Origin of the sequence: Kitasatospora sp. NPDC048365, from assembly GCF_043200835.1 — a bacterium.
Taxonomy (GTDB): domain Bacteria; phylum Actinomycetota; class Actinomycetes; order Streptomycetales; family Streptomycetaceae; genus Kitasatospora; species Kitasatospora terrestris.
This window is the reverse complement of record NZ_JBICYJ010000007.1, coordinates 222,295-264,630: the sequence shown is the minus strand read 5'-3', so window position 1 is coordinate 264,630 and position 42,336 is coordinate 222,295. Positions and strand designations below refer to the sequence as shown.

Sequence of the window (42,336 nt, the reverse complement as noted above, 5' to 3'; positions counted from 1 at the left end):
GGCGCGGGGGGGGGCGGGGGGGGGGGGGGGGGGGGGGGGGGGCGCCGGGCGGGGGGGGGCCCGGCCCCCCCCCGCCGGGGCCCCCCCCCCCCCCCCCCCCCACCGGGCCCCCCCCACCGCAGTGACTGGCTGAGCGCCGGTGCGAAATAGTCGTTCGCATGGCAATAACCTCACGGCTCACCAGCACGCAGGGAAAATCTCGATCCACAGGTGTCCCTGGTCACGCATTCGTTGCGCTCGCCGCTCTTTCTGTGGCCCTCGTCCCGGCTTTCGTCTTCGCCCCCGGCCCGTTGGCATCGAGCATGTCCGATGGCGGATTCGGCGACCAACGTCACCTCATCGGTAGCTTCTCCGAGTCGTTCGTCGGCTACTGGAGTTCCGGCGACCGGAACTTTTCCCCGGGTTTGGAGAGGGTTGTTGATTACTGGGTCCATTACCACGTGGTCAAGGCCGTGATCGCTGCGACCCTGCTGGCCGTGCTGACAGCGTTCGGCGTTCTGCTCTGGAAAGCCTTTGTGCGGGCCGGCGGGTTTGGAGCGGCACGCCGGGCGGCCATCGCGTCGGCGGGGGCCGCTGCCACGGCTCTCGGGCTGATCTCGTTGGCGGCGGTCATGGCCAACATCCAGGGTGCGATAGCGCCGCTCTCCTCGTTGCTGTCGATGCTACCGATGCACTCGTCGCGCGGAGCGCTCGCCGATACGCTTGGTCAGGTCAGGCGGCATCTGGCCGACTATCCGAACGCCGGCAACCGAACTCCACCTGCTGTCGAGGTGATGGTCGGTGACTTCTCCCGGTACCACCTGGTAATAGCCGTGGCTGCCCCGATGGTGGCGGTCGTCCTCATCGGCCTGAGCGTGGTGTCGTGGAGGCGATTTGCCAGGACCGAGGCGTCCGACAGGCGAGCCAGGCGCATATTCAGGTCGTTCGGTCTCCTGTGGGCCCTGTTGTCATTGACCTTCATCGTTCTCGCTGTGGCGAACGTATCCACCGCAGCCGACCCGGCGCCGGCGCTCCTTGCCTTCTTCACAGGCGGATGGTGACGGGAGTCAGGTATTGAGGTAGGCGAGGACAGCCAGCACCCGGCGGTGATGGGCGTCGTCGGGCGGGAGGCCGAGCTTCGCAAAGACATTGCCGATGTGCTTTTCCACCGCACTGCTGGAGAGCACCAGCCGCCGGGCAATGGCCGAGTTGGAATATCCTTCGGCCATCAGCGCCAGCAGTTGCCGTTCACGCGCGGTCAGCACGCCCAGCGCGTCGCCCCGGCGCTTTCCGGCCAGCAACTGGGCGATGACCTGCGGGTCAAGCACGGTCGCACCGCGGGCGACCCGGTCCAGAGCGTCCAGGAACTCCTCGACCCTGGCGACCCGGTCTTTCAGCAGATAGCCAACGGCGCCGGAACCGTCCGCGATCAGGTCGGCGGCATACGACACCTCCACGTACTGGCTGAGCACCAGCATCGGAGAGCCGGGCAACTGAATGCGGGCGGCGACCGCCGCCCGCAGACCCTCGTCGGTATGCGTCGGCGGCATCCGTACATCGACGACGGACACGTCCGGGCGGTGCTCACGCACCGCCTCGACCAAGGCAGGGCCGTCACCCACTGCCGCCACCACCTCGTGACCGTCCTCGGCGAGTAGGCGGACCAGTCCCTCGCGCAGCAGTACGGCGTCATCGGCGACGACGATCCGCAGCGGTCCCCGGGCCCCAGGAGCGAGCTGTACTCCCAGTGGTGCTTCAGGCGTTGTCTCGTCCGAAATCAGTGACATGGCAGCTCCGCGGTAACCGTGGTCGGACCGTCTTCGGGACTGCTGACCCGCAGGCGGCCGCCGATCGCGTGCAGCCGGTCGGCCAGCCCCTGCAGTCCGTGTCCCTTGGCCAAGGCCGCTCCACCCACCCCGTCGTCCGTTACCCAGACCCGCAGGAGTCCGTCAGCGTGGCGCATTCCGACCGTGCACCGGCGGGCGTGGCTGTGCTTGGCCACGTTCGTCAACGCCTCGGCGACCACGAAATACGCGGCCGTCTCGATGGCGGCGTCCAGCCGACGGCTGATGGGACCAGCGTCGAGCTCGGCGGGGACAATGCAGCGCGCGCCCAAGGCGGAGAGTGCCTCCCGCAGCCCTCGGTCAGTGAGGATCGGCGGGGCGATGCCTCGCGCCAGAGCCCGCAGCTCGTCCAGCGCCTGCTGAGTCTGGATGACCGCGTCGGCGAGTGCGGCCCGGACGAGTTCCGGATTGCGGTCGAAGTGATGCTGGGCGCGGCCCAGCTCCATTGCCAGACGAACCAAATGCTGTTGAGGGCCATCGTGGATGTCGCGTTCGAGTCGACGCAGGGCGGCAGCCTCGGCCGTCACCGCCGCGACGGCCTGCGCACGGGCGGTGTCGCGCTCCTGCTCCAGCCCACTGATCCTGCGGTGCAACGCGGACATGTTGGACAGCAGCGCCTTGCCGAGACCGGCCTGAACCGCGACGCAAACCCGGGTCACCAGCGGCAGGGTGGACAGCAGCAGCACGGCGAGCGTGATCGCGAAGACGAGCCGCTCGGTCGGCGACGTCAATCCCAGGCTCAGGGCGATGTGGGACTGGTCACTGCCCGCGTACAGGGTCATGGGTCGCAGCGACCCAGGCGTGACATGGTTGCGCAGGGGGTACGTGGCGGTCGCGACTCCCACGAACCACCACAGCCCCGTCATCACCGAGGTGACCAGTACGACGGGAAGCACCAACACCGCGTGCGCCAGGTCGAGCCACAGCCCAGGGTCGGCCGCGTCGGCCATCTCCTTCGACCTCGGCCGCCAGCCGCTGCCCCGTACCCCGCCGGCCCGGGAAGGCACCTTGCCCATCCGCCACCACTCCAGGTCGCCAGGCCACCGTGCCAGCGCCAGCGCCCGGGCCACAACGGGCGACCCGCTCGGCAACAACGAACCGACCGTGGCGACGCACAGGCTGCCGACCGCCAGAAGCAGACCGACAGCGGCGCTCAACGGTGCGGTGAGGAGATACAGCGACTCCACGAACGTGCGACGCCCGGCACGAACGATGAACCCAGCTGTTGGCCGCCACCGACCCGCGACCGCGAAAGGCAACGACTCAACCATTCCCCCAGCATAATGTCGCTGTGCCCCACGCTGACGCCCGTCGGCGTCAGCCGGAGGATCTACAGGCCGCGCTGGACCGGCATCACGAGACGACGCGCCCTCAGGTCCAGCCGCACCCGCCGACCCGCCACCGGACGGTCCACAAGACGCCGCCGGTAGTAGCAGTTCAGCCGCGATGATCTCCGCTCGCACCCCGGGCAGGCGGCCGACGCCGCCGCCGACCGCACGGCGAGACGAACCTCGCCATCCCCAAGAACCATCTCCTCGACCTCCACGCCGATCCCCCGGGAAGAGAAGGTCAGCCACACGCACCGAATCCATCACGCCGAGGTCATGCCCACCACCCGAGCACGGTCGACGCGGACCCCTCAATCAGCGACAGAGCCCAGAAGTTGGACCAGAACCCACTCTCACCTACGCAGCCACCCGCGCCCAGGCCCAGCGCGAACTCCGGCGCCAGCATCGCAGCGAGAGCGGCTCCCGCTGATCTGCGCTGCGCACGCGTCCTGCCGGGCGGACTTGTCGGGCTTCGCCGACCGGGCGGGGACGCGAGAGTACGGCGTGCGGGCGGCGAGGGCCCGTGGTTCATCGTCGCTTGGGCTCGTGCGGGCTCCAGCCGTGCAGGAAGGGCCGCAGGCCAAAGCCACAACCTGAGATCTCTACCAAACCCGGGGCGGTTCATCTCGTGAACAAAGCCACTTGGCTGCGACCCGCAAGCTCCGGGATGTCAAGTCAAACGCGAGAATTCAGATGCGCGGTGGGCGCTTCACGGCTAGAACTGCCTGATGGTGATCTTCCATTGCTCCGGGTGTGGTGCGGCTCTGACGCCCCCGCTGAAGCTGCTGCCCACCGTACCGGCGCCGCCCCCCTTCGAGCAGCCAAGGCCGGGTTCGCGGGGACCCGGCGCGACGATCCCCCGAGGGCACTACGCGATCGAGACCGAGCCCTGGGGTGCCCCCTACGAGCCTTACCCGCAGGACGAGGACGGTCCGTCACAGCGCCGGGCGGGCTGGAAATCCGATGAGCGAGGCCTCCTGAAGTCCGCCGGCCCCCGGGGCAACCTCGTCCTGCACCCCGACGACGCAGTGGACCTGAAGATGTTGTTGGACGCGAGCATGGGATGCTGCGGCGGTCCCTCTGGCGACCAGGGCCTCAACCGCGCGTGCCGGTGCGGGAAGCCGGTCGCGACGCTGGCCGCCGACTGCTCCACGGTCTATGAGCTGCACCTCGACGCGGCCAGTGTGCACGCCGAAGAGGCGCTCGACTGACAGCGGTAGTGAAGGCCGGGTCACGGCCCCCGGCGGAGCGATCGGCGCTGTTGGTTAATTCGGGGGCCGACGTTGTCGTGTGGGGCGGGTGCGGATGCCGATGCAGCCGAGCGGGCCGAACGAGGTCCCGGCGGAGACGGTGCGGGTAGCCCTTGCCGCGTTCTCGAAGGGCAGTCTGGCGATCCGGGTTCCGGGACGAGTACTACCCGCATCCGTGAAGCGGGGCCGTCTGCCTGCGGCTCTACCGGGGATCAGACTGCCACGACCGCCGACAAACGGATGCCGTCGACGTCTCGAGACATCCCTCAGTCTGGAGAACCGGGCCATGAGTGCTGGAACGACGCAGGTGATACCGTGCGTGAGGCGCTGTCACGGGAACGGTTAGCGCACACACAGTGAGTGACCCGGGGTGGGAACCGCGTTGACGGAGGCGACCGTCTGGGTCAGGTGACGGGACCACTGGCAAAGGGGGACGATCCGCGTGGGCGTAGTGCTGCCGGATGAACTGGCCTGGGTGCTCGACCTCATTGGCGTTCACTGGCCGAACGTGGACGAGGACGAGTTCCGGGAGATGGCGGACTCGCTGAGAAGCTTCGCCGAGGAAATCGACAACGGTCGGGCCGACTCGCTGGTCGCCGTCCAACGCATGATCTCCGAGAACGTCGGCCCCGCGACTGATGCGTTCGCGGCTCATTGGGAGAAGGTCTCCGGCAAGCACCTTCACAACCTGGCCGAAGGTGGCCGACTGTTGGCGACAGCTCTGGACGGCGCCGCGGTCCTCATCGCCGGTGCGAAGGTCGCTGCCGTCGTCCAACTCGGCATCATGGCCGCTGAGGTGATCGCCGCACAGGCGGCCGCACCCTTCACTTTCGGCCTGTCGGAGGTAGGAGCGCTGGGTGCTACGCAGGCGACGCGACTGATTGTGAAGCGGCTCCTCAAGGAAGCCGAGCAGGCGATCGTGTCCGAGCTCATGGCCGTGGCAAAGGCACCCATCATCGACGCGTTGTCGAATATGGCGGGCGATCTCGCCATCCAGGTAGCCGGCAACGCGCTAGGCGTGCAGAAGGGCTACGACATGCAGTCGGTGGCCAACGCCGGCCTGGACGGCGCCAAGAACTCACAGCTGGGGTCGGCACTGACTGGGGGTAAGTGAGCGTGGCGGACATTCAGCACAACCCCGACGAGGTCTCGCGCCTGGCGGGTCAGATCGGCGCGCACGCCGACCACCTCGAGGGCACCGCCGGCGCACACACGCGCAACACCCGCCAGCGGATGGCCGGCGTTCGAGGTCGCGACCCGTTGGCCAACGCGGTGGTTCACAGCTCCGAGGAGATCCTCAACGTTGTCAAGCAGGCCGAGCGCCAGCTGCGCAAGCACCTGCGGGACGTTCAGAAGGGCCTGCACCAGACGACCCAGAACCACCAGCAGAACGACAAGACGCTGGCGGACATGGTCCGCCGCATCCATGAGCGGTCCGAGGCGCAGGACAAGGCGCGGCAGGGCTGGACCGATCGCGTCAAGGCGCCGAACAACAGTCTCAAGCCGAAGACGGTGCCGGTGCAGTGGAAGCCGGGCATGCCCAAGTCGCAGTTCGCGCGGAAGGCACAGCAGCTGCACTCGCTGGGACGGCGCGGCCAGATGTACAAGGCCACGAACCCGGTCTCGCGTGACACCAACATCACGGACGACTACAAGGGCGCGCTGATCCGCATCATCAACAACAACCACAAGGGCAATCCCAACCTGGCCGATGCGGCCAGCGCGGCCGCCCGCTCCATGCACCCTGACCACATACAGGAGCTCCAAGTGGGCGGCCGCGACCACTGGGAGAACATTAGGATGTTGCACGGTAAAACCAATACCGACATCGGCAATCACCAGATCTGGCCTAAAATCAGAGACTTGCCCGACGGAACACCGATCAAGATCAAGGTTAAATGGAAATGACCGGCGCTGACATCCTGCCGCTCGTCGCGACGCTTCGAGACACGCTCGAGGAGCATCGGCGGCCGTACGAGCTGTGGACGCCCGAGATCCCGGCGGGTTGCGAGCTGCAGGCAGTGGGAGACGACGTTCCGCCTGGTGTTGCCGGCCTGCTGGCGATCTGCGACGGGCTGTATCTCACCCACTCGACCCGGCTCTTCAGCAGTGGCGATCTGCCGGACGAGCAGGTGTCCGAGAACCTCGTGGGTGCCCAGCTGCCGGACGGGAGCCGGCTCACCGACGCGGTGCCCTTCTTCTGCTTCGGCCAGGCGGTCGGCAACCCGCTGCTGGTGGACGAGCGAGACGGCAGTGTTTGGCGCGTGCCGGACGATGGCGTCGTCTGGTACACCGGCTGCCGACTCGAGCGCATCGCCAGTACTGTCAACGAGTTCGTCACCGACTGGGTTGTCGGGGACCGGTTCCCAGACCTGGCTGGCCTGAGCCCGGACGTCGCAGCAGACAGCGATTGGTACCGTCTACTCAAGCTGAGCGGCCTCGCGTCCTGACGTCGACCGCAGACTCATCCCGTCCAGCCGAACAAGGAGCACCGTGGCTACGCACGCTGAACTGACCGAGCTCTTCGGAGCCGAAGGCGTTATTACCCTTCCCCGCGGCGAGGCAGCCGCAGGCGGCGTGCCGGATGCAGATGCTCAGATCCTGACCGAGGTCGGCCTGCCGGCGGAGCTCGACGTCATCTTCAGCCTCGCCGCGCCTGGTGCTCATGAGGCTTTCACGCTCGTACCGATCGACACCGGCGAAGGCATCGTCAAGGTGCTCTCCCTCGGGGGCCCGACTGGCAACCCCGACATGCGGTACTGCCTCGACCTGGAGGACGGCTACGTCATCCTGCTGACGCTGGGAGAGCAGCCGGCCGCGGAGATCGTCAACACCACCCTGGCCGACTTCATCGAGTTCCTGTACCGGTTCGGCCTGCGGTTCAAGCACATCGCCGCGGTCAACGACCAGCAGGCCGATGAGTACACCGAGCAGCTCCGAAAGTACCTCGAGGCCCGCGACCCCCAGGCGTTCGCCGAAGACGACAACTGGTGGAGCATGGTCTTCGACCGGCTGCTCGGCAAGGACCTCTGAGCGCGATCGACGGGAGTCCTCTGCCCCACCTGCGGACACCGGCGCACAGAGTGCGCTGAACCCGAGAACCCCAGCAGCTCAACGCGGCTGGGGTTCTCGTGCACGGGCGCACAGGGCTGCGCGGTGGTGCAGGGTGAGCCGGCAGCCGGAGTGCCGGGGGCCGCGCCCGCCGGGCGGTGCGCGGCGGCAGGCGGCAGGCGGCAGGCGGCAGGCGGCAGGCGGCAGGGCCTCGAACTCGGCGAGCCGGACCGGGTCATGGCCTCGGCGGGCGAATGTCAGGTAGAAGCCCAGAGCCCCTTCACCAGTGTCAATGTCGGCGCACCGACATCGCTTTCCTCAGAACCCCGCAGGGGCGAGGTTGGCCGTGCCGTCGGCCGCCGGCGTGGAGACCCAGGCGATCGGCCGGGGCATCACCACCGCCGTCAGCAGCCGGGAGAAGTCGTTGCGGCCCATGGCCCGGGGATCGAAGTCGACGCGCATGTCGATCATTGTCGCAGCGCGGCCGCCCGCGGATTGTCACCGGCGTGCGCGATGCTGGGGGATTCGGCTGCGGCAGGGTTCGACGGAGGGTGCGCGGATGACGAGGGCACGGCTCGACGGCAGGGTGGCGCTGGTCGCGGGGGCGACCCGGGGCGCCGGGCGGGGCATCGCGGTGGAGCTGGGTGCCGCGGGGGCGACGGTGTACGTGACGGGCCGGTCCACCGTCGGGCGGCGCTCGGAGTACGACCGGCCGGAGACGATCGAGGAGACCGCGGAGCTGGTCACCGCCGCCGGTGGGAAGGGTGTGGCGCTGCCCGCCGACCATCTGGACCCGGCGCAGGTCCGGGCGGTGGTGGAGCGGATCGACGCCGAGCAGGGCCGTCTCGACGTGCTGGTGAACGACATCTGGGGCGGCGAGAAGCTGTTCGGCTGGGACGTCCCGGTGTGGGAGCACGACCTCGACGACGGCCTGCGGCTGCTCCGGCTGGCGGTCGACACCCACGCGATCACCAGCCACTTCGCGCTGCTGCTGCTGCTGCGCCGCCCGGGCGGCCTGGTGGTGGAGATGACCGACGGCACGGCGGAGTACAACGGCTCGCGGTACCGCAACTCCTTCTTCTACGACCTCGCCAAGACCGCGGTGCTGCGGATGGCGTTCTCGCTCGGTCACGAGCTGGGCCCGCGCGGTGCGACGGCGGTCGCGCTGACGCCCGGCTGGATGCGCTCCGAGCTGATGCTGGAGGCGTTCGGCGTGACCGAGGAGACCTGGCGGGAGGCGCTCGCCGCCCAGCCGCACTTCGCGATCTCCGAGACGCCCCGGTACGTGGGCCGCGCGGTCGCCGCGCTGGCCGCCGACCCGGAGGTGGCCCGGTACAACGGCACCTCGCTGTCCAGCGGCGCCCTGGCCCGCGAGTACGGCTTCACCGACCTGGACGGCAGCCGGCCGGACGCCTGGCGGTACCTGGTGGAGGTGCAGGACAAGGGGCTGCCGGCCGATCCGACCGGCTACCGCTGACCGGCCCCGGGCCACCGCTCGGAGATCCGGCCGCCGGTCAGGGCCGGCCGACGGCCTCGGGCGCGTTCCAGGCCCGCAGCTTCTCCGGGTTGCGCACCGCCCAGATCCGGGTGATCCGGCCGTCCCGGTCGAGGTCGAAGGCGGCGACGCTGACGGTGCTGCCGCCGTGCCGGGCGACCAGGCCGGGGCGGCCGTTGACGGTCCGTTCGAGCAGGGTGAGACCGGTGGCCCTGCTCGCGAAGTGCACCAGGTACTGGGCGATCAGCGCGGCGCCCTCGACGGGGCGCAGCGCGGCCGCGGCGATGCCGCCGCCGTCGGCGGTCATCGCGGCGGCGGGGTCGAGCAGCCCGACCAGGGCGGCGATGTCGCAGGCCTGCCACGCCTCCTTGAACTTGCGCACCACGCCGGCCTGTCGGGCGGTGGGCGCGGCGGGGGTCCGGACCGCGTGGACGCGGCGGCGGGCGGCGGTGGCGAGCTGCCGGCAGGCGGCGGGGGTGCGGCCGACGATCTCGGCGATCTCGGCGAAGGGGTAGGCGAAGACGTCGTGCAGGACGAACACCACCCGCTCGGCGGGGGTCATCGTCTCCAGGACCACGAGGAAGGCGAGGTCCACCGTCTCGTCCAGGGTGATCCGGTCCGCCGGGTCCACTGTGCCGATGCCGCTCCCGCGGCCCCACTCCTCGTGGTCGGGCAGCGGCTCGGGGATCCACTCGCCGACGTAGCTCTCGCGCCGGGCCCGGGCCGAGCCGAGCTGGTCGAGGCAGATCCGGCCGGCGACCCTGGTCAGCCACGCGGCGGGCACCTCGATGGCCGCCCGCCCGTCGTCGTCCATCGCGTACCAGCGGGCGTAGGTCTCCTGGACGGCGTCCTCGGCCTCGGCGAGCGAACCGAGCATCCGGTAGGCGACGTTGATCAGCCGCCGCCGTTCCCCGACCACCGCCGCACTGCCCGCTTCCACTTCGGAGGCCCCCTCGCGTCCACGCTTCGCTGTGACGCCGGTCACCCCGCCTCACATTTCGCGGGGCTGCGTCGTCGATCTTCCGAGACAGTACCGATCGACCGCCCCACGGCAGAAGAGGTGTCGTCACCATGGCCGCCCTGACCTCCGTCCGCACCGTCCCCGCAGCCCGCCGCAGCCCGGCCTTCGTCCGGGTCTCGGTGGCCCTCCAGACCCTGGCGATCTTCTTCCAGGCGTCCACCGCCGGGCTACTGCTGGTCTCCCACCACGGCGAGGTGCTGCACAGTGTCGGCGCCCGGGTGATGTACGGCGCGTCGATGCTGTACGTGCTCGCCGCGGTCCTCGCCTGGCGCCCGGGCGGCGGCCCGGCCCGGCCGATCGGGTACGCCTTCGGGTTCCTGGCCCTGGCCTCCGTGCAGGTGGTGCTGGGCATCGCGCACCGGCCCGCGCTGCACGTCCCGCTGGGCGTCCTGATGTTCGGCCTGAGCGTGCTGGACCTGGCGCGGGCGCTGTACGCGGGCCGGCGGGAGGGGTGACGGCCGCTCAGGCCTCCACCGTCTCCTCGGTCCGGTCGAAGGCCGGGTCGGGCCGCTCGCCGAGGTACTCGACCCAGGCCTTCTTGACGCACGGGTAGTGCTTGGCGGCCTCGACCAGGTTGAGGAAGTTGACGAGGTTGTCGGTGAAGCGGGCGGCGAGCGTGCCGTCGGCGAGCCGCCCGCCGGCGGTGAAGGCCTGGTGGGCCTGGGCGAGCGAGAACATGTCGGGGTAGACGTGCGCGCCGAGGTGTTCCAGCGGCACCCGGAGCGCCCACAGGCCGCGGTTGCCGCCGGACATCGACGGCGAGGCGGAGAGCAGCAGGGTGTGCCGGTTGTGGAAGGGCTGCGGGCGGATCCGCGAGGTCCAGTCGATCAGGTTCTTCAGTACGCCGGGCATCGAGGCGTTGTACTCGGGCGAGGCGATCACCAGCGCGTCGGTGGTCTCCAGCCGCTCCTTCAGGCGCAGCGCGCCGGCCGGCAGCCCGTCCCGGTGCTCGCGGTCGCCGTCGTAGCCGGGGACGTCGAGTTCGCGGACGTCGGTGAGGTCGGCGGTGCTGCCCCGCTCCCGGACGGCGTCGGCGGCGAGCGCGGCGAGCCGGGCGTTGAGCGAGCCCTCCCGGGCCGAGCCGCTGATCACCAGGACCCGCAGGTTCTCGGGGGTGGAGGACGGGCGGGGGCGGTCCTGCTCCATGCGGCGGGCTCCTCGGGCTCCGGACGGTCCCGCCTGTTCCGTGGCCGGCGGCGGTCCTGCCAGCATGCCGCAGCACCGACCGACCGCCGGGGATCCGCGCCGGGCGCGGCGCGCCGTCCCTGGGAACGGGTGCGGCCGGGCCGCTGGGCGGCCCGGCCGTCACATCCAGGAGGATGTCAGAGCGTCACTCGGCGACTACGCCGGAGTCGGCGATGACGATCTTCGCCGAGGTGCGGCCGCTCTGCGAGCCGAGGCCCTCGACGGTCTTGACGACGTCCATGCCCTCGACGACCTCGCCGAAGACGACGTGCTTGCCGTCGAGCCAGTTGGTCACGATGGTGGTGATGAAGAACTGCGAGCCGTTGGTGTTGCGGCCGGCGTTGGCCATCGACAGCAGGCCCGCGCGGGTGTGCTTCAGCTGGAAGTTCTCGTCCTCGAACTTCTCGCCGTAGATGCTCTTGCCGCCGGTGCCGTCGCCGCGGGTGAAGTCACCGCCCTGCAGCATGAACTCGGGGATGACGCGGTGGAAGCCGGAGCCCTTGTAGCCGAAGCCGTGCTCGCCGGTGGCCAGCTCGCGGAAGTTGCGCGCGGTCTTCGGGACCACGTCGTCGTACAGCTTGAAGACGATCCGACCGGCCGGCTCGTCGTTGATCGTGATGTCGAAAAATACGTTGGAAGCCATACGAGGATCATGTCACGCCCGCGCACGCTGCGTTGCCATCCCCACGCCCACCGGGCCAAATATGGCATATGGTCATTTCACACGTCACATGATGGCTCGATCTCCGGGGGGAACAGCATGGGGACCAGCACGACGGGCTACGTCGAGACCACCGACGGCGCCCGCCTCCACACCGTGCAGGACGGCGCCGGGCCCGACCTCGTCCTGCTCAACGGCGGGGCCTCCGACGCCCGGATGTGGGAGGACAACCTCCCGGCCCTCACCCGCGCCCACCGGGTCACCCGCTACGACGACCGCGGCGCCGGCCCCCACTCCCCCGCCCCGCAGCAGCCCTGGTCGTACACCGACGACCTGCTCGCCGTCCTGGACGCGCTGGACGTCGAGCGCCCGGTCCTGGTCGGCTCCTCGGACGGCGGCCGCAAGGCCCTCGACTTCGCCCTCGCCCACCCCGACCGGGTCGCCGGGCTGGTCCTGGCCGGGTGCGCCCTCCAGCTCCCCGACCCCGACACCGGGGAGCAGGCCGCTTTCGACGCCCTGCGCGCCGCCCTCGCACCGCGCACCGCCGCCGTCGAGCGCGGGGACACCGACGCCGCCCTCCGCCACGACCTCGACGTCTGGGCACCGCGCGCCGCACCCGCCCACCGCGCCCTGCTGGAGCGGCTGTACGCCGACTCGATCGGCTTCCTCACCGGCTGGAACGTCGAGCCCCTGCCCGCCGCCGAGCCCGGCATCGAACACCTCGACCGGATCACCGCACCCGCCCTGGTCCTGATCGGCGGCCACGACACCGCCTTCACGCGCCGCTGCGCCGACCGCCTCACCCGCGGCCTCCCCAACGCCCGGCGGATCGACCTCCCCGACGCCGACCACTTCCCCAACCTCTCGGCCCCGGACGACTTCCACCGGGCCGTCACCGCCTTCGCGGCGGGCACGGTGTTCGCAGGCGGCTGAACGACCGGTGGGGCGACCGGCGGGGCGACCGGCGGGGCGTCCGGCGGGGGCGAGGATGTCGATCATGAACATACCCTCACGCCGTACCGTGCTGACCGCGTTCGCCGGCGATCTCGGCGGGCGCGGCGCCACCGCGGCCGCCGCCGGCGTTCCCACCCCGGCCTGCGCCGGCACCGACGCCTTCTGCACCAACACCGGCCTGTACCGCAACACCCTGTACACCGAGGGCGACCACTGGGCCCGCCGCTACCGCCGGAGCGGCGGGGCCGCCCAGCCGGGCGTCCTCAGCACGTTCCCGGTCACCGCCGCGATCGCTCCGCACGGCGGCTGGGTCGTCTCTTTCGGACCCCCCGTCACCCGGGCCGGGCGGCCCGGGTGACGGATTCCCCGTCGGCCGACTGGCAGGATGGCCGCATGGAACGAGTGCTTGGAATCGGCGGGTACTTCGTGCGGGCGGCCGACCCCGCGGCCCTGAGCGCGTGGTACCGCGACTGCCTGGGGCTGGACCTCGACGAACACGGCCTCTGGCGCCAGGAGGCCGGCCCGACCGTCTTCGCGGCCTTCGAGGCGGACACCGACTACTTCGGCGCGCCCACCCAGCAGACCATGCTCAACTTCCGGGTCCGCGACCTGGACGCGATGCTCGCCCAGCTGCGCGCCAAGGGCGCGAACGTGGCCGAGGAGACCCAGGACATGGCGGGCGTCGGCCGCTTCGGCTGGGTCACCGACCCGGAGGGCCGCCGGATCGAACTCTGGCAGCCCGCCTGACCGATCGGCCGGCGCCGGGCTCAGGCCTGCTCCGGGCTCAGGCCTGCTCCGGGACGACCTCCACACCGGCCGCGAGCATCGCGGCGGTGAGCCGCCGGGCCACCTCCTCGTGACAGACCATCAGGACGGTCTGCGGCTCCTCCCGGCGGCGGGGCAGGTGGCCGCTGCCGGCCTCCAGCAGCTGCCAGTGGTCGCGTTCCGTGGTCCACAGCGGTTCGAGCTCGGCCAGGGCGCGCTCGACCTCGGCCGCTTCGGCCGCGGCCCGGGCCCGGCGCCCGAGCGGCGCGACGGGTCCGGCCGGCGGGGCGGCGTGCGGGGTGACGTCCTCGGGCGACTCGGCCATCGGCCGATGGTGCACCGACCCCCGGCCGGGACGCAAGCGGCGGCGTCCACTCAGCCCGGTGGTGGCAGCAGGGCGGCGAGCCGGTCGACGCCGAACCCGCCGATCAGCAGGCGTTCCTTGCGGTTCCCGGTGAGCCGCCGGGTCCAGTCGACGAAGCCGCCGTCCGCGAGTTCCACCGGCCGGCCGTCGACGGTGGTGTGCACCTTGTAGCAGAGGCCGGTGTAGTAGCCGCGCCCGGTCGTCCGGTCGGGGTCGTCCACCACCGCGACGCCCGGCGCTGCGGACAGCGCCTCCCGAGCGTGTGTCAGGAGCCCGGCGGCGGAGGCGTCGAGGCAGGTGAGGCGGATCTCGGTGCCGCTCAGGCCAGCGCCTGCCGTCGCCCGGGCGGCGAACCACAGGTGGTCGACCAGGTGCCGGCGTTCGAAGGACCCGCCGCCGGTGTCCCGGCCGGCGGTGACCAGGGCGAAGAGCTGGAAGTGGGCGTGCTGACCGGGTGCGGCGAAGTGCTGGGCGCGGACCACCCGCTGGTTGGCGGCCAGCCGGACCGGCTCGGCGCAGCGGTGGTCGGCGGCCAGGGCGGCGGACCGGCGCCGTGCCGCCTCCAGGGCGAGAGCGTTGGTCGGGTCGGCGGCGACCTCGCTGCCGCGGACGGTGGCGACCACCTTGCGCGGGTCGACGGTCGCGACTGCCGAGTGCGCCGCCAGGGGCAGCAGTGGGGCGGGGGTGACCATCTCGAACGCGCCGGGGAGCGCCGCCAGCAGCACGTCCTCGGCCTGCCGCAGCCGGGCGAAGACGGTCGGGGCCGGGGCCACGAACCGGTCGGTGCGGTAGCGCCGCATCACCTCCGCCGGCCCGAGCCGGTCGGCCCGCCGCCGGTAGACCTCCAGCATCAGTGTGGTGAGGTCCGCACCGCTCAGGTCCTCGGCCAGCAGGTCGAGGAGTTGCGGGCCGCCGACCCGGTCCAGGATGCGGCGCAGCGCGGGGCCGGTCGGTTGTTCGTCGCCTGTCATGGCTCCCGAGTATCACCGGGCGGCCGGTCGGCCGGACACCGGATTACCGCGCGGGTTCCGGATGCCGAAATTGCCTTGCGGGCCGCCCGCGTGGGCCTGTTGAGTCTCCGGGTGGCCTATGACCTCGCACCGCACGTCCTCGGCTGGGCCGACGTCGATCCCGCCCGGCACCCGTTCGACGCCGCGGCCGCGCCGGTGGCGGTTGCCGGGCTCGGGCCGGCCCGGTCCGTTCCGGTCCGCCCGGTGGGCGGGGCCGCCGACCGGGCGGTGATCGCGTGGTCGTACGCCGAGGGGCGGGAGTGGACCGAGGCGATGACCCGCGCCCTGGTCGAGCGGTACGGGCCGTGGAGTCTCGGGTGGCGGTGGGCCCGCGACGAGGGCGACATCGGTGGCGGGCCGGTGGGCGCCTGGTGCTGCCCCCGCGACTCGATCACCACCCCGGACGACACCCTGGCCCGCGTCGCCGCCGCGCTGTGCGAGTGGCGGTCCTGGGTCGTGGAGCTGGCCGAGCGTTTCGAGCGCCATCCGCTCGACTCCGGGTCCGCCGGGCAGCGTTCGCTCGCCTGGGAGCGCGCCACCGTGCAGCTGGTGAACCTGGTGGTCGACCGTACGGGCGCCGGCGACGCCTGGTACGGGCACTGCCGGCAGGTGCTCGGCTGGTTCCTGACCCGCTGGGGCGTCGCGCCGGACGCGGCGGACCTCATGGTCGCCGAGGCGATCGACGGACGCTTCCACAGCTGGGCGGAGCCCTCCCGGGAGCTGGTCGCCGAGGTCGCCGAGCAGCTGGCCGCCCGGGCGGACGGCGGGCCGGCGTGGTGACCGAGGACCACCTGCGCAGCTGGCTCGACGTCCGGGAGGCCGCGCGCTGGCACGAGACGCCGGCGGCCGCGCCGGCGGCGGCCGTGCACCTGCCGGTGCGGGATGGCGCGGTGCACGACATCCGGACCTTCGACCGGGCGCACGGCGCCGACCGCGCCGACGGGCTGCTCGCGGCCCTCGCGCGGGCCCGGTCCGACGCCTCGGCCGGTGCGCCGCTGACCTTCGACCGGCTGGCGTCGTGGCAGCGGCACGTCCTGGCCACGGCGGACGCCCCCGGTTTCCGGACGACCGCGGCCTTCGCCAAGGCGGGCCGCGAGCGGTACGGCATCGCCCCGGACACCCGGATGCGCTTCGACGCCTGCCTCTCCCAGGCCGCCGATCCGGGCCTGCCGGTCGCCGCGCGCGCGGCGCGGGCCTACCTGGACGTGTGCTTCTTCCATCCGTTCGCGGACGGCAACGGCCGGGCCGCGTTCCTCGCGCTGGAGTACGTCCTGGCGGCGGCCGGCGTGACTCTCGACCAGGTCGGCCCGGTCCGCCGGCTGCAGCGCGCGGCGGACGATCCGGCCGACGCCCTCGCCCTGGCGAACCTGGTCGCGTCGCTGATCCGCCACACCCACCGCCGGGCCGCGCGGGCGGCGTTCGCCAGTACGCACTGACGTGGGCTCCTTCATCCGAACGGACCCCTGCACATTATTGGTTCGCCTGCGATCGGCGCTACCGATCCCCTTGCGGCGCACCCGGCCTGACACCGGGTCCACGACCGCCCGACGAACCATGCGATCTGCTGAGAGAACGGGACACCCATGGCCATCGCCCTTCGCAGGACGCTCGCCCTCTCCGCCCTGACACTGACCGCCTCGCTCCTGCCGGCCGGGCCCGCGGGGGCCTCCGACAACCGCCCGTTCCGCCACCCGCACCCCGGGCCTCTACTGCCTCGCCAACACCTGGCAGACCCCGAACATCTCCAGCAAGCCGTGCGACGGCAAGGACGCCGGCCAGCACTGGACGGTCGGCGGCCGGCAGATCTCGCTCACCAACGCGCGCGCCTACTGCCTGGCCGACACCTGGGGCAAGCCGGGCACCTCGGTGAAGCCGTGCAACCCCAACGACCCGGACCAGCGCTGGGTGGTCTCCAACGAGGAGATCACCCTGTCCCGCGCCTGACGCCCCGCCAGGACTGCCCGACCTGCCCTGCCTGCCCGGCCCGTCGACGGCCGCCGCGTATTCGGATTGCCACCGGACGGCTCCGGGCAGCAGGGTGGCGGCAGTCGAGTGGGAGGAGCCGGCCGTGATCCGGTGGGTGTACGCGTTCGTGGACCGGCCGTCCGAGGAGGTCAAGCGGGCCGCGGAGTTCTGGGCCGCGGTGACCGGGGCGACCGGGGTGTCCCCGTGGCGCGGGGACGGCGGGGAGTTCGCGACGCTGCTGCCGGCCGACGGGGATCCGTGGGTGAAGCTGCAGGGGGTGGCGGCCGGGCCGGGCGGGGTGCACCTGGACCTGGCGGTGGCCGACGTCCGGGAGACGGTCGACCTGGCGGTGAAGGCGGGGGCGGACGTGGTGGCGGAGCACGGCGAGTGGACGGTGCTCCGCTCGCCGGGCGGGATGCTCTTCTGCGCGGTGCCGTTCCACGGCGAGTCCCGGCGTCCGGAGCCGGTGGACGGCTCGCGCCTGGACCAGGTCGCGATCGACCTGCCGGCCGATGCGTACCCCGCGGAGGTGGAGTTCTGGTCGGCCCTGACCGGCTGGGAGGTGCTGACCGGATCTCGGCCGGAGTTCACCGTGGTGCGGGGCCCGGCGGGGCTGCCTGTCCGGCTGCTGCTGCACCGGCTCGACGCGGCGCGTCCGACCGGGGCGCACCTGGACCTCGCGTGCGCCGACCGTCGGGCGACCCGGGCCGCGCACGAGCGGCTGGGCGCGGAGTTCGTCGCCGAGCACGCCCACTGGATCGTGATGCGCGACCCGGCGGGCGGCACGTACTGCCTGACGGCCCGTGACCCGATCACGGGGTCGCTGGCCTGAGCCGCCCCTGCCCCCGCCGGGCACCCGGCGGGGGCGCCCCCGCCCCCGGGCGGCGGCCTACCATGAGCGGATGAGCAAGCGCACCGACCTCGCAGCCGCGCACGATGCGCACCAGCACCCGACAGCGCACCCGCCGGGCGCCGAACGGCTGGAGGTCGCGGCCGGCGTCCTGGCCCTGCTCGCCGACCGGACCCGGCTCGCCCTGCTGGAGCGCCTCGCGGCCGGGGAGGCCGACGTCTCCACCCTCACCGACGCGACCGGCGCCGCCCGGCCGTCGGTCAGCCAGCACCTCGCCAAGCTGCGCCTGGCCGGGCTGGTCGCCACCCGCCGCGACGGCCGCCGGGTCGTCTACTCGCTCCGCCACGGCCACCTGCGCCGGCTGGTCGCCGAGGCGCTGAGCGTCGCCGACCACCAGATCGGCGCGCTGCCGCCCCACGACTGAGCCCGCGGGTACGCGCGCCGGCGCCGCCGGTCCGCCCGCCCGTCCCGCCCCGCCCCACCCTGCCCTGCCCTGCCCTGCCCTGCCCTGCCCTGCCCTGCCCTGCCCTGCCCTGCCCTGCCCTGCCCTGCCCTGCCCTGCCCTGCCCTGCCGCCAACATGTGCACAGGTACGCACATGTTGGCTACGATGGCCGGGTGCTCTCCGTTCTGCGCGTCCGGGCGTACCGCCGCCTGTTCACCGCCCAGGTGGTGGCCCTCGCCGGCACCGGTCTGGCCACCGTCGCCCTGGGCCTGCTCGCGTACGACCTCGCCGGCCGCGACGCGTCGACCGTGCTGGGCACCGCCCTGGCGATCAAGATGGTCGCGTACGTGGCCATCGCCCCGCTGGCGGGCGCGTTCGCCGACCGGCTGCCGCGCCGCGCCCTGCTCGCCGGGCTGGACCTGGTCCGCGCCGGCGTCGCGCTCACCCTGCCGTTCGTCGACCGGATCTGGCAGGTCTACCTGGCCGTCTTCCTCCTCCAGGCCGCCTCCGCCGCCTTCACCCCGACCTTCCAGGCGACGATCCCCCGGCTCCTGCCCGCCGAACGCGACTACACCGCCGCCCTCTCGCTCTCCCGGCTCGCCTACGACCTGGAGAGCCTGTTCAGCCCGGCACTCGCCGCACTCGCCCTCACCCTCGTCCCGTACCACGCGCTCTTCGCCGGCACCTCGGCCGGCTTCCTCGCCTCGGCGCTGCTGGTCGCGGGTACCGTCCTCCCCCGGGTCGCGGCCGCCGGCCACCGCGCCCCGTACGCGCGCACGGCGGCCGGCTCCCGGCTCTTCCGGGCCACGCCCCGGCTGCGCGCGCTGCTCGCCCTCGACCTGGCGGTGGCCGCCGCCGGCGCGCTCGTCTTCGTCGACACCGTGGTCCTCGTCCGCGACCACTTCCACCGCGGCCCGGCCGCCGTCACCCTCGCCCTCGGCGCCTACGGGGCCGGGTCGATGGCCGCCGCGCTGCTGCTGCCCCGGGTCCTCGACCGGCACGGCGACCGGGCGGTGATGCTCCCCGCCGGGTTCGCCCTGCCCGTCGTCCTCGCCGCCGCGGCGGCCCTCACCACCGCCGCCGCCACCGCCTGGACCTGGACCGGGCTGCTCGCCGCCTGGGCCCTGATCGGCGCGGCGAGCTCCGCCGTCCTCACCCCGGGCGGACGGGTGGTCCGCCGCTCCGCGGACGACGGCGACCTGGCCGCCGCCTTCGCCGCCCAGTTCTCCCTCTCGCACGGCTGCTGGCTGCTCACCTACCCGCTCGCCGGGCTGCTCGCCGCCGTCCTCGGACTGCCGGCGACCGCCGCGCTCCTCGGCGTCCTCGCCCTGACCGCGACCGTCGCCGCCACCTCCCTGTGGCCCGCCCACGACCCCGACCGGCTCGACCACGTCCACACCGACCTGCCCGCCGGCCACCCGCACCTCGCCGACGCCCACCCCGCCACCGCCGGCGGCTGGCACCACGACCACCACTACGTCATCGACCCCCACCACCGCACCTGGCCCCGCGCGGCCGCCTGACCCCGCATGTGCGTTGCACGTGTCCCGTTGTGGCGGAGTGTGTATCGGTCCGTGGGCGCTCGATGACGGCTCAGCTGCGGCTGTGGCAGATTGACTGATCGTCTTGGCAGATCGTCTGCCCGCCGAGAAGAGACGAGGTTCCCGCGTGGTCGTGTACATCGGCAGACCCGCCGTCCAACTGCCGGGCCACGTGATCCCGCGCCGGCGGATCGCGGAGGACATGGAGCGCCGCCACGCCGACCACCCCCGCCTCGCCTCCGTCCGGCGGGTGCTGGACCGGATGCCCGCGCAGCGGCGGTACTCCCAGCCGTTCGAGACCGTCCTCGCCGACCGCGACGCCACCGAGCGCAACACCACCGCCTTCGCGGACGTCTGCCGGATGGGCACCGCCGCCGCCCGCCGCGCCCTGGACGCCCACCACCTCTCCCCCGCCGACGTCGACTGCGTCGTCACCAGCCACTCCACCGGCGACGCGGTGCCGGGCCTGGACGTCCACCTGGTCGCGGAGCTCGGCCTGCGCCCGGACGTCGCCCGCCGCCCGATGACCCAGCTCGGCTGCGCGGGCGGCGCGCACGCCCTGATCACGGCGGTGGACCACGTCCGCGCCCACCCCGGCACGACCGTGCTGGTGGTGGTCGCCGAGTCGCTCTCCAGCACCTACCACCACGGCGACACCGGCCTGGAGATGATGATCTACAAGGCGCTGTGGGGCGACTCCGGCGCCGCCCTGCTGGTCGCCGACCGCCCGCTCGGGCCGGGCCTCGCCGTCGCCGACACCTGGGAGTACCTGCTGCCCGGCAGCGCGCTGCGCTACCGCAAGCGGACCGACGCCGCCGGCGTGCACTTCGACTCCGAGCGCTCCGCGCCGCGTTCGGTCGCCGAGGCCTCACCCGCCCTGCGCGACTGGCTGGCCCGCCCGCTCCCCGGCGGCGACCCCACCGCCGACCCGTGGCCACTCGACTTCGTCGTCGCCCACACCGGCGGCCCCGCCCTGCTCACCGACCTCGCCGACCGCCTCGGCCTGGACGACAAGCAGCTCGCCCACTCCTGGTCCTCCCTCGACGAGGTCGGCAACCTCGGCGGCGCCAGCGTCCTCGACGTCCTCGCCCGCACCCACACCGCCCCACCGCCCCCCGGCGCCCACGGCCTCCTCCTCGGCTTCGGCCCGGGCTTCGCCGTCTCCGCCCTCAAAACCACCTGGGTCGAGGGGGCCGGCACTCCGGCTGTAGATCTTGATCACGATTCTTGGGGCCAAGATCAAGATCTGCAGGTGGTACTAGGTTCACCATGAGATCGGGTACAGGCTTCATGGCATCGACCTCGTGCGGTGCCCTAGCGTCGTGCCATGACGATTCCAGCTGGGCTGAGACGCACGGTCCTCCGGGCGCGGCGGGACACCGGCTTTCTTGCCGCTGGTGTGCTGCCGCACCTGGCGCTGGTGCCGGTGTGGGCCTGGGCGGCGGCGACTGCCGCCAGGACGGGGAACTGGCTCCTTACGGTGCCCGTGTCGGCCGCCCTGGTCCTGCTCGGCACCCCGGTGCTGACGGCCGTTCAGCGGGCTCGCTACCGGGCGCTCATCGGTGTGGACGTCCCCCGGCTCACCCCCACCGCACCGGAACGACGGACGTGGGCCTCGACCGCCCATAGGCTCGCGGCGACGCGGCCTTGGCGCAGGGTCGGCTACCACCTCCTGCTGGGCCCGCCGCTCGCGCTGCTGGAGCTGCTGGTGCTCGCGGTGGCGGCGGCGGGCCTGGCGGGCGTCACCGCCTGCGCCTGGTCATGGGCGCTGCCGACCGGAATCCGCCAGGACTGGTTCGGCCACCTGACCCTGCTGCCGGCTTGCACAGCGGCCGGGCTCCTCCTCCTGTGCGCCCTGCCCTGGACCGCGCGGGCAGTGGCCCGGGCCGAGGCACGGCTGGCGTCGGGCCTGCTCGGGCCCAGCCGGGCGCAGCGGCTCCAGGAGCGGGTCGATCAGCTGGCCGTGAGCCGGACCGACTTGATCGAGGCCGTCGACGCGGAGCGCCGCCGGATCGAGCGCGACCTGCACGACGGCACCCAGCAGCGGTTGGTGTCGCTCGCGGTCAACCTGGGTCTGGCCATGGCCACCCGCCCGGACCTGCCGAGTGATGCCCGCGAGGTGATCGCGACAGCGCACCTGGAGGCGAAGGAGGCGATCGCCGAACTCAATGACCTGGTGCGGGGGCTGCACCCGGCCGTGCTCGAAGACCGGGGTCTGGACGCGGCGTTGTCCGGGCTGGCTGCCCGCACGCCCCTGCCGGTACGGCTGCGGGTCGATCTGGAGGAGCGGGTGGCGCCCAGCGTGGAGTCGGTCGCGTACTTCGTGATCTCGGAGGCGCTGACCAATGCGACGAAGCACGCCAACGCGATGCGTGCAGAGGTGACAGTCCGTCGGGTCGGCGAGGTGCTGCGCGTGCGCGTCACCGACGACGGGCTGGGCGGTGCCGACGCCGCCGGCACGGGGCTGACCGGGCTGGCCAAGCGGGTCGGCTCCCTCGACGGGGCCTTCCGCGTCAGCAGCCCCGTCGGCGGGCCCACCACCGTCACCGCGGAGCTGCCGTGCGCGCGGTGATCGCCGAGGACTCGGTGCTGTTGCGGGTCGGCCTGATCAAGGTGCTGGAGATGGGCGGGTTCCAGGTCCCCGCCGAAGCCGGCGATGCGGAAGGGCTGTTGGCGGCGGTGGCGGAGCACCGGCCCGAACTCGCCCTGATCGACGTCCGGATGCCGCCGGACTACACCGACGAGGGGGTGCGGGCGGCGATGGAGATCCGCCGGCGCTGGCCGGGGACGGCGGTGGTGCTGCTCTCGCAGTACGTGGAGGAGCGGTACGCGGCCGACCTGCTGTCTGCGCACACCAGCGGTGTGGGCTACCTGCTCAAGCAGCGGGTTGCCGATGTCACCGACTTCGTGGCGGCGGTCCGGCGAGTGGCGGACGGGGGCACGGCCCTGGACCCGCAGGTCGTCGCCCAGTTGCTGCTGCGGCGCGACAGCGATCCGCTCGCGCGGCTGACCCCCCGCGAACGGGAGGTGCTCGGCCTGATGGCCGAGGGGCGCTCCAATACCGGCATCGCGCAGGCGCTGGTGGTCAGTGAGAGCGCCGTGGCGAAGCACATCAACAACATCTTCGCCAAGCTCGACCTGCCCGTGGTCGACGCGGACCACCGCCGTGTCCTGGCCGTGCTGCGGTTCCTCGGAGCGTCCCGGGCCTGACCTTCCCATCCGTGATCACGATCTACAGCTGGAGTACCCGGCAACCGGCCCCGGGCTGTCCTGCCGAGCCACCGCCGGCGAGCCGGGCATGTGCAGTCCTCGGAAATCTTCAGGGAGGCCTTTGCGCTCCGGCTGGACGGAGCATCAACGGCGTTCCACCCCGCAGGCCCCCCGCGCGCGGGTTCGAGGGGCGTTGGCGCGCCGGCGGTTGATGTGGCGGTGAGGACCAGGCCTGGGCGGGGACACCGGCCGTGGTGACGATCTCCTGGAACACGCAGGATGGTGCCTAGATCTGGCGGCCGCCGTAGAAGGGCGTGTAGTAGAGGGCGTGGCGCTCGCGGTCCTCGCGGCTGGGTTCGGCGGCGACGCCGAGTTCGGGGCCGTTCCTGATGTCCTCCTTGGAGCGGTCGACGTGGACCTTGTGCTCCGCGGGCTCGATGCGGACCACCGTGCAGGCGGGCAGCAGGATGAGCTTGCCGAAGATCCAGGGGCCGGTGTCGACGACCAGGTAGCGCGCGCCCATGGCGTCGGACAGCTTGTCGATCCGGCCGATCGGGCCGTCGGTCGCCTCGACGTGGTAGCCGACGAGGTCGGTCTCGGCGCGGTGGCCTGCGGTGTCGCGGTACTCCCAGAGGTTCATGCCTGTGCTGTCCTTCCGTCGGTCGGACTCGGTGGGCGTCGGTTGCCCCGATCGGCCGGAGGTATGCACCGCGGAGGAAAAGCCGTCAGGGGCTCGGGACTCGTACGAGTCCCGAGCCCCTGACGGGCACGGACGGAGGGCCGGACGGAGGGTCAGCTGTCGAAGCCGAGGCCGAAGCGGTCGAGGGTGCGCAGCCAGAGGTTGCGTCGGCCCTCGTTGCGGTCGGCCCGGTCGAGGGACCACTTGGTGATCCCGATGCCGGCCCAGCGGACCGGCTCGGGCGGGAACGGCAGCGGCATCTTGCGGACCATCTCCAGCTGGGTGCGCTCGGTCCGTTCGCCGGCGAGCAGGTCGAGCATGACCTCGGCGCCGAAGCGGGTGGCGCCGACGCCGAGCCCGGTGTAGCCGGCGGCGATGGCGACCTTGCCCTTGTACGCGGTCTCGAAGAACGCCGAGAACCGGGTGCAGGTGTCGATGGCGCCGCCCCACGCGTGGGTGAAGCGCAGGCCCTCCAGCTGCGGGAAGGTGGTGAAGAAGTGCTGGGCGAGGGTGCGGTAGGTGGCCGGGCGCTGGTCGTACTCGGCGCGGACGTGGCCGCCGAAGTTGTAGATCGCGTCGTAGCCGCCCCACAGGATCCGGTTGTCGGCGGACATCCGGTAGTAGTGGAACTGGTTGGCGCTGTCGCCGATGCCCTGCCGGCCCTGCCAGCCGATCGCGGCGAGCTGCTCGTCGTTGAGCGGCTCGGTCATCAGCGCGTAGTCGTAGACCGGGACGGTGTACGGGCGCAGCCGCTTGACCAGCGACGGGAAGACGTTGGTGCCGAGGGCGACCTTGCGGGCAAAGATCCGGCCGTAGGGGGTCTTCACGGCCATGCCGGCGCCGGATTCGGCGAGGTCGGTGGCGGGGGTGTGCTCGAAGATCCGGACGCCGGCGTCGAGGCAGGCCTGCTTGAGGCCCCAGGCGAGCTTGGCCGGGTTGACCATGGCCACGCCCTCCTTGTCCCAGAAGGCGGCCAGGTAGGTCGGGGAGTTGACCTGGGCGCGGATCTGGTCGGTGTCCAGGAACTCGCCGCCGGTGCCGTACTGTCCGGCGAGGTCGGCGAGTTCGCGGATCCATTCGACCTGGTGGGGCTCGGTGGCGACGTCGAGTTCGCCGGTGCGCTCCCAGTCGCAGTCGATGCCGTACTTGGTGACGGCGTCCTCGATGGCCTGGAGGTTGTCGAGGCCGAGCCGCTCCAGCTGGGCGAGCTCGTTCGGCCAGCGCTCCAGGCCGTTGCCGAGGCCGTGGGTGAGGCTGGCGGCGCAGAAGCCGCCGTTGCGGCCGGAGGCGGCCCAGCCGATCTCCTTGCCCTCGACCAGGACCACGTCCAGCCCGGGCTCGCGCTCCTTGGCGATGAGCGCCGTCCACAGGCCGCTGTAGCCGCCGCCGACGACGAGCAGTTCGCACTGCGCGTCACCGACGAGGGCGGGCTGCGCCTCCGGCCGGCCGAGGTCGTCCAGCCAGAACGGGGTCGGCTTGACGTCCCGGAGGGAGTGGACGGGGTCCATGGTCTCGGTTCCTTGCTCGAGAGTGCTTGGCGGGGTCGGTTGCCGGCTGGTGGCCGTGCTGTACCCGCCGCGTTCGATCGCCCCGGCGCTATCGGCCGAGGTTGATCGCGTACACCTTGCGGAGGGTCTCGTGGACCGTCCAGACGGTCCGGTCGCCTTCGCGCAGGACGGCCAGGTCGCCGGGCCCGACCTCGAGGGTCGGGCCGTTCTCGACCTGGACGGTGGCCCGCCCGCTGAGGACGACGAACAGCTCGTCGGCCTCGGTGTCGGTCACCACGCCCGGGGTGATCTGCCAGACGCCGCGCAACTGCCGGCCGTCCTCGGACTCCCAGACCACCTTTCCGGTGACCTCGGGGTTCCCGGAGACGATCTGGTCCGGGTCCAGCGGCTCGGGTTCGAGCGCGACGTCGGGTACGTGCAGGGCGAAGCTGTCGATCATGCGTCGACGCTATCGGTACGACCGGCCGGGGCGGACCCTGCAAGCTGTCCCGTTTCCGGCGTGTCGCCTGACACCCCGTAGCCGGCCGCGTCGGCCTCGGCAGCGGCGCGGGCGGCCTTGCGGCGGGAGAGCAGCGGGTAGAGCAGCAGCGAGCCGCCGACCACCGCGAGCGAGTAGGTGACCGCCTTGGTGCCCTCGTCGGCGTACTGCTGCCAGGCCGCCCAGACGCAGACCGCCAGCAGGCTGGCCGTGATCGCGGACAGGCTCCACCAGCCGCCGGGGATCCGGTACGGGCGGGCCATCTGCGGGGCCTTGATCCGCAGCGCGATCAGCGCCGCGACCTCCAGCAGGATGCCGATGTTGGTGAGGAAGACGTCGAAGACGACCAGGTCGGTGAAGCTGCTCAGGCAGAACATCGCGTAGATCACCGAGGAGCCGACGATCGAGGCGATCGGCGCCTTGTACCGCTTGGACTCCTTGGAGAGCCAGCCCGGCAGGTAGCCGTCGCGGGAGAGCGCCAGCGGGAGGCGCGAGTTGGCGGCGAGCAGCGCGGAGAACATGGCGACTGCGGCGAACATGCCGCCGATCGTCACCGAGATCTGCAGCCAGGGGCCGGCCAGCTGCTTGGCGATCTCCGAGAAGGAGCCCGCCTCCCAGCTCTGCCAGCCGGTCTCGCCGTCCGCGCCGACCGCCAGCGAGGCGATCGAGGGCAGCAGGTAGCCGACCATGATCAGGACCACCGAGATGCCCAGCGCCTTGGGCAGGTGCTTGCGGGGGTTCTCCATCTCGCCGGCCACGTTGGAGACCGAGTCCCAGCCGCAGTAGTTCCACATCACGATGAACAGGCCGGCGCCGAACGCGTTCCAGGTGGACTGGTCCTGCGAGGCGGTCATCGAGGAGATCGGGTTGATGCCGTCGGCGACCAGGTGGTAGCCGCCGATCGCGGTCAGCACCAGCATCGGGGTGAGGCAGATCAGCGCGAAGGCCACCGACGACTCGCCGACCCAGCCGGCGCCGAGCAGGTTGAGCAGCGTGAAGACGACGATCACGCCGACGCAGATCATCCAGTTCAGGTCGAAGCGCAGGTTCCCGACGGTGAACAGGATGTGCTCGCCGGGTGCCACCGCGCCGACCAGGCTCTGCAGGTAACTGGTGAACAGCACCGGGTAGAGCGCCATGTCGACGAAGCTGCACACCCAGCTGAGCACGCCCTGCTGGAACGCCCAGAAGCGTCCCAGGCCGCGCTTGACCCAGTGGTAGTAGCCGCCCTCGACCGGTATCGCGGTGCCGAGCTCGGCGCAGACCAGGGCGTGCGGCACGCTGTAGATCAGCGGGGTGACGATGATCAGCAGCACCGCCATGCCCGGTCCGGACGTGGAGAACAGCTCCTCGATGCCGTAGGCGCCCCCCGAGACGCTGAAGAAGATCAGCGCGACCAGCGCCAACAGGCGCACGCGCTTGGGCTGCGGCCAGCGGACATCCGACTGGCCCACGGGCATCGTGGTCATTCTCACCTCAGGTCCGTGCTTCGGGCAGGCCCGGCCGCAAGATCACGCCGCCGGTGGACAGAGTCTCAGCCCTTGGACGCACCCCGACAAACCGGCAAGGTGTCAGGCGTCCCGTTACCGCTCTGACAACCTGTCGGATCAGCGCGCGGCCGCCATCTCGTCGAGCACGGTTGCGAGCGGGGTGGGGGCGATGCCCAGGTGGGCCGCGGTGGTCGAGGCGTCGAGCAGGGCGGGGCGGTCGTAGAGGTAGAGCATCTCCGGGAACTCCGCCATGACCGGGTCCCGGCGGCCGAGCTCCGCCAGCTCCTCCGCCGTCATCCGGCCGAGCACCGGGTCGGGGACGCCGGCCGCCCGGGCCAGCAGGGCGGCCAGCTCGCGGACCGAGAGGTGCGAGGTGGAGGGCACGTGCCAGGCCCGCCCCCAGCCGGTGTCGGCGCGGGCGGCGGCGACCAGCGTCCGGGCGGCGTCGCCGGTGTACGTCCAGCTGTGCGGGGCGTCCTGGTCGCCGGGGTAGGCGACGGCCGCTCCGGCGAGCAGCGGCGCCCCGACCAGCAGGGTGAACGGCGAGTACGCGCCCGCGCCGAGGAAGTCGCTCGCCCTCACCTCGGTCACCCGCACCCGGCCCGCCGCGTGGGCGGCCAGCGCCTCGTGCCAGATCCGGGCCCGGACCGCACCCTTCACGCTGCTCGGCGCCATCGGGAGCCCCTCGGTGGCCGGGCCCGCCACCGGCCCGTACCCGTAGGTGTTGCCGAGCATCACGTAGTCGGCCCCGCCGCGCTCCGCCGCGGCCAGCAGCGAGGCGGCCAGCGGCGGGAACTCGGCCGGCCACCGGTCGTACGCGGGCATCGCGCAGTTGAACAGCACCGCGGCCCCGCCGGCCGCCTCGACCAGCCGCCCGGTGTCGGCGGCGTCGACGGCCAGCCGCTCGATCAGCCGGTGCTCCGGTCCGCCGCCCCGCCGGGTGACCAGCCGGACCCGCTCGCCGGCCTCCGCCAGCAACCGCGCGACGGCCGACCCGGTGGCACCGGCTCCGACGACGACAGAGAAGGACATCTCCACACTCCCGGGGAAAGGGCCGGGGCCGACCGCCCCGGGCACCCCCAACCCTCGGTCACCGCCGGGCCCGTGGGACAGTGGCCCGAATGCCAGACATCCGGAGGTTCAGGCCATGCACCGGGTCGCCGTCCTCGCTGTACCGCCCGCCACCACCTTCGACCTGTCCATCCCCGAGCTCGTTCTCGGCGAGGCGGTCGTCGACGGCCGCCCCGGCTACCGGGTGCGGGTCTGCACCGCCCGCCCCGGCCCGCTGGCCACCGGCGGCAGCCTGCGGGTGAGCGTCCCGCACGGGCTGGACGCCGTCGACGAGGCCGACACCGTGATCGTCACCGGCACCGGCGCCCGCGAGGACGTCGACCCGGAGGTCTTGGCGGCCCTGCGCCGCGCCGCCGCGGCGGGCAAGCGGATCGCCTCGATCTGCACCGGGGCGTTCGTCCTCGCCCGGGCCGGACTGCTGGACGGCCGCAGCGCCACCACGTACTGGGCCAAGTCCGAGGAGTTCACCGCCCGGCATCCGGCCGTACGGCTGCGGCCCGACGTCCTGTACGTCGAGGACGGGAACGTCGTCACCTCGGCGGGCCTGTCCGCCGGCATCGACCTGTGCCTGCACCTGATCCGCTCCGACTACGGCGCCGCGGCCGCCAACGACGTCGCCCGGCTGGTGGTCGCGGCCCCCGTCCGCCCCGGCGGGCAGGCCCAGTTCATCGCCGCGCCGACCCCGCCGGAGAGCGGCACCTCGCTGGCCGCGACCCGGGCCTGGGCGCTGGAGCACCTCCACCGGCCGCTCACCCGCGCCGAACTCGCCGCGCACGCCGCCACCAGCGTCCGCACCCTCACCCGCCGGTTCCACCAGGAGACCGGCCAGAGCCCGCTGCAGTGGCTGCTCCACCAGCGCACGATCCGCGCCCAGGAGCTGCTGGAGACCACCGACCTGCCGATGGACCGGGTCGCCCGGCTCAGCGGCCTGGCCACCACCGACTCGCTGCGCCGGCACGTCGCCCGGCGCACCGGCCTGACCCCCACCGCCTACCGCGCGGCGTTCACCCGCAGCCCCTGACGGCCGGGCCGTCCTCAGCGGCAGTTGCCGTCGGGCGGGCTGCACAGCTTCACGTCGTGGACGCCGGGCAGCTCCGCGATCCGGGCACGCAGCGCGTCCAGCTCGGCCTGCGGGGTGCCCGGGACGAACCGGACCGTCAGCCGACCGCCCGGCACGCCGCCGGTGCTCGACACCCACAGGTCGGTCGCACCGTGGCCGAGCGCCGGGCGTCCGGTGCGCGCGGACTGCTCCTCCTGGGCGACCACCGCCGGAAGGGCGCCGCTGTCCGTCACCGCCACGAACGCGTCCGGCTCCTGGAAGTACGGCTCCACCACGGACCGGTAGAGCGCGGTGCCCATCCCCGCGTACACCATGAAGGCCACCGCCCCGCCGGCCAGCTGGGCGACCCAGCCGGCCCGGGCGCCGGACCTGGCCCCGGCCGCCACCAGGACCAGGGCCGCCGGCGCCATCAGGAACCAGCCGAGCAGCGCGCCGAGGAGCGAGGCGACCAGCAGCAGCCCCGCGACCGTCCAGCAGGCCACCCGGAAGTCCCGGGCCCGCCGGGCGACCTGCGGCGCGAGCGTCAACAGCGTCATCACCACCAGCAGCCCGCCCTGGTAGGCGCCGATCGCGTACCACCACACCACGAACGGCAGCCCGCTCAGCGTGGCCAGCACCCCCAGCACCCGCGCACCCCTGGGCACGGGCAAGCCCACTGACGTGGCGGTTTCCTGCTCCCTCACGATCCCCCCTCGACTTATTGAACGCGTTCAAAATGTAGCCGACCGGCCGCCCCGGCGACAAGGCGGGTCTGACCCTCCTCTCACCGGACACCAAGATCGCGCTCATCCGGGCCGCCTACCGTCAACAGGACAACGGCAACCGGAGAGGAACGGGCGGCATGGGCGAGGACCACCACGAGGGGCAGCGGGTCAGCCGGCGCAGGGCGCTGGCGGGCATCAGCAGCATCGGGCTCGGCGCGCTGCTCGCCGCGTGCGCCAGCAGCAAGGACGGCGGCGGCGCCACCGCCACCACGACCACCGGCGGCAGCGCCTCGATCTCACCGCAGGCGTCCACCACCGAGGACCTCACCGCGCTGTTCGCCGACGCCGGGACGTGCACCCTGACGGCGCAGACCACCCAGGGGCCGTACTACTTCGACGCGGACAAGGTCCGCAGCGACATCCGCGAGGACCGCGAGGGCGTCCGCCTGCGGCTGGCGATCCGGGTGCAGGACTCCGAGAGCTGCCAGGCGATCCCGAACGCGGTGGTGGAGATCTGGCACTGCGACGCGGCCGGCCTGTACTCCGGGGCCGAGACCCTCTCCTCGGGCGGCGGCGGCCAGGGCGGCGGCCCCGGCGGGGGCGGCACCCCGCCCTCGGGCGCACCCACCGGCGCCCCGCCGGCCGGAGCCCCGTCCGGCGCGCCCTCCGGCACCCCGCCGAACGGTGGCGGCGCCGGCGGCGGCCAGGGCGACCTGACGCCGCAGGACGACAAGCGCTATCTGCGCGGCGCCCAGGTGACCAACAGCCAGGGCATCGTGCAGTTCACCACCGTCTGGCCCGGCTGGTACGTCAGCCGCACGGTGCACATCCACGCGATGGTCCACATCGACAACGAACGCACCCTCACCACCCAGCTGATGATGGACGAGTCGCTCAACAGCGCCGTGTTCGCGCGGGCCCCGTACAGCAAGCACACCGGCCGCGACACCTTCAACGACAAGGACTCCATCTACAAGCCGAGCATGCTCCTCAGGATCACCCAGGACGGCGACGGCTACCTCGGCGTCATCACCTTCGCCGCGGACCCCGACAAGAACGGCAATTGACCCCTCGCCTGCTCGAATTTCCGTTGCCCGGTCCCCGCCCCACCGCGTAGCTTCGGCGCTCGACGGCATGTAGCTCAACGAGTCAGAGCACCGGGCTTGGGACCTGGAGGGTGCGGGGGCAGGGCCCGCCATGTCGGCCATGGACGAGAACGCTGAGCAGCAGCACCCGACGACCACCGTCTCCACCGACTACGCGCACCGGCAGCTCGCCCGCGCGTTCACCACCGCCCTGTCGCACCCCGACCCGGCGACCCGCTCCCGCGCGAACGCGAAGGCGGGCCGCTGGCGCGAGGTGCTGGCCGGCATCGCCGACGGCAGCCTGCGGATCGGCTCCCGGACGCCGGTGGCCGGTCTGCCCGCCTGGGTGACGCCGGAGGTGGTGCGCGGCGGCTTCGCGACCGGGCGGGCCTGCGCCGAGGGGCCGCTGGAGCCGTACGAGCGCGCGGCGTGCCGGGCGGCCGGGGTTCCCGAGGGACGGGCCGAGCTGTTCGCCCATGCGCTGACCGAGGCGGGGCTCGCCGAGCTGTGGGCCCTGCTGGACAGCGGCCGCTACCGGGTCACGGTGCCGGAGGAGGCCGCGCTGCTGACCGTGGCGTGGCTGGTCCGGGCCGGCGAGCAGTCCGCGGCGCTGGAGCTGGTCGCGGTGCTGGCGCCGTTCGCCGGCCGGCTGCGGTTCACCCCGCCGCCCGGCGACGGCCCGGCGGCGCGGCCCGACGCGGTGCACCGCCGCACCGTCGGCGAGGCCGTCGCGACGCTCGCGACCCGCAGGCCCAACCTCGCGGTGGAGACCCAGCGCGAGGCGCTGACGGTCTGGCTGCCGTACTCCGACGAACTACTGGCCCACTGGCTGGAGACCGCGGACGGGGGCCGCGCCCTCGCCGTCGACCCCGGGCCGGACTGGCACCGGCGCGGCGCCGCGCTGCTGCTCCGCTACCGGACGCTGGCCGCCGCGCACCGGCTGTGCGGCAAGCACCGCAAGCCGGGTGAGAACCTCGGCATCCTGCGCGCGGCGCTGGAGGTCACGGTCGCCGGGGAGCCGCTCGACCCGAAGCTGCGGGGGCTGCTGGTCGCCTCCGTGGACGCGATGGTGCGCCGCCGCGGCCTGCCCGGTTCGGAGCGGCACTCCGCGCTGCGCGCCGTCCAGGCAGGCCAGTCCGCGCTGCCCTCCCACCACGCGCTGGCCCAGGTGCTGCTGGGCCGGCTCGCGCCCCTCGGCCAGGAGGACGGCCTCGCCGACCCGGACGCGGTGCTCGCCCCGGTGAGCGCCGCAGAGGCCGCGGAGAGCGGTGTCCCGGCCGGTTCCGCGGTGCCGGCGGCCCTGCACCGGCCGGTGCTGGCTGCCACCAGCGCACCGGTCGAGATGCTGATCGGCCGCGGCCTGGTGCCCTCCGCCGAGGTGCTGGCGGAGCTCGCCCCGCAGCTGGCCGCGGCGGCGGAGGCCGCCGCGCACCCCGATCCGGCGCTGCGCGGGCTGGTCGCCGCTGGGCACCGCGCGTTCGCGGGCCGGCGTTCGCTGCTGCTGCTCGACTACGCGCACCAGGTCCGCGCGGAGGAGCTGCCCTGGGTGCGGGCCGTCCGCGCGCAGCGCAGCGGCGACCCGGCCGCGCGGCGGACCGGGCTCGCCGCCCTGCGCCGGCTCGGCGAGCTCGCCCTCGGCACCTTCCCCGGTACCGTGCCGCCGAACCCGCTGGTGAGCGAGCTCGCCGGGCTGGCCAGGCGGGCCGAGGAGCCGCTGCCGTTCACGGAGGAGCTGGCCGCCGACATCTTCATGGGCGGCTTCACCCCGAAGTTCCCGGCCGCCGCCCGGATCGCCGCCGGCCTGCTGGAGGGGACGCTGTACGAGCGGTACTACGGCATCGACTACGCCGAGGTGTGGGCGCTCGCCGAGCGGTCCGACAGCGACCGGGAGCGGTCGGTCGTGGCGCGGGAGTTCTCCGCGCTGTGCCGGGAGCGGGCGGGCCGGCCCGGCTCGTCCCGCTCGGTGGCGGGCAACGGCACGGTGATCGAGCAGGCGCAGATCCTCACCACGCACAACCTGGCGGTGCTCGCCGGGCCGGTCGGCGTGGTGCCGGCCGGCGGCTGGGAGGCGGCGGCGCTCGGCGCGTACGGCACGGTGCGCCGGCTCGTCGCGCTGGCGGAGCGGCAGCCGTGGCCGCTGGCCACGGTGAAGAACGCCGCGTTCGCCTGGCGGCAGCTGCTCTTCCACCTCTCGCTCTGCTCGCCGCGGGAGCGGGAGGCCGTCCTCGCCGTGATCGTCGGCGAGCACCCGGCGCGCCTCGCCCCGGCCGTCGAGGGCCTGCGGCTGGCCGCGGCCGGCCACCGCTTCGACCCGGACGGCACCGGCGCCCGCCGCTTCCTCGGCTGGACGGTCGGCCCGCACTGGCTGCTCGCCCGGTGAGCGGGCCGGGTCGGGGGCCGGGTCGGGGGCCTGGTTCTCAGCGCCCGGCCTCCGGACCCGGTCCGTCCAGGTCGTCGCGGGAGACGTGCTCGCCCGGCGTGGACAGCTCCTCGACCGTGCCGCCGGCGACCACCGCGCCGGTGGACCGCTTGCCGCTGCGCAGCCGGCGTTCGAGCCAGCCGGCGAAGGTGGTCAGCGCGAGGTTGAGCACCACGAAGATCACCGCGACCACGGTGAAGCTGGCGATGGTGTTGGCGCCGTAGTTCGCGCTCATCGGCCGGACCGAGGCGAGCAGCTCGGAGAAGCCGAGCAGGGCGCCGCCGAGCGCGGTGTCCTTGACGATCACGACCAGTTGGCTGACGATCGCGGGCATCATGGCGGTGACCGACTGGGGCAGCAGCACGTACCGCATGACCTGGTTCTTGCGCAGGCCGATCGCCTCGGCCGCGTCGGTCTGCCCCCGCGGGAGCGCCAGGATGCCGGCCCGGACGATCTCCGCGAGGACCGAGCCGTTGTAGAGGACGAGCCCGGTGACCACGGCGTAGAGCGGCCGGCTGTCGGGGCTGACGTCGGTGAACTTGGCGTAGGCCGCGTTCGCGAAGAGCATCAGGATCAGCACCGGGATGGCGCGGAAGAACTCCACCACCGTCCCGGCCGCGCCCCGGACCCACCCGTGGTCGGAGAGCCGGGCGATGCCGAACAGCGCGCCGAGCGGCGTCGCGAGGACCATCGCCAGCGCGGCGGCGATCACGGTGTTCTTCAGGCCGGGCAGCAGGAAGGTGGTCCACGCCCCGGAGGTGGTGAAGAAGGGCTCCCACTTGTCCCAGGCGAGCTGGTTCTTGTCGGCGAGGCTCGCGAACACCCACCAGAGCACGCCGGCCAGCGCGAGCAGGAACAGGACGGTCAGCAGGACGTTGTGCCGCTTGGCCCGCGGGCCGGGCGCGTCGTACAGGACGGTGGGCCGGGTCATCGCTTCACCGACACCTTCCTGCTCACCCAGCCGAGCAGCAGGCCGACCGGCAGGGTGAGGCAGATGAAGCCGAAGGCGAAGACGGCGGAGATCAGGATGACCTGGGCCTCGTTCTCGATCATCGTCTTCATCAGCGTGGCCGCCTCGAAGACGCCGATCGCGGAGGCCACCGTGGTGTTCTTGGTGAGGGCGATCAGCACGTTCGCGAGCGGGCCCACGACCGCGCGGAAGGCCTGCGGGAGCACGATCAGCAGCAGCACCTGGGGGAACCTCAGGCCGATCGCCCGCGCCGCCTCCACCTGGCCCAGCGGCACGGTGTTGATCCCGGACCGCAGGGCCTCGCAGACGAAGGCCGCCGTGTAGGCGATCATGCCGAGCACGGCGAGCCGGAAGTTGATCGTCTTGAAGGAGTCGGCGCCCAGGGTGACGCCGAGCGTCTGGAACAGGCCGAGCGAGGTGAAGACGATGATCACCGTGAGCGGGATGTTCCGGACGATGTTGACGTAGACGGTCCCGAAGCCGCGCATCAGCGGCACCGGGCTGACCCGCATGGCGGCCAGCAGCGTCCCCCAGATCAGCGAGCCGATGGCCGACCAGAAGGTGAGCTGGATGGTGACCCAGAAGGCCCCCCACAGGTCGTAGCCCTCGAGGAAGTCGAACACGGTGGCACCTCCGCGCCGTGGGCGGGCGGCGTCAGCTGACGATCACGCCGATCTGCGGCGTCGAGTCGGGCTGGTAGCCGGCCGGGCCGAGGTTCTTCTGGACGGCGGCGGCCCAGGAGCCGTCCGCGATCATCTTCTCCAGCGCCGTGTTGATCTTCGCCTTGAGCTCGCTGCCCTTCTGCACGCCGATGCCGTAGTTCTCGTTGCTCATCTTGAAGCCGCCCAGCTTGAACTTGTCCTTGAACTGGGCCTGCGAGGCGTAGCCGGCGAGGATCGTGTTGTCCGTGGTCAGCGCGTCGATGACCTTGTTCTCCAGGCCGGTCAGGCACTCCGAGTAGCCGCCGTACTCCTGCAGCTGGGCATTGGGCGCGATCTTCGTCTTGACGTTCTGCGCGGACGTCGAGCCGGTGACCGAGCAGAGCTTCTTGGAGTTCAGGTCGGCCGGGGTGGTGATCGAGTTGTCGTCCGCGCGGATCAGGACGTCCTGGTGCGCCAGCAGGTACGGCCCGGCGAAGTCGACCTTCTCGGAGCGCGCGGGGGTGATCGAGTAGGAGGCGGCGATGAAGTCGACGTCGCCGCGCTGGAGCAGGGTCTCGCGGTCGGCGCTCTTGGCCTCCTTGAACTGGATGTCGCCGGGGGCGTACCCGAGCTGCTGGGCCACGTAGGTGGCCACGTCGACGTCGAGGCCGGTGTACTTGCCGTCCGGGGTCTTCAGCCCGATGCCGGGCTGGTCGAACTTGATCCCGACGGTGATCGTCTTGCCGCCCGCGCTCGCCGAGCCGCTCGCGCCGCTGCTGCCGCCGCCGTCGGAGCCGCAGCCGGCGGCGGTCAGGGCGAGGACGAGTGCGGCGGCGGAGGCGACGGTCGCCTTGCGAAGCTTCATGGTCATCATTCCCAGTGTTCGGGGTCCGGAGTGCTCGGGGTCCGGGTCAGTGGTGGAGGATCTTCGAGAGGAAGTCCTTGGCCCGATCGCTGCTCGGACTGCTGAAGAACCGATCGGGCGTCGACTCCTCCACGATCCGGCCGTCGGCCATGAACACCACCCGGTTCGCGGCCGAACGGGCGAAGCCCATCTCGTGGGTGACGACGACCATGGTCATTCCGGACCGGGCGAGCTGCCGCATGACCTCCAGCACCTCGTTGATCATCTCGGGGTCGAGGGCGGAGGTCGGCTCGTCGAAGAGCATGATCTTCGGGTCCATGGCCAGCGCCCGGGCGATCGCCACCCGCTGCTGCTGGCCGCCGGAGAGCTGCGCGGGGTACTTGTCCGCCTGGGCCTCGACCCCCACCCGCTGGAGCAGGGCGCGCGCCCGCTCCTCGGCGGTCTTCCGGTCCGTCCGGCGCACCTTGATCTGGCCCAGGGTGACGTTCTGCAGCACCGTCTTGTGCGCGAACAGGTTGAAGGACTGGAAGACCATCCCCACGTCCGCCCGCAGCGCCGCGAGCTCGCGGCCCTCGGCCGGCAGCGGCTTCCCGTCGATCACGATCTCGCCGGAGTCGACGGTCTCCAGCCGGTTGATCGCCCGGCACAGCGTCGACTTGCCGCCGCCCGACGGGCCGATCACGACCACCACCTCCCCGCGCGCGACGGTGAGGTCGATCTCCCGCAGGACGTGGAGATCACCGAAGTGCTTGTCGACCCCGCGCAGCACCACCAGATCACCGGTGGCTTGCTCGGGGGCTCCCTGGGTCATGGTCGGCTCCGCTCGTCGGGTTCATGGTCCGTCCGCGCGGGCGGCCCCGCATGTCGGCGCCCGGGAGGCGAGGGAGGGGTGTGGCGCGCGGGGGTACGGGGCGCGGGGGTATGCGGGGCGGGGGTGCGGGGCGGGGGTTGCGGGAAGACTGCCGGGGACGGAGGGGGTGGGCCGTGGCAGGTCGGCGCGGGCGGATGTCGCGGGCGGAGGCGCTGCGGCGCCGGGCCGGGGCGCAGTTCGTGGGACGACGGGCGCAGCTGGCGCTGTTCGCGGAGAACCTCGCGCGCGATCCCGATCCGGAGGCCGGACCGAGCCCGGCGGACTTCCTCTTCCACGTCCGGGGCATGGGCGGCGTCGGCAAGTCCACGCTGGTGGTGCAGTGGCGGGAGGCGGCGCGGCGGGCCGGCGCGGTGACCGCCCTGGTCGACGAGGGGGACGTGCGCGGCCTGGAGAGCGCGCTCGGCGCGCTGGCCCGACAGTTGGCGGAGCAGGCCGGTCCGCTGCGCGAGTTCGACCGGGCCCTCGAACAGTACCGGCGTGCCCTGCAGGCCGACCGGACGACCGAGCAGGGCGGCGAGGGCGCGTCGCTGCCCGCGCGACTGGTGACCACCGCGGTGATCGGCGGGGTGGCCTCGGCGGTGCCCGGCGGCGGCGTGGTCGCGGCGATGGCGAACCCCGAGACCGTCGCGCAGGCGGCGGAGCGGCTGGTCGCGGGCGTACGGCAGCGGCGATCGGCGGGCGGCGACGAGGAGGCCGCGCTCTGCCGGGCGTTCGTCGCCGAGCTCGGCCGCCTGTGCGGGCGGGAGAACGGCGGGCGGCGCCCGTGGGTGGTGCTCTTCTTCGACACCTGGGAGGTGACGGGGCGGCACCTGGACGCCTGGCTGCGGGACGTGCTCTCCGGCGAGTTCGGGGACCTGCCGCTGGAGGTGCAGTTCGTGCTGGCCGGCCGCGACGAGCTCGCCGAACGGGACTGGGGGCCGCTGCGCCCGGCCGTGGTGGACGTCCCGCTGGAGGTCTTCACCGAGCAGGAGGCGCGGGAGCTGCTCGCCGCCCGCGGCGTGGTGGACGTGAACGTGGTGGACGCCGTCCTGCGGATGTCGATGCGCCTGCCGCTGCTCGTGGCGCTGCTGGCCCAGACCCGCCCGCAGGCCACCGACGAGGTCGCCGACGCCGGCGCGGACCTGGTCGACCAGGCGGTGGAGCGGTTCCTGCTGTGGGTCCGCGACCCGGCCCGGCGGGAGACCGTGCTCGCCGCGTCGCTGCCGCCACAGCTCAACCGGGACGTGTTCGCCCGGGCGGTGCCGGGCGCACCCGCCGGCACCTGGGACTGGCTGCTCGACCAGCCGTTCGTCACCGGGCACGGCGAGTACCGCCAGTACCACGCGGCGGTCCGGGCCAGCATGCTCCGGTACTGCCGGTCGCGCTCCCCGCTGGAGTGGCGGGCCGCCCACTGGCGGCTCGCCGCCGGACACGCCGACGCGCGCGCCGAACTGGAACGGCGGCTGTCCGTGACCGCCCGGCGGACCGACCCCGGCTGGCAGCGGCTGCTCACCGAGGAGACCTACCACCTGCTCTGCGCCGACCCGTCCGCACAGCTGGCCGACGCCCTGGAGCAGACCGCGCGGCGGGCCGGCGAGGCGCCCGCGGCGCTCGCCGCCTGGGGCGACATGCTGGTGCAGGCCGCCATCGACTGCGGCGACGAGGAGCTGACCCACTGGGCGGCCCGGCTGCACGCCCTCCGCTCCCCCGACGGGCCGCCCGTGGAGACCCTGTCCGCCCTCGCCGAACCCGGGCTGCCCGCCCGGGTCCGCGGCTGGGCCCTGTGCCACCGCGGCTACGCGTACTTCCTCGCCGACCGGGACGACGAGGCCCTGGTGGACCTGGACCGGGCCGTCGCGATCGGCGGCGATCCCCTGGCGCAGGCGCTCGCCTTCCGCGGCCGGCTGCACGGCTGGCACAACCGGGACGCGCAGGCCGTCGCCGACCTCACCGCCTCCCTGGAGCTGCGGCCCGACGACGCGTGGGTCCTCACCCGGCGCGGCGAGGCCCACCGGCAGGCAGGCCGCCTCGACGAAGCCGTCCAGGACCTGACCGCCGCCCACCTGCTCGACCCCGACGACGCCTGGTACCTCGCCGAACGCGGCGAGACCCACCGCCGGGCCGGCCGCTTCGAACAGGCCGTCGAGGACTTCACGGCCGCCCTCCTCCTGGAACCCGAGTACGCCTGGGCCCTCGGCTGGCGCGGCGAGGCCCACCGGCAGGCCGGCCGCCTCGACGAGGCCATGACCGACCTCACCGCTTCCATCGCCATCGACGCCGAACAGGCCTGGGTGTTCGGCGCCCGCGGCCAGACCCACCGCCAGGCCGGCCGCCTCGACGAGGCGATCGAGGACTTCACCACCTCCGTCGAACTCGACCCGCAGTACGCCTGGGCCTGGGCCTGGCGCGGCGAGACCCACCGCCAGGCGGAGCGGCTGACCCAGGCCGCCGACGACCTCGGCGCGGCACTCCGGCTCGACCCCGGCTACGGCTGGGCCCTCGCCCGGCGCGGCGAGACCCACCGGCAGGCCGGCCGCCTGGAGGAAGCCATGGCCGACCTCACCGCGGCCGTCACCCTCGACCCCGAGGACGCGTGGGCGCTCGGCTCCCGCGGCCAGACCCACCGCCAGGCCGGCCGCCTCGCGGACGCCGTCACCGACTTCACCGCCGCGATCGAACTCGACCCCGAGTACGCGTGGGCCCTCACCTGGCGCGGCGAGGTCCACCGCATCTGCTGGCGGCTGGACGAGGCGATCGCCGACTTCACCGCCGCGCTGGTCATCAACCCCGCGTACGCGTGGGCCCTCGCCCGGCGCGGCGAGACCCACCGGCAGGCGGAACGCCTGGAGCAGGCCATGGCCGACCTCGACGCGGCCCTGGAACTCGACCCCGAGGACGCGTGGGCGCTCGGCTCCCGCGGGCAGACCCACCGGCAGGCCCTGCGCCTCGACGCGGCGGTCACCGACTTCACGGCCGCCGTGGAACTCGACCCGGAGTACGGATGGGCGTTCGGCGCGCGCGGCGAGGTCCACCGGATCGCCGGACGCTTCGACGCGGCGGTGGCCGACTACACGACGGCGCTGACCATCGACCCGGACGACGGCTGGTCCCAGGCCCGGCGCGGCGAAGCCCTCCGCCTGGCCGGACGGCTCGACGACGCCGTCGCCGACTTCACCGCGGTCCTCGCCACCGACCCGGACGACGACTGGGTCCTCGGCTCCCGCGGCCAGGCCCACAGCGCCGCCGGCCGCCTGGACGACGCCCTCGCCGACTACACCGCCGCCCTGGAGAGCGCCCCCGACGACACCTGGTGGCTCTGCCTCCTCGCCGTCACCTACTGCCGCCTCGGCCGCTACAGCGAAGCCTGGGCCACCCTCGACACCGCCGAAAGGCCGGACCCGGACGACGACCCCCCGACCACCCCGGCCGCCAAGCCGGGCCGCGCCGACGCAACCAGCGGCCCCGGCGGACCGGGCGACGCAACCGCCCGACTCGGCGGGAACAGCACATCGAGCGCCGAAGGCGCAGCGGACGACGGCGCAGCCGGTGCCACCGGTTCTGGCGGGGCTGTCGAGACCGGCGGAGCAGCCGCCCGGCCGGGCGGGGACGGTCCGCCGGCAGCCACGGCCGGCGGCGGGGGCGTGGACGAGTCGGGGGTGTTGTTGGCGCGGGCGGTGGTGCGGTTGTTGGAGAGCGGGCCGGGTGCGGCGGAGACGGTGGCGTTGTGGGACGAGCTGCTGGCGTCGCCGCTCACGGATCCGGACGATCCGGTGGAGCCGGTGGTGAAGGAGCTGTTGCACGGTCTCGCGGTGCGCGACGACCCGCCGGAGGCGTTGGTCGCGGCGTTCCTGGCGTTGCCGGACGCCGGGCTGATGGTCGGTGACATGTGCGCGTTCGTGGAGGAGTTGCTGCCGGCGGGCCCGCGGACGGCCGCGGTGCTGGCGCTGCTGCGCTCGGCGCCGCCGCGGTAGTCGCGCCGGGGCCCGCCGCGCGGCCTCACGGCTGCGCGACGGGCCCGATCGGTGGGAGTTCGGTCAGGCGGTGTTGGGGAAGTACGTCCAGCGCTGGTTGGCGTGGCTCGCCGCGCAGTCCCAGATGCCGAGCGCGGTGCCGTTGGCGTCGTTCCAGCCGGGGAGTTCGAGGCAGCGGCCGGACGCGGGGTTGTGCAGGGTGCCGTCGGTGCGCAGGGTCCAGGTCTGGCCGGTGGTGCCGGTGCAGTCCTGGCTGGTGACACCGGCGCCGTTCCAGGTGCCGGTGGTGGTGACGCAGCGTCCGCCGGTGCGCAGGGTGCCGTCGGCGGCGAAGGTGAACTTCTGGCTGGCGCCGGCCCAGCAGTCGTAGAGGCGGACGGCGGTGCCGTTGTCGGCGCCCCAGTTGTCGAGGCAGCGGCCGGGGTTCTGCGCGGAGTTGATGTTGTATCCGGTGGGTGCGGCGGTGGGCAGGGTCTGCGGTGCGCCGAACCGGGGCCGGCCGTCGGCGGGGGTGGTGCCGAGGTACTGGGTGATGGTGCCGTTGGTGTCGGTGGCGATCAGGTCGGGCCGGCCGTCGCCGTTGAGGTCGCCGGGCGAGTCGACGGCGGGGTAGGCGGCGGAGCTGAAGCCGCCGGGGAGGACGGGGGCGGCGGCGGGGGCCTGCCAGCGCTGGCTGTCGTCGTCGAGGCAGTCCCAGATGATCAGGCGGTTGCCGGGTTCGCCGCGTCCTTCGGGGACGGCGAGGCAGCGGCCGGAGTTGGGGTTCTGCAGGGTGCCGGGGTGGGGGCCGGTGGTCCACTGCTGGGCGGGGGTGCCGTTGCAGTCGTACAGGTTGACCGGGGAGCCGTTGTCGCGGGCGCCTCCGGTGACGTCCAGGCACTTGCCGAGGACGTGCAGGGTGCCGTCGGTGCCGGCGGTGAACGCCTGGGCGCCGGTGGTGTTGCAGTCCCAGAGCTGGGCGGCGGTGCCGTTCCAGGTCTGGGCGCCGTTGATGTCGGCGCACATGGTCTCGCCGCGGGTGTTGCGCACGGCGGAGACGAGCGGGCCGTGCGCGGGGGCGTGCAGGGAGTTGGCGGCGGGGGTGCCGCCGGGCAGCGGCAGCGGGAGGTTGCTGATCGCGCCGGTGACGGTGTCGCGGACCCACAGGGCGGGCTGGTCGCCGACGGTGCCCGGGGAGAGCAGGGTGAAGCCGGCCCAGTCGGTGCTGTCGCCGAGTTCGACGCCGGTGGCGAGGGCGCAGCCGGCGACGGTGGAGCCGGGGTAGAACCGCAGGTGGCCCTGTTCGACGGTGACCAGGTTGGTGCGGCCCTTGGTGGTGGGGGCGGCGCTGACGGCGGTGAGCCGGCTGATGTGGTTCCAGGTGCCGTCGACGCCCTTGGCGCAGGCGTTGCTGTTGCCGATCTGGGTGATGCCGCTGCGGTTGCCGAAGTGGCCGGGGGTGCCGGCGGGGGTGCGGGTGGAGTCGTTGGCGTAGATGTACAGCTGTCGGCTGGCCTTGCTGTAGGCGAAGAGGTCGTCGACGCTGTTCTCGGTGGCCGATCCGCGGTGGGCGATCAGGTAGTTGTTCCAGGTGTCGGCGGCGTCGGTGTCGGCCTCCGGGGTCTGGGTGCGGGTGGAGGCGGTGCCGG

At 73.0% G+C, this 42,336-nt stretch carries 42 protein-coding genes, 1 tRNA gene and 2 pseudogenes (1 of these 45 only partly in view); 25 read left to right on the top strand and 20 right to left on the bottom strand.

Annotated features, from left to right (window positions below; genetic code table 11):
• The first annotated feature begins 158 nt into the window (after window positions 1-158).
• A complete protein-coding gene (locus tag ACGFX4_RS10365; protein ID WP_393071610.1) occupies window positions 159-1,040 on the top strand; it encodes a hypothetical protein in 882 nt (293 codons plus the stop codon).
• 6 nt (window positions 1,041-1,046) lie between these two features.
• Here ACGFX4_RS10365 and ACGFX4_RS10360 read toward each other — a convergent pair whose 3' ends face one another.
• The 3 genes from ACGFX4_RS10360 to ACGFX4_RS10350 all read right to left on the bottom strand — a co-directional run bounded on the left by ACGFX4_RS10360 (window position 1,047) and on the right by ACGFX4_RS10350 (window position 3,402).
• Complete coding sequence (locus ACGFX4_RS10360; RefSeq protein ID WP_393071628.1) at window positions 1,047-1,691, bottom strand: response regulator; 645 nt, start codon at window positions 1,689-1,691, stop codon at window positions 1,047-1,049.
• A gap of 65 nt (window positions 1,692-1,756) precedes the next feature.
• Window positions 1,757-3,094 carry a sensor histidine kinase gene (locus ACGFX4_RS10355; RefSeq protein ID WP_393071608.1) on the bottom strand — a complete coding sequence of 446 codons (1,338 nt, stop codon included), beginning with the start codon at window positions 3,092-3,094 and terminating at the stop codon, window positions 1,757-1,759.
• Window positions 3,095-3,153: 59 nt separating this feature from the next.
• Complete coding sequence (locus tag ACGFX4_RS10350; protein WP_393071606.1) at window positions 3,154-3,402, bottom strand: transposase family protein; 249 nt, start codon at window positions 3,400-3,402, stop codon at window positions 3,154-3,156.
• Window positions 3,403-3,879: 477 nt separating this feature from the next.
• On the opposite strand from ACGFX4_RS10350, the gene ACGFX4_RS10345 reads away from it, so the two are divergent.
• The 5 genes from ACGFX4_RS10345 to ACGFX4_RS10325 all read left to right on the top strand — a co-directional run bounded on the left by ACGFX4_RS10345 (window position 3,880) and on the right by ACGFX4_RS10325 (window position 7,434).
• Window positions 3,880-4,362 carry a hypothetical protein gene (locus ACGFX4_RS10345; RefSeq protein WP_393071604.1) on the top strand — a complete coding sequence of 161 codons (483 nt, stop codon included), beginning with the start codon at window positions 3,880-3,882 and terminating at the stop codon, window positions 4,360-4,362.
• A gap of 481 nt (window positions 4,363-4,843) precedes the next feature.
• The gene (locus tag ACGFX4_RS10340; RefSeq protein WP_393071602.1) at window positions 4,844-5,515 is read left to right on the top strand and encodes a hypothetical protein; all 672 of its coding nucleotides are present in this window, start codon (window positions 4,844-4,846) and stop codon (window positions 5,513-5,515) included.
• 2 nt (window positions 5,516-5,517) lie between these two features.
• Window positions 5,518-6,309, top strand: coding sequence for a hypothetical protein (locus tag ACGFX4_RS10335; protein ID WP_393071600.1), 792 nt, complete (start codon window positions 5,518-5,520; stop codon window positions 6,307-6,309).
• Entirely contained in the window at window positions 6,306-6,851 is a 546-nt protein-coding gene (locus ACGFX4_RS10330) for a hypothetical protein (RefSeq protein ID WP_393071598.1), read from the top strand. The genes ACGFX4_RS10335 and ACGFX4_RS10330 overlap by 4 nt, the downstream gene beginning before the upstream one ends.
• A 43-nt stretch (window positions 6,852-6,894) precedes the next feature.
• Window positions 6,895-7,434 carry an SUKH-4 family immunity protein gene (locus ACGFX4_RS10325; RefSeq protein WP_393071596.1) on the top strand — a complete coding sequence of 180 codons (540 nt, stop codon included), beginning with the start codon at window positions 6,895-6,897 and terminating at the stop codon, window positions 7,432-7,434.
• Window positions 7,435-7,773: 339 nt separating this feature from the next.
• On the opposite strand, the pseudogene ACGFX4_RS10320 reads toward ACGFX4_RS10325, so the two are convergent.
• Window positions 7,774-7,914: pseudogene (locus tag ACGFX4_RS10320) on the bottom strand (flavin reductase family protein); the annotation flags it as partial.
• Window positions 7,915-8,011: 97 nt separating this feature from the next.
• On the opposite strand from ACGFX4_RS10320, the gene ACGFX4_RS10315 reads away from it, so the two are divergent.
• On the top strand, window positions 8,012-8,929 hold the full coding sequence (locus ACGFX4_RS10315; protein ID WP_393071594.1) for an SDR family oxidoreductase: 918 nt from the start codon (window positions 8,012-8,014) through the stop codon (window positions 8,927-8,929).
• A 37-nt stretch (window positions 8,930-8,966) separates the two neighbouring features.
• On the opposite strand, the gene sigJ is transcribed toward ACGFX4_RS10315, so the two are convergent.
• Window positions 8,967-9,824 (bottom strand): RNA polymerase sigma factor SigJ, encoded by an 858-nt coding sequence (sigJ, locus tag ACGFX4_RS10310; RefSeq protein ID WP_393071626.1) that lies wholly within the window; start codon window positions 9,822-9,824, stop codon window positions 8,967-8,969.
• Window positions 9,825-10,018: 194 nt separating this feature from the next.
• On the opposite strand from sigJ, the gene ACGFX4_RS10305 reads away from it, so the two are divergent.
• Complete coding sequence (locus ACGFX4_RS10305; protein ID WP_393071592.1) at window positions 10,019-10,423, top strand: hypothetical protein; 405 nt, start codon at window positions 10,019-10,021, stop codon at window positions 10,421-10,423.
• A 7-nt stretch (window positions 10,424-10,430) separates the two neighbouring features.
• Here ACGFX4_RS10305 and ACGFX4_RS10300 read toward each other — a convergent pair whose 3' ends face one another.
• Both ACGFX4_RS10300 and ACGFX4_RS10295 read right to left on the bottom strand, forming a co-directional pair.
• Complete coding sequence (locus tag ACGFX4_RS10300) at window positions 10,431-11,114, bottom strand: NADPH-dependent FMN reductase (RefSeq protein WP_393071590.1); 684 nt, start codon at window positions 11,112-11,114, stop codon at window positions 10,431-10,433.
• 184 nt (window positions 11,115-11,298) lie between these two features.
• A complete protein-coding gene (locus ACGFX4_RS10295; protein ID WP_393071588.1) occupies window positions 11,299-11,796 on the bottom strand; it encodes a peptidylprolyl isomerase in 498 nt (165 codons plus the stop codon).
• Between the two features lie 117 nt (window positions 11,797-11,913).
• Between ACGFX4_RS10295 and ACGFX4_RS10290 the strand changes: the two genes are divergently transcribed.
• The 3 genes from ACGFX4_RS10290 to ACGFX4_RS10280 all read left to right on the top strand — a co-directional run bounded on the left by ACGFX4_RS10290 (window position 11,914) and on the right by ACGFX4_RS10280 (window position 13,515).
• Complete coding sequence (locus ACGFX4_RS10290; protein ID WP_393071586.1) at window positions 11,914-12,747, top strand: alpha/beta fold hydrolase; 834 nt, start codon at window positions 11,914-11,916, stop codon at window positions 12,745-12,747.
• A gap of 64 nt (window positions 12,748-12,811) precedes the next feature.
• Window positions 12,812-13,126 carry a hypothetical protein gene (locus ACGFX4_RS10285; protein WP_393071584.1) on the top strand — a complete coding sequence of 105 codons (315 nt, stop codon included), beginning with the start codon at window positions 12,812-12,814 and terminating at the stop codon, window positions 13,124-13,126.
• A 35-nt stretch (window positions 13,127-13,161) separates the two neighbouring features.
• Window positions 13,162-13,515, top strand: coding sequence for a VOC family protein (locus ACGFX4_RS10280; protein ID WP_393071582.1), 354 nt, complete (start codon window positions 13,162-13,164; stop codon window positions 13,513-13,515).
• Window positions 13,516-13,552: 37 nt separating this feature from the next.
• Here ACGFX4_RS10280 and ACGFX4_RS10275 read toward each other — a convergent pair whose 3' ends face one another.
• On the bottom strand, window positions 13,553-13,858 hold the full coding sequence (locus ACGFX4_RS10275) for a hypothetical protein (protein ID WP_393071580.1): 306 nt from the start codon (window positions 13,856-13,858) through the stop codon (window positions 13,553-13,555).
• A gap of 50 nt (window positions 13,859-13,908) precedes the next feature.
• A complete protein-coding gene (locus ACGFX4_RS10270; protein ID WP_393071578.1) occupies window positions 13,909-14,868 on the bottom strand; it encodes a hypothetical protein in 960 nt (319 codons plus the stop codon).
• A gap of 111 nt (window positions 14,869-14,979) precedes the next feature.
• Here ACGFX4_RS10270 and ACGFX4_RS10265 point away from each other — a divergent pair, with 111 nt between their 5' ends.
• From ACGFX4_RS10265 to ACGFX4_RS10225, 9 genes and pseudogenes are all read left to right on the top strand, one after another.
• Complete coding sequence (locus tag ACGFX4_RS10265; RefSeq protein ID WP_393071576.1) at window positions 14,980-15,687, top strand: hypothetical protein; 708 nt, start codon at window positions 14,980-14,982, stop codon at window positions 15,685-15,687.
• Entirely contained in the window at window positions 15,684-16,343 is a 660-nt protein-coding gene (locus ACGFX4_RS10260) for a Fic family protein (protein WP_393071574.1), read from the top strand. Before ACGFX4_RS10265 ends, ACGFX4_RS10260 begins: the two co-directional genes overlap by 4 nt.
• Window positions 16,344-16,626: 283 nt before the next feature.
• Window positions 16,627-16,851: pseudogene (locus tag ACGFX4_RS10255) on the top strand (hypothetical protein); the annotation flags it as partial.
• A gap of 124 nt (window positions 16,852-16,975) precedes the next feature.
• Complete coding sequence (locus tag ACGFX4_RS10250) at window positions 16,976-17,704, top strand: VOC family protein (RefSeq protein ID WP_393071572.1); 729 nt, start codon at window positions 16,976-16,978, stop codon at window positions 17,702-17,704.
• A 70-nt stretch (window positions 17,705-17,774) separates the two neighbouring features.
• Window positions 17,775-18,146: an ArsR/SmtB family transcription factor gene (locus tag ACGFX4_RS10245; protein WP_393071570.1), complete on the top strand. Its 372-nt coding sequence runs from the start codon at window positions 17,775-17,777 to the stop codon at window positions 18,144-18,146.
• Between the two features lie 193 nt (window positions 18,147-18,339).
• A complete protein-coding gene (locus tag ACGFX4_RS10240; protein ID WP_393071568.1) occupies window positions 18,340-19,689 on the top strand; it encodes an MFS transporter in 1,350 nt (449 codons plus the stop codon).
• 145 nt (window positions 19,690-19,834) lie between these two features.
• Window positions 19,835-20,980, top strand: coding sequence for a PhlD (locus ACGFX4_RS10235; RefSeq protein WP_393071566.1), 1,146 nt, complete (start codon window positions 19,835-19,837; stop codon window positions 20,978-20,980).
• A 54-nt stretch (window positions 20,981-21,034) separates the two neighbouring features.
• Window positions 21,035-22,279, top strand: coding sequence for a sensor histidine kinase (locus ACGFX4_RS10230; protein WP_393071564.1), 1,245 nt, complete (start codon window positions 21,035-21,037; stop codon window positions 22,277-22,279).
• Window positions 22,267-22,917, top strand: coding sequence for a response regulator (locus tag ACGFX4_RS10225; protein WP_393071562.1), 651 nt, complete (start codon window positions 22,267-22,269; stop codon window positions 22,915-22,917). Before ACGFX4_RS10230 ends, ACGFX4_RS10225 begins: the two co-directional genes overlap by 13 nt.
• Window positions 22,918-23,203: 286 nt before the next feature.
• Here ACGFX4_RS10225 and ACGFX4_RS10220 read toward each other — a convergent pair whose 3' ends face one another.
• The 5 genes from ACGFX4_RS10220 to ACGFX4_RS10200 all read right to left on the bottom strand — a co-directional run bounded on the left by ACGFX4_RS10220 (window position 23,204) and on the right by ACGFX4_RS10200 (window position 28,104).
• Window positions 23,204-23,557 (bottom strand): PRC-barrel domain containing protein, encoded by a 354-nt coding sequence (locus ACGFX4_RS10220; RefSeq protein ID WP_393071560.1) that lies wholly within the window; start codon window positions 23,555-23,557, stop codon window positions 23,204-23,206.
• A gap of 152 nt (window positions 23,558-23,709) precedes the next feature.
• Window positions 23,710-25,104: an NAD(P)/FAD-dependent oxidoreductase gene (locus ACGFX4_RS10215; RefSeq protein ID WP_393071558.1), complete on the bottom strand. Its 1,395-nt coding sequence runs from the start codon at window positions 25,102-25,104 to the stop codon at window positions 23,710-23,712.
• An 88-nt stretch (window positions 25,105-25,192) separates the two neighbouring features.
• Window positions 25,193-25,543 (bottom strand): cupin domain-containing protein, encoded by a 351-nt coding sequence (locus ACGFX4_RS10210; RefSeq protein ID WP_393071556.1) that lies wholly within the window; start codon window positions 25,541-25,543, stop codon window positions 25,193-25,195.
• Window positions 25,540-27,051 (bottom strand): APC family permease, encoded by a 1,512-nt coding sequence (locus tag ACGFX4_RS10205; RefSeq protein WP_393071554.1) that lies wholly within the window; start codon window positions 27,049-27,051, stop codon window positions 25,540-25,542. Before ACGFX4_RS10205 ends, ACGFX4_RS10210 begins: the two co-directional genes overlap by 4 nt.
• Window positions 27,052-27,189: 138 nt before the next feature.
• Window positions 27,190-28,104: an NAD-dependent epimerase/dehydratase family protein gene (locus tag ACGFX4_RS10200; protein ID WP_393071552.1), complete on the bottom strand. Its 915-nt coding sequence runs from the start codon at window positions 28,102-28,104 to the stop codon at window positions 27,190-27,192.
• 115 nt (window positions 28,105-28,219) lie between these two features.
• On the opposite strand from ACGFX4_RS10200, the gene ACGFX4_RS10195 reads away from it, so the two are divergent.
• Complete coding sequence (locus tag ACGFX4_RS10195; RefSeq protein WP_393071550.1) at window positions 28,220-29,164, top strand: GlxA family transcriptional regulator; 945 nt, start codon at window positions 28,220-28,222, stop codon at window positions 29,162-29,164.
• A gap of 14 nt (window positions 29,165-29,178) precedes the next feature.
• On the opposite strand, the gene ACGFX4_RS10190 is transcribed toward ACGFX4_RS10195, so the two are convergent.
• Window positions 29,179-29,853: a hypothetical protein gene (locus ACGFX4_RS10190; protein ID WP_393071548.1), complete on the bottom strand. Its 675-nt coding sequence runs from the start codon at window positions 29,851-29,853 to the stop codon at window positions 29,179-29,181.
• A 191-nt stretch (window positions 29,854-30,044) separates the two neighbouring features.
• Between ACGFX4_RS10190 and ACGFX4_RS10185 the strand changes: the two genes are divergently transcribed.
• The 3 genes from ACGFX4_RS10185 to ACGFX4_RS10175 all read left to right on the top strand — a co-directional run bounded on the left by ACGFX4_RS10185 (window position 30,045) and on the right by ACGFX4_RS10175 (window position 33,372).
• Entirely contained in the window at window positions 30,045-30,974 is a 930-nt protein-coding gene (locus ACGFX4_RS10185) for a protocatechuate dioxygenase (protein ID WP_393071546.1), read from the top strand.
• Window positions 30,975-31,037: 63 nt separating this feature from the next.
• Window positions 31,038-31,114: transfer RNA gene (locus ACGFX4_RS10180), tRNA-Pro, on the top strand.
• Window positions 31,114-33,372 carry a hypothetical protein gene (locus ACGFX4_RS10175; RefSeq protein ID WP_393071544.1) on the top strand — a complete coding sequence of 753 codons (2,259 nt, stop codon included), beginning with the start codon at window positions 31,114-31,116 and terminating at the stop codon, window positions 33,370-33,372. Before ACGFX4_RS10180 ends, ACGFX4_RS10175 begins: the two co-directional genes overlap by 1 nt.
• A gap of 37 nt (window positions 33,373-33,409) precedes the next feature.
• Here ACGFX4_RS10175 and ACGFX4_RS10170 read toward each other — a convergent pair whose 3' ends face one another.
• From ACGFX4_RS10170 to ACGFX4_RS10155, 4 genes are read right to left on the bottom strand one after another with little or no spacing between them, the layout of a single operon-like run.
• The gene (locus ACGFX4_RS10170) at window positions 33,410-34,342 is read right to left on the bottom strand and encodes an amino acid ABC transporter permease (RefSeq protein ID WP_393071542.1); all 933 of its coding nucleotides are present in this window, start codon (window positions 34,340-34,342) and stop codon (window positions 33,410-33,412) included.
• Window positions 34,339-35,004 (bottom strand): amino acid ABC transporter permease, encoded by a 666-nt coding sequence (locus ACGFX4_RS10165; protein WP_393071541.1) that lies wholly within the window; start codon window positions 35,002-35,004, stop codon window positions 34,339-34,341. Before ACGFX4_RS10165 ends, ACGFX4_RS10170 begins: the two co-directional genes overlap by 4 nt.
• A gap of 31 nt (window positions 35,005-35,035) precedes the next feature.
• Window positions 35,036-35,887, bottom strand: a complete 852-nt coding sequence (locus ACGFX4_RS10160; RefSeq protein WP_393071624.1) for a glutamate ABC transporter substrate-binding protein — start codon at window positions 35,885-35,887, stop codon at window positions 35,036-35,038.
• Between the two features lie 46 nt (window positions 35,888-35,933).
• Entirely contained in the window at window positions 35,934-36,698 is a 765-nt protein-coding gene (locus tag ACGFX4_RS10155) for an amino acid ABC transporter ATP-binding protein (protein WP_393071540.1), read from the bottom strand.
• Window positions 36,699-36,871: 173 nt separating this feature from the next.
• Here ACGFX4_RS10155 and ACGFX4_RS10150 point away from each other — a divergent pair, with 173 nt between their 5' ends.
• Complete coding sequence (locus tag ACGFX4_RS10150; RefSeq protein ID WP_393071539.1) at window positions 36,872-40,708, top strand: tetratricopeptide repeat protein; 3,837 nt, start codon at window positions 36,872-36,874, stop codon at window positions 40,706-40,708.
• Window positions 40,709-40,771: 63 nt separating this feature from the next.
• On the opposite strand, the gene ACGFX4_RS10145 is transcribed toward ACGFX4_RS10150, so the two are convergent.
• Window positions 40,772-42,336, bottom strand: the 3' end of a protein-coding gene (locus tag ACGFX4_RS10145) for a ricin-type beta-trefoil lectin domain protein (RefSeq protein ID WP_393071538.1). It continues 2,428 nt past the right edge of the window; only the last 1,565 of its 3,993 coding nucleotides appear in the window; its start codon lies off the right edge, out of view; the stop codon is at window positions 40,772-40,774.

Bases quoted from the DNA above. Each gene is read 5' to 3' on its own strand.
- ACGFX4_RS10275 (WP_393071580.1), bottom strand. From the start codon at position 13,858: ATGGCCGAGTCGCCCGAGGACGTCACCCCGCACGCCGCCCCGCCGGCC.
- ACGFX4_RS10290 (WP_393071586.1), top strand. From the start codon at position 11,914: ATGGGGACCAGCACGACGGGCTACGTCGAGACCACCGACGGCGCCCGC.
- ACGFX4_RS10175 (WP_393071544.1), top strand. From the start codon at position 31,114: ATGGACGAGAACGCTGAGCAGCAGCACCCGACGACCACCGTCTCCACC.
- ACGFX4_RS10280 (WP_393071582.1), top strand. From the start codon at position 13,162: ATGGAACGAGTGCTTGGAATCGGCGGGTACTTCGTGCGGGCGGCCGAC.
- ACGFX4_RS10355 (WP_393071608.1), bottom strand. From the start codon at position 3,094: ATGGTTGAGTCGTTGCCTTTCGCGGTCGCGGGTCGGTGGCGGCCAACA.
- ACGFX4_RS10200 (WP_393071552.1), bottom strand. From the start codon at position 28,104: ATGTCCTTCTCTGTCGTCGTCGGAGCCGGTGCCACCGGGTCGGCCGTC.
- ACGFX4_RS10345 (WP_393071604.1), top strand. From the start codon at position 3,880: ATGGTGATCTTCCATTGCTCCGGGTGTGGTGCGGCTCTGACGCCCCCG.
- ACGFX4_RS10295 (WP_393071588.1), bottom strand. From the start codon at position 11,796: ATGGCTTCCAACGTATTTTTCGACATCACGATCAACGACGAGCCGGCC.
- sigJ (WP_393071626.1), bottom strand. From the start codon at position 9,824: ATGCTCGGTTCGCTCGCCGAGGCCGAGGACGCCGTCCAGGAGACCTAC.
- ACGFX4_RS10305 (WP_393071592.1), top strand. From the start codon at position 10,019: ATGGCCGCCCTGACCTCCGTCCGCACCGTCCCCGCAGCCCGCCGCAGC.
- ACGFX4_RS10205 (WP_393071554.1), bottom strand. From the start codon at position 27,051: ATGACCACGATGCCCGTGGGCCAGTCGGATGTCCGCTGGCCGCAGCCC.
- ACGFX4_RS10215 (WP_393071558.1), bottom strand. From the start codon at position 25,104: ATGGACCCCGTCCACTCCCTCCGGGACGTCAAGCCGACCCCGTTCTGG.
- ACGFX4_RS10160 (WP_393071624.1), bottom strand. From the start codon at position 35,887: ATGAAGCTTCGCAAGGCGACCGTCGCCTCCGCCGCCGCACTCGTCCTC.
- ACGFX4_RS10315 (WP_393071594.1), top strand. From the start codon at position 8,012: ATGACGAGGGCACGGCTCGACGGCAGGGTGGCGCTGGTCGCGGGGGCG.
- ACGFX4_RS10365 (WP_393071610.1), top strand. From the start codon at position 159: ATGGCAATAACCTCACGGCTCACCAGCACGCAGGGAAAATCTCGATCC.
- ACGFX4_RS10270 (WP_393071578.1), bottom strand. From the start codon at position 14,868: ATGACAGGCGACGAACAACCGACCGGCCCCGCGCTGCGCCGCATCCTG.
- ACGFX4_RS10285 (WP_393071584.1), top strand. From the start codon at position 12,812: ATGAACATACCCTCACGCCGTACCGTGCTGACCGCGTTCGCCGGCGAT.
- ACGFX4_RS10170 (WP_393071542.1), bottom strand. From the start codon at position 34,342: ATGACCCGGCCCACCGTCCTGTACGACGCGCCCGGCCCGCGGGCCAAG.
- ACGFX4_RS10230 (WP_393071564.1), top strand. From the start codon at position 21,035: ATGACGATTCCAGCTGGGCTGAGACGCACGGTCCTCCGGGCGCGGCGG.
- ACGFX4_RS10300 (WP_393071590.1), bottom strand. From the start codon at position 11,114: ATGGAGCAGGACCGCCCCCGCCCGTCCTCCACCCCCGAGAACCTGCGG.
- ACGFX4_RS10245 (WP_393071570.1), top strand. From the start codon at position 17,775: ATGAGCAAGCGCACCGACCTCGCAGCCGCGCACGATGCGCACCAGCAC.
- ACGFX4_RS10220 (WP_393071560.1), bottom strand. From the start codon at position 23,557: ATGAACCTCTGGGAGTACCGCGACACCGCAGGCCACCGCGCCGAGACC.
- ACGFX4_RS10195 (WP_393071550.1), top strand. From the start codon at position 28,220: ATGCACCGGGTCGCCGTCCTCGCTGTACCGCCCGCCACCACCTTCGAC.
- ACGFX4_RS10185 (WP_393071546.1), top strand. From the start codon at position 30,045: ATGGGCGAGGACCACCACGAGGGGCAGCGGGTCAGCCGGCGCAGGGCG.
- ACGFX4_RS10155 (WP_393071540.1), bottom strand. From the start codon at position 36,698: ATGACCCAGGGAGCCCCCGAGCAAGCCACCGGTGATCTGGTGGTGCTG.
- ACGFX4_RS10330 (WP_393071598.1), top strand. From the start codon at position 6,306: ATGACCGGCGCTGACATCCTGCCGCTCGTCGCGACGCTTCGAGACACG.
- ACGFX4_RS10210 (WP_393071556.1), bottom strand. From the start codon at position 25,543: ATGATCGACAGCTTCGCCCTGCACGTACCCGACGTCGCGCTCGAACCC.